We start from the raw sequence: 56,223 nt of genomic DNA on the forward strand, positions 1-56,223 counted from the left end.
GCCACCGGCTTCGGCCGGACCGGCCGGATGTTCGCCGCCGAGCACGCCGGTGTCGCCCCGGACGTGCTCTGCGTCGGCAAGGCGCTCACCGGCGGCTACCTGACACTCGCGGCGGCGCTGTGCACGCCCGAGGTGGCGAGGGCGATCTCCGCCGACGGGGTGCTGGCGCACGGGCCGACGTTCATGGGCAACCCGCTCGCCTGTGCCGTCGCCAACGCCTCCCTGGACCTGCTGCGGGCCGGGGACTGGGCGGGACGCGTGGCGGGTATCGCGGAGGGCCTGCGGGCCGGTCTGGAGCCGCTGCGGGGCGCGCCCGGCGTGGCCGACGTCCGCGTGCTCGGCGCGATCGGGGTGGTGCAGCTCGACCACGAGGTGGACCTGCCCCGGGCGACAGCCGCCGCGGTGGCCGAGGGGGTGTGGCTGCGCCCGTTCCGGGATCTCGTCTACACGATGCCGCCGTACGTCTGCGACGCCGTGGACGTGGCGCGGATCGCGGCCGGAGTGGCCGCGGCGGTCAAGGCCGGCTGAGCCCGGCCGGTTACGACAGGGCGCGACGGAAGGCCCGTCGCCGGACACGCCAGGCGGCCCGTGGCCGCGGGGAGAGGGAGAGACGCGATGGAGAAGACGTTCGGCGCCCGCCTGCACCGGGCCGTGGCGGAACGAGGGCCGCTCTGCGTGGGCATCGACCCGCACCCCGGGTTGCTGACCGCCTGGGGCCTGTCCGACGACGTGGCGGGCCTGGAGCGGTTCTGCCGCACCGTGGTGGAGGCGATCGGCGACCGGGTCGCCGTGGTCAAGCCGCAGTCGGCGTTCTTCGAGCGCTTCGGCGCCCGGGGTGTCGGCGTGCTTGAGTCAACTATCCGACAGTTGCGAGATTTGGGAGCGCTCACTCTGCTTGACGTGAAGCGCGGCGACATCGGCTCGACGGTCGCCGCGTACGCGTCGGCCTATCTCGATCCATCCAGCCCTCTGTATGTCGACGCGGTCACCGCGAGCCCCTACCTGGGAGTAGGTTCGCTCGCCCCGATGTTCTCCACCGCCGCCGAGCACGGCGGCGGGGTCTTCGTCCTGGCGCTCACCTCCAACCCGGAGGGTGCCTCCGTGCAGCGCGCCGTGGGTGCCGACGGGCGCACCGTCGCGCAGACCGTGATCGACGAGATTTCCCAGCTCAACAGGGGTGCGGAACCACTCGGCAGCTTCGGTCTCGTGGTCGGGGCGACGATCGGTGAGACCGGTCACGATCTGGACTCGGTGAACGGTCCGCTGCTCGCGCCGGGGCTGGGCGCGCAGGGCGGAACGCCCGCCGGGTTGCGTACCGTGTTCGGCGCCGCGCTGCCGTCGGTGCTTCCCTCGTACTCCCGGGAGGTGCTCGGCGCGGGCCCCGACCCGGCCGACCTGCGGGCCGCCACCGAGCGGGTGCTGGCCGACTGCCGGGCCGCCCTGGGCACGGCGGACTGACTGACGGCTCGGTCACTTTGGGTTGATCATCGCGCGTCCACGTTGCCGAAATCTCCGTTGACCGCTAGTTTTCCCCGCGCTGGGAACCACGGACCCCTTTGGTTGCCAGCGACACCACGTTTCACAGATGCGGTGGGGCGCTCAGCCCGCCGTACTAGGGACCTGAGGAGAACTGGTGCCGCTCCCGTCACTGACCCCCGAGCAGCGCGCTGCCGCGCTGGAGAAGGCCGCGGAGATCCGCAAGGCCCGCGCTGAGCTGAAGGAGCAGCTCAAGCAGGGCAAGACCACCCTCGCCACCGTCCTCGAGCGGGCCGAGTCCGACGACGTCGTGGGCAAGCTGAAGGTTTCGGCCGTGCTCCAGGCGATGCCGGGCATCGGCAAGATCCGGGCCACCCAGATCATGGAGAAGCTCAAGATCGCGGACAGCCGTCGCCTGCGCGGCCTCGGCGAGCAGCAGCGCAAGGCTCTGCTCGGAGAGTTCGCCGCCAACTGAACGGCCCGCCGTGTAGAAACAAGCGGTGAGCACGGATGACGAGGCGCGCTCGGCGGCTCGGCTCACTGTCCTGTCCGGTCCCTCCGGGGCCGGCCGGAGCAGTGTCGTCGAGGCGGTCCGGGCGCGCCTTGCGTCTGTCTGGGTGCCGGTGGTCGCCACCACCCGCCCACCCCGTCCGGACGAGCGCGACGGCGTGGACCGCGTCTTCCTCGACGCGCCCGGCTTCGACCGGCTGATCGCCGCCGGGGAGCTGCTGGAGTGGTGCCGGATCGGGCCGTACCGCCGGGGGGTGCCCCGGACCGGGGTGCGGACGCGGCTCGCCGAGGGCCGGCCGGTGCTGCTGCCGCTGGACCTGGGCGGCGCCCTGGCGGTCCGGGCGGCGGCGCCCGGCGCCCGGCTGGTGCTGCTCGCGCCGCCGGCGTACCGGGCGGACCCGGACGTCGCGGCCGTCTTCGCCCACGCCGTGGCACACGACCACACCGAGCGCGCCGCGGCGGAGCTGGTAGGATTGCTCGGTTCGTCCTTCCTGGCTCCGGCCCGACCGCCCGCGGGCGGCGCACGAGACGCAGAGGTTTAATTCGTGGGATCCATCGCCACCAACCCCGAGGGCATCACCAACCCGCCGATCGACGAGCTGCTCGAGAAGACCACCTCGAAGTACGCGCTGGTCATCTTCGCCGCCAAGCGCGCCCGGCAGGTGAACGCCTACTACAGCCAGCTCGGTGAGGGCCTCCTGGAGTACGTCGGCCCGCTGGTGGAGACCACCCCGCAGGAGAAGCCGCTCTCCATCGCCATGCGCGAGATCAACGCGGGCCTGCTCACCGCCGAGCCGACCGACCAGCCGTAACCGCGCCCGCGCCGATGCCCGCCGAGATCGTCCTCGGGGTCGGCGGCGGCATCGCCGCCTACAAGGCGTGTGAGCTGCTCCGGCTCTTCACCGAGTCGGGTCACCGGGTCCGGGTGGTGCCGACCGCCTCGGCGCTCCGCTTCGTCGGGGCGCCGACCTGGGCGGCCCTGTCCGGCCGGCCGGTCTCCGACGACGTTTGGTCCGACGTGCACGAGGTGCCGCACGTGCGGCTCGGGCAGCACGCCGACCTGGTCGTGGTCGCGCCGGCCACCGCCGACCTGCTCGCCAAGGCCGCCCACGGTCTCGCCGACGACCTGCTCACCAACACGCTGCTGACCGCGCGCTGCCCGGTGCTGCTGGCCCCGGCCATGCACACCGAGATGTGGGAGCACCCGGCGACCGTGGCGAACGTGGCCACGCTGCGCTCGCGCGGCGTCCGCGTGATCGAGCCGGCAGTGGGCCGGCTCACCGGGCGGGACACCGGCAAGGGCCGGCTGCCCGACCCGGCGGAGATCTTCGCGGTGGCCCGCCGGGCCCTGGCCCGCGGCGTCGAGGCCGAGGCCGACCTGGCCGGCCGGCACCTGGTGGTCACCGCCGGCGGCACCCGGGAGCCGCTGGACCCGGTCCGGTTCCTGGGCAACCGGTCGTCCGGCAAGCAGGGGTACGCGTTCGCCCGCGCCGCCGTGGCCCGGGGCGCCCGGGTCACGCTCGTCGCGGCGAACGTGGCGCTGCCCGACCCGGCCGGGGTGGACCTGGTCCGGGTGGGCACCACCGAGGAACTGCGCGCCGCCACGCTCGCGGCGGCGGCCGACGCGGACGCCGTGGTGATGGCCGCCGCGCCTGCCGACTTCCGGCCCGCCAGCTACGCCAGCGGGAAGATCAAGAAGTCCGACGACGGCGTCGCGCCGACCATCGAGCTGGTCACCAACCCGGACATCGCCGCCGAGCTGGGGCGGCGTCGCCGTCCCGGCCAGGTGCTGGTGATCTTCGCGGCCGAGACGGACGACGCGGAGCCCAACGGCCGGGCCAAACTGGCCCGCAAGGGGGCCGACATGATCGTGGTCAACGAGGTCGGCGTGGACAAGGTCTTCGGCGCCGACACCAACGCGGCCACCGTGATCGGCGCCGACGGTGCCGTGCACCGGCTGCCCGAGCAGCCCAAGGAGGCCCTGGCCGACGCCGTCTGGGACCTCGTCTGTCCGCGGCTGCCGTCACGTTCCTGACGGTTGGTCGACCCGCGTTCATCGGGTCACGGCGGAACGACGGTGACTAAACTGCCGCCGAGCGACCTTTAAAAGTCTTCACATGCTTAGGAGTGCCGTGACACGTCTCTTCACGTCCGAATCGGTCACGGAGGGCCACCCGGACAAGATCGCCGACCAGATCAGTGACGGCATTCTCGACGCCCTGCTCGCCCAGGACCCGCACAGCCGGGTCGCGGTGGAGACGTTGATCACCACCGGTCAGGTGCACGTGGCCGGCGAGGTGACCACCAAGGCGTACGCCGACATCCCGACCATCGTCCGCGAGACCATCCTCGGCATCGGCTACGACTCGTCGAAGAAGGGCTTCGACGGCGCGTCCTGCGGCGTCAGCGTGTCCATCGGCGCACAGTCGCCGGACATCGCCCAGGGCGTCGACAACGCCTTCGAGCTGCGTACCGGCGGGTCGGAGAGCGCGCTGGACGCGCAGGGCGCCGGTGACCAGGGCATGATGTTCGGCTTCGCCTGCTCCGAGACGCCCGAGCTGATGCCGCTGCCGATCGCGCTGGCGCACCGGCTGGCCCGCCGGCTCGCCGCGGTCCGCAAGGACGGCACGATCCCGTACCTGCGGCCGGACGGCAAGACCCAGGTCACCATCGAGTACGACGGGCTGCGCCCGGTCCGGCTCGACACCGTCGTCGTGTCCAGCCAGCACGCGGCGGACATCTCGCTGGAGTCGCTGCTGACCCCGGACATCCGCGACCACGTCATCGCCCCGGAGCTGGAGGGCCTCGGCCTGCAGACCGAGGGCTACCGGCTGCTGGTCAACCCGACCGGGCGGTTCGAGATCGGCGGCCCGATGGGTGACGCCGGCCTGACCGGCCGGAAGATCATCGTCGACACGTACGGCGGGTACGCCCGGCACGGCGGCGGCGCGTTCTCCGGCAAGGACCCGTCGAAGGTCGACCGGTCGGCCGCGTACGCGATGCGCTGGGTCGCCAAGAACGTCGTGGCCGCCGGGCTGGCCGAGCGGTGCGAGGCGCAGGTGGCGTACGCGATCGGCAAGGCACACCCGGTGAGCCTGTTCATCGAGACGTTCGGCACCGAGACCGTGCCCGTCGCCTCGATCGAGAAGGCCGTGGCCGAGGTGTTCGACCTGCGTCCGGCCGCCATCATCAGGGATCTGCACCTGTTGCGCCCGATCTACCAGCAGACCGCCGCGTACGGCCACTTCGGCCGGGAGCTGCCGGAGCTGACCTGGGAGGGCACCGACCGGGCCGCCGACCTCAAGTCGGCCGCGGGAGCCTGACCACCACCACGCGCCGCGACCGGCGACCCGCACCGGGGTCGCCGGTCGCGCGCGTCTGCGTGGACGTGCCGCTGCCGCACCTCGACCGCCCGTTCGACTACCTGGTGCCGGAGGGGCTCGACGCCGACGCCCGGCCCGGGGTGCGGGTGAAGGTGCGCTTCGCCGGGCAGCTCGTCGACGGCTGGCTGCTGGAGCGCGCCGAGTCGTCCGAGCACCCGAAGCTCGCGTACCTGGAGAAGGTCGTCTCCCCGGTGCCGGTGCTGTCCCCGGAGGTGGCGCGGCTGGCCCGCGCGGTCGCCGACCGGTACGCGGGCAGCCTCGCCGACGTGCTCCGGCTGGCGGTGCCGCCCCGGCACGCCCGCGCCGAGAAGGCCGTCACCGCGGCCGCGCCCGACGGCAGCCCCACCGACGGCACCGAACCCACCGGCAGCCCCGCCGACGGCACCGCGCCCGACGGCGGACCGGCCGAGGACGCCGACGCGGGCGCCCGGCCGGGTGGCCGGGCGGAGGTGGATCCGCGCGGCTGGCGGGACTACCCGGCCGGGCCGGCCCTGCTGCGCGCGCTCACCGACGGCCGGCCCGCCCGCGCGGTCTGGTCGGCGCTGCCCGGGGAGGACTGGGCCGACAGGTACGCCGACGCGGTCGCCGCCACGGTGGCCGGCGGCCGTGGGGCGGTGGTCGTGGTGGCCGACGCCCGCGACCTGGACCGCCTCGACGCCGCCCTGACCGCGGTGCTCGGCGCGGGGCGGCACGTCCGGCTCGCCGCCGCCGACGGTCCGGCCCGCCGCTACCGGGCCTTCCTCACCGCCCGGGCGGGCGAGGTGGACGTGGTGATCGGCACCCGGGCGGCGATGTTCGCCCCGGTGCGGCGGCTCGGCCTGGTGGCGATCTGGGACGACGGCGACGACCTGCACGCCGAACCGCGCGCGCCCTACCCGCACGCCCGCGACGTGCTGCTCACCAGGGCGCAGATCGGCGACATCGCCGCACTGGTCGGCGGGTACGCGCGTACCGCCGAGGCGCAGTTGCTGGTGGAGACCGGCTGGGCGCGCGAGGTGGTGGCCGACCGGGCGGTGGTGCGCGCGCGTACCCCGGCCCTGGCCCCCACCGGCGACGACCCGCAACTGGCCCGCGACCCCGGCGCGGCCTCGGCGCGGCTGCCGAGCCTGGCCTGGACCACCGCCCGGGACGCGCTGCGTGCGGACCTGCCGGTGCTGGTGCAGGTGCCGCGCCGCGGTTACGTGCCGTCGGTGGCCTGCGCCGACTGCCGCGCCCCGGCCCGCTGCCCGCACTGCGCGGGGCCGCTCGCGCTGCCGTCGGCGCAGGGCACGCCCGCCTGCCGCTGGTGCGGCCGGGTGGCCGCCGCGTACGCCTGCCCGGAGTGCGGCGGGCGGCGGCTGCGCGCCTCGGTGACCGGTGCCCGGCGGACCGCCGAGGAACTGGGCCGGGCGTTCCCGGGCGTGCCGGTGCGGACCTCGGGGCGGGAGGAGGTGCTGGCAAGCGTGCCGGGCGGAGCCGGGCTGGTGATCGCCACCCCGGGCGCGGAGCCGGTCGCCGAGGGCGGATACGGCGCGGTGCTGCTGCTGGACTCGTGGGCGCTGCTGACCCGGGCCGACCTGCGGGCCGGCGAGGAGGCGCTGCGGCGGTGGATGGCGGCCGCCGCGCTGGCCCGGCCCGGTACGGCAGGTGGCCGGGTGGTGGTGGTCGCGGACGGCGCGCTGGCCCCGGTGCAGGCGCTGCTGCGCTGGGACTCCGCCTGGTTCGCGGCCCGGGAACTGGCCGAGCGGCGCGAGCTGGGATTCCCCCCGGCGGTCCGGATGGCGAGCGTCACCGGCGCGGCCGAGGCGGTGGCCGACCTGCTCGCCGGTGCCCGGCTGCCGGGCGACGCCGAGGTGCTCGGCCCGGTGCCGGCCGACGAGGGCCGTGAGCGGATGCTGGTCCGCGTGCCCCGGTCCCGGGCCGCCGCGATGGCCGAGGCGCTGCACGCCGCCGCCGGGCAGCGCAGCGCCCGCAAGGCCGCCGACCCGGTACGGCTCCAGGTCGATCCGCTCACGCTGTTCTGATCGGACGCGTCCGCGTGACAGTGCGCACGCGGACCCTCGCGCACGGTCGTGACCTGGGGTTTGCCGCACACCTGGTCCGGCAATCGAGTAGCGGGCGGTGATAGCATCGCCCGTCATGCCCAGCCGCGCGGTTTTCCCGCGCGGGACGCGGCGCGGCGGGTGCCAGAGCACGTCGGGCCGACACGGATTCGATGTCGTCAGTCAGCCGGTGAGCAGGGGTGGACCAGTCGTGACCGTTCGTCAGTCGATCGTCTTCAACGGTGACCTCGGCAGTGGCAAGAGCACCGTCTCGGTCGAGATCGCCAAGCGGCTCGGGCTGCGCCGGGTCAGCGTCGGCGACCTGTACCGCCAGATGGCCCAGGAGCGGCAGATGACCGCCCTCCAGCTCAACCTGCACGCCGAGCTGGACCAGGCCGTCGACGGCTACGTCGACCAGCTTCAGCGCGACATCGCCGCCTCGGGTGAGTCCCTGGTCATGGACTCCCGCCTGGCCTGGCACTTCTTCACCGACGCGCTCAAGGTGCACATGATCACCGAGCCGACCGAGGCGGCCCGGCGCGTGCTCGCCCGCCCGTCCGGCCCGGCCGAGAGCTACACGTCGCTGGAGGAGGCGCGCGCCAAGCTGCGCGAGCGCAGCGAGAGCGAGCGCGGCCGGTTCATCGTCCGGTACGGCGTCGACAAGGCCCGCCTGCGCAACTACGACCTGGTCTGCGACACCACCCGGGCCAACCCGGAGCAGGTCATCGCGCACGTCATCGACGTCTACGAGGGCCGCCTCGGCGCGGACGTGCTGCGTGCCGGCCGCCCGCTGCTGCTGCTCGACCCGAACCGGGTGTACCCCACCGAGGACGTGTCGACGCTGCGCGGCCTCTGGGACGCCGACGCCGCCGCCGAGACGGCCGGCAGCGACGGCGAGCCGGAGCCGCTGAGCATCGGCTACACCGGCGAGTACTTCTTCGTCGTCGACGGGCACCGGCGGCTCAGCGCGGCGGTGCGCGCCGGCCTGCCGATGGTCGCGGCCCGCCTGGTCGCCGAGGTGGACGAGCCGGTGGTCGGCGGGATCAGCGCCGTCGACTTCTTCACCGCGCAGGCCCGCCCGGGGCTCATCCACGACTGGGAGGACGCGCACGGCATCACGCTGCCGCTGCCGGAGCACGCGCTGCTCGGCGGCGGCCCGGTGCTCGCCGGGGAGCCGGGCGCCGGCGCCTGACCGCCGCGGACACCGCCACCTCTCCGGCGAGGGTTCACCCGATCCGGCGGGCCGGAGCATGATGAAGGCCTCCGATGCCTGGGGAGGCGGAATCGTGGATCCGACGGACGCGCTCGCGCTGCTGATGTCCCCCGAGGGTCGTCTCGACCCCTATCCGACGTACGAGCGGCTGCGCGCGCACGGCCCGGTGGTCCAGGCCGGGCCGGTCTTCTACGTGGTCACCGGCTACGCGGAGGCGGACGCGATCCTGCGCGACTCGCGCTTCGGTGTGATGGACGACGCGCTGCGCGACCAGTTCATGCCGGGCTGGCGGGAGAGCCCGGCGGTGCTGTCGATCTCCCGGTCGATGCTGCGCACCAACCCGCCCGACCACAGCCGGATGCGGCGGCTGGCCGCCGGCGCGTTCACCCCGCGCCGGATCGCCGCCATGCGCGACGTGGTGCGGGCGCAGGCCGACGAGCTGGTCGACGCGATGCTCGCCGCCGACGGGCCGGTCGACTTCATGGCCGCGTTCGCGTACCCCCTGCCGGTCGGCGTGATCTGCGCGCTGCTCGGCGTGCCGGCGGCGGACCGGCCGCTGTTCCGGCGCTGGGCCACCGACCTGACCGGCGTGCTCGAACCGGAGATCACCGCCGACGAGCTGGCGGTGGCCGACCGGGGCGCGACCGAGCTGCGGGACTACTTCACCGAGCTGGTGGCGGCCCGCCGCCGGGCCCCGGCCGACGACCTCACCACCGCGCTGGTCCAGGCGCACGACGGCGGCGACCGGCTCTCCGGCGACGAGCTGCTGGCCAACCTCATCGTGCTGCTGGTGGCCGGCTTCGAGACGACCACCAACCTGCTCGGCAACGGCCTGGTGGCGCTGCTGGAGCATCCGCGCGCCGCGGCGGCGCTGCGCGACCGGCCCGACCTCGCCCCCGCCTACGTCGACGAGCTGCTGCGCTACGACTCGCCGGTGCAGCTCACCTCGCGGATGAGCACCGCGCCGTCCCGCTACGGCGACGTCGACCTGCCGCCCGAGAGCTGGGTCATCGTGCTGCTCGGCGCGGCCAACCGTGATCCCCGCCGCTATCCCGAGCCGGCCCGCTTCGACCCGTGGCGGGCGCAGATCGCGCCGCTGTCCTTCGGCGCCGGGCCGCACTACTGCCTCGGCGCGGCGCTGGCCCGGCTGGAGGCGCAGGTGGCGTTCCCGCTGCTGCTGCGCCGGGTGCCCGGGCTGGCGGTGGCGGGCCGGCCCGAGCGGCGGGTCCGGCTCACCCTGCGTGGTCACGCCACGCTGCCGGTGGCCGTGGGGCGGGAGGCGGCCCCGGTCACCGTTCCCGGTACGCGACCCGGGGCGGCCGGGCCGACTCCGTAGACTGGACGCGCATCGTTCGACCCAGACAAGGAGCCACGCCGAGTGACCGTCCAGCCCATCCGTCTGTTCGGCGATCCGGTGCTGCGCACGCCGGCCGACCCGGTCGTCGACTTCGACGCCGAGCTGCGCAAGCTGATCGCCGACCTGACCGACACGATGCGCGAGCAGAGCGGGGCCGGCCTGGCCGCGCCGCAGCTCGGGGTGGGCCTGCGGGTGTTCACCTTCGACGTCGACGACGTCCTCGGCCACCTGGTCAACCCGGTGCTGGAGTTCCCTGACGAGGAGGAACAGGACGGCCCGGAGGGCTGCCTGTCCATCCCCGGGCTCTACTTCGACACCAAGCGCCGGCAGAACGTGATCGCCAAGGGCTTCAACGGCTACGGCGACCCGTTGCAGATCGTCGGCACCGGCCTGATGGCCCGCTGCGTGCAGCACGAGACCGACCACCTCGACGGCGTCCTCTTCGTCGACCGGCTCGACGCGGCCGGTCGCAAGGAGGCCATGAAGGCGATCCGCCAGGCCGACTGGTACGACCAGGCCGCGCCGCCCACGGTCAAGCTCAGCCCGCACGCCGCCGGCAACCCGTTCGGCCTGGGGCGGTGACCCGGATGCGCCTGGTCTTCGCCGGCACGCCGGCCGTCGCCGTACCCGCCCTGGACGCGATCGCCGCCTCCGGGCACGAGCTGCTCGCCGTGGTCACCCGCCCCGACGCCCCGGCCGGGCGGGGCCGGGGACTGGTCCGCTCGCCCGTCGGCGCGTGGGCCGACGCGCACGGCGTCGAGGTGCTCACCCCGGCCCGTCCGCGCGAGCCGGAGTTCCTCGACCGGCTGCGCGAGCTGGCGCCGGACTGCGTACCGGTGGTCGCCTACGGCGCGCTCGTGCCGCCGGTGGCGCTGGAGATCCCCCGCCACGGCTGGATCAACCTGCACTTCTCGCTGCTGCCCGCCTGGCGCGGCGCCGCGCCGGTGCAGCACGCCGTGCTGCACGGCGACGAACTGACCGGGGCCAGCGTCTTCGAGCTGGAGGAGGGGCTGGACACCGGCCCTGTCTACGGCACCGTCACCGACGAGATCCGGCCCGCCGACACCTCCGGTGACCTCCTGGAACGGCTCGCGCACTCCGGCGCCGGGCTGCTTGTCGCCGTGCTCGACGCGATCGGCGCCGGCACCGCCCGGGCCGTGCCGCAGCCGGCCGACGGCGTCTCGCTCGCCCCGAAGCTGACGGTGGAGGACGCCCGGGTCCGCTGGGGCGACCCCGCGTTCGCGGTGGACCGGCGCATCCGCGCCTGCACGCCCGCGCCCGGCCCGTGGACCATGTTCCGCGACGACCGGGTCAAGCTCGGCCCGGTCACGCCGCTGCCCGACGGCCCGGAGCTGAAGCCGGGGGAGCTGCACGTGGAGAAGTCCGGTGTGCTCGTCGGCACCGCCACCACGCCGGTGCGCCTCGGCGAGGTGCGCGCCGCCGGCAAGAAGGCCATGCCCGCCGGCGACTGGGCGCGCGGCGCCCGGGTCACCGCCGGCGAGGTGTTCGCGTGACGGGGCCGCAGCGCCCGGACCGGCCCGTCGAGGGCGAGCGTCCCGGGGGGTACGCGCGTGAGCACGGCGACCGGCCCGGCGGCGAGCGCCGGGGCGACGACAGGTTCGGTGACCGTGAGCGCGGCGCCCGGCAGCGCTCCGACCGGCCCGCCGCGGACCGGCGTGCCGGCGACCGGTTCGGCGGTGACCGTGAGCGCGGCGACCGGCGTGGCGGGGACCGGTTCGGTGGGGACCGGCGGGGCGGGCGTCCGGCCCGTCCGGCAGTCGACCTGCCCCGGCAGATCGCGTACGAGGCGATCGCGGCGGTGCACCGCGACGACGCGTACGCCAACCTGGTGCTCCCGGCGATGCTGCGCGATGCCGGGCTGACCGGCCGGGACGCCGCGTTCGCCACCGAGCTGACCTACGGCACGCTGCGGCACACCGGCACGCTCGACGCGATCGTCACCGACGCGGCCGGGCGGGACGTGCAGCGCATCGACCCGCCGGTGCGCGACGCGCTGCGGCTCGGGGCGTACCAGATCCTGCACACCCGGGTGCCCGCGCACGCCGCGGTGTCCTCCACAGTGGACCTGGTCCGGTCGGTGGGGCCGGGCGCCACCGGGTTCGCCAACGCGGTGCTGCGGGAGATCACCAGCCGGGACGCCGACGCCTGGGTGGCGAAGCTCGCCCCGGCGCAGGAGACCGACCCGATCGGGCACCTCGCGCTGGCGTACAGCCATCCGCAGTGGATCGTGCGGTCGTTCGCCGAGGCGCTCGGCGGCGACATGGGCGAGACGACCCGGCTGCTCATCGAGGACAACGAGCGCCCGCCGGTGCACCTGTGCGCCCGGCCGGGCCTGGCCGATCCGGTGGCGCTGGCCGACGAGGTGGGCGGCGCGCCCGGTGCGTTCTCGCCGTACGCGGTCTATCTGCCCGGCGGCGCGCCGGGTGACCTGCCGGCGGTGGCCGACGGCCGCGCGCACGTGCAGGACGAGGGTTCCCAGCTGGTGGCGGACGCGCTGACGGCGGCGCCGCTGGACGGCCCGGACGGCCGCTGGCTGGACCTGTGCGCCGGTCCGGGCGGCAAGTCCGGCCTGCTCGGCGCGCTCGCCGCGATTCGTGGCGCGCGGCTCACGGCGGTCGAGGTGGCCGAGCACCGGGCGCGGCTGGTCGCACAGGCCACCCGTGGACTGCCGGTGACGGTGCTGCACACCGACGGGCGCAGCGTGGGCGGCGATCCGAAGCTGCCGGAGGAGCACTTCGACAGGGTGCTCGTGGACGCGCCGTGCACCGGGCTGGGCGCGCTGCGCCGCCGTCCGGAGTCGCGGTGGCGCCGCCAGCCGTCGGACCTGCCGCCGCTGACCCGGTTGCAGCGGGAACTGCTCACCGCCGGGCTGCGGGCGGCCCGGCCGGGTGGCCTGGTCGCGTACGTGACCTGCTCGCCGCACGTGGTGGAGACGCACGTGACGGTGACCGAGGCGGCCCGGCGGTGCGGTTTCGGCGTCGACTTCGTCGACGCGCGGCCGCTGCTGCCGGCCGGGATGCCGGGCCTGGGTGACGGTCCCACGGTGCAGCTGTGGCCGCACCGCCACGGCACCGACGCCATGTTCCTGGCGGTCCTCCGCCGGGTCTGATCGACCTTCCCCTCGCAGTCGATCAAGGAGTTCGTGTCCCCGGGGCCGCCGTGCCCGGACACGAACTCCTTGATCGTCGTGGGAGAAATGGGGAGGGATGGAGCGTGTGCGGCATCCCGGTGGGGGGAGGGGGCCGGTGGGATGTGACAGCCCGTTGACTGTTCGATCGATGCATGTAACTGTTTCGACCACCGGTCCCGGCACCCCCGCCCGCCGAACCCCCACGAGGAGTCTCCATGAGACGCAGAACGCCGACCACGAGCCTCGCGCTCGCCCTCGTCGCCACCCTGACGACGGCGAGCCTGGCCGGCACCGCCTCCGCCGCGCCCGCCCCGGCCGCCGCCCCCGCCCCGGCCGTCGCCGCACTCGCCGCGCCGGACGTCTCCCTGAGCAACATCCAGGCCCACCTCACCCAGTTCAACTCCATCGCCACCAGCAACGGCGGCAACCGGCGCTCCGGCTCGGCCGGCTACACGGCGTCGGTCAACTACGTCAAGGGCAAGCTCCAGGCCGCCGGCTACACGGTCACCGAGCAGAACTGCTCCACCTGCACCTACCCGGGCAACAACCTGATCGCCGAGTGGCCGCAGGGCCCCTCGGACCAGGTCGTCATGTTCGGCGCCCACCTCGACGGCGTCTCCGCCGGCCCCGGCATCAACGACAACGCCTCCGGCTCGTCGGTGCTGCTGGAGAACGCGCTGGTGCTGGCCGCGCAGAACCCGACCATGACCAAGCGGGTCCGGTTCGCCTGGTGGAACGGCGAGGAGCAGGGCCTGCAGGGCTCCAAGCACTACGTCAACCAGCTCAGCTCCACCCAGCGCGGCTACATCAAGGGCTACTACAACTTCGACATGGTGGGCTCGCCCAACGGCGGCTACTTCATCAACCGGATCACCTCCGCCACCGCCGCGCCGCTGAAGGCGTACTGGGACTCGTTCGGCATCTCGCCGGAGGAGAACACCGAGGGCCAGGGCCGCTCCGACGACTACTCGTTCGCCAACGCCGGCATCCAGACCTCCGGCTACGCGGCGGGCGCCAGCTACACCAAGACCTCGGCGCAGGCCGGCAAGTGGGGCGGCACCGCGGGCGCGGCGTACGACGGGTGCTACCACCGCTCCTGCGACAACACCAGCAACATCAACACGACGATCCTGAACCGGGCCGCGGACGGCGTCGCGTACACGATCTGGCAGCTCGCGGTCGGCGGCGGCACGCCCTCCAACGACTTCTCCGTCTCGGTGAGCCCCACCTCCGGCAGCGTCGCCCGGGGCGGCTCCACCACCGCCACGGTCAGCACCGCCACCACCGCCGGCAGCGCGCAGACCGTGGCGCTGTCCGCCAGCGGCGCCCCGAGCGGCGTCTCGGTGAGCTTCAGCCCGTCCTCGGTCACCTCGGGCGGCTCGGCCACCATGACCGTCACCGCCTCGTCGACGGCCACCACCGGCACGTTCACGCTCACCGTGACCGGCACCGGCTCGGCCACCCGCACCGCGAGCTACACGCTCACCGTGACCGGCGGCAGCGGCGGCTGCACCGGCGGGCAGCTCATCGGCAACAGCAGCTTCGAGTCCGGCACCACGCCGTGGACGGCCAGCTCCGGCGTGATCACCAACAGCTCCAGCCAGGCGGCCCGCACCGGGTCGTACAAGGCGTGGATGAACGGGTACGGCTCCTCGCGGACCGACACGCTGTCCCAGTCGGTCACGCTGCCGTCCGGGTGCAGCAGCTACACGTTCTCGTTCTGGCTGCACATCGACTCGGCCGAGACGACCAGCTCGACCGCGTACGACAAACTCACCGTGCAGGTCGGTTCGACCACGCTGGCCACGTACTCGAACCTGAACAAGGCCACCGGCTACACCCAGCGCACCTTCAACCTGGCCGCGTACGCCGGTCAGACGGTCACGCTGAAGTGGACCGGGGTCGAGGACTCCTCGCTGCAGACCAGCTTCGTCGTGGACGACGTGACGCTGCAGGTCGGCTGAGCGGTACCGGGCGGGGTGGGCGCCGGCCCGCCCCGCCCGGTTCTCAGTTGATCGGCAGCGCCTTGGCGCCCGCGCCCTTGACCGAGCGGGTCAGCGACCGTCCGGAGACCCACAGGAAGCACTGCACGCCCCGGTCGCCGTCGCGCCACTGCTCCTCGTACGGGTGGTAGATGATGGTGCCGGCCCGGTACTGCATGTTGCCGTCGTTGGGCAGCCCGGCGTACTCGGCGATCAGGCCGCGGCAGGCCTTGTGCGCGCGCAGCGGCGTGCGGTCGAACTCCGCGTAGCTGATGTCCGGCGCCTGGTAGACGCCGACGAACTCGGCGTGGTGCTTGCTGGTGCAGGCCACCGGCCGCATCGACTGCACCTCGTCCTTGCTCAGCTTCGGGTTGAAGCAGCCGAGCGCGAGCTTCGAGCCGGGCTTCAACGCCCCCCGCAGGCTGCCGGTGCGCTGGGACACGGCACCCTCGTCCAGGTCGCCGATCTCGGCGACGTCGCAGCGGTACCAGCGCGCCCCGCCGGACCACGCGAGCGCCGACGGGAAGACCACCGCCAGGCGCAGCCGCCCGGAGCGCCAGTCCGCGCCGACGGCACGGGTGACCTCGCGGGCGCACTCGGCGTGCGCGGCACGCATCCCCGCCGATCCGGTACGCGGCGGCGCGGACCGCTCCGCCTCCGCGCCGGTCATCGTGCCCACGTGCAGCGTCTCGGTGCGGTGCGGGGTGGCGCAGTCGACCGGCTGGTAGCCGCTGAGGTAGCCGACGTCGGCGACGGTGGGATGACAGGCGCCGGACTGCGGCACGAACCCGACCGGCGCGGCGAACGCGGGCCAGTCGTCGACCAGGTCCCGGTCCACTCCGGCCGGCGCGGCGCAGCCGCCGAGCGCCAGCGCCAGCGCCGCGCCCACGGTGACCGCCACCCGCCATCGCCGCATCCCGACCGACCTCCCCCGCGCATCCGGCGCCGTCCGGTCACCCGGTACGCCTCGGCGGTGGAGCATACGGCAGCCGATCAGGTGACCGGGAGTCCCTCGGGGCCGGCGCCGCGCACCGATCGGTTCAGCTTGCGGTCGTCACTCCACAGGAAACAGCGCACGCCCCGGTCGCCCTCCTCCCACTCCCGCTGTGACGGCGGGTAGAAGATGGATCCGGCCCGGTACGGCAGTTCGGCGTTGTCCGGCACCTCGGCGAACGCGGCGATGAGCGTCATGCAGCGCCGGTGCGTGGCGGGCGCGCCCTTGGTGAACTCCGCCCAGCTCATGTCGCGTTCCTCGTACACGCCGACGAACTCCGCGCGGTGCGGTTCGGTGCACAGCACCGGGGCCATGTAGTTGAGGTTCTGGCCGATCAGCTTCGGGTCGAAGCACCTGTGCACCAGCGGGTTGTCGCCGACGAGCGCGCCGCGCAGGCTGCCGACCCGGTTGACCGGGCGGGTGTTGTCGATGCTGTCGGTCTCGGCCAGGTCGCAGCGGAACCAGCGGGCGCCGGACGTCCAGGCGGTGACGGTGGGCAGCGCGATGTTCAGCGTCAGCCGGGCGGCCCGCCAGTCCCCGCCGATCATCTCCCGGGCCCGCTGGTCGCACTCGGCGCGCGCGGTCCGCAGCGCCGGTGAGCCCGGTTCCGGGCGTACGCCCTGCGCCGCCGGCCCGCTGAACCGGCCGACGTGCACGGTCTCGGCCAGGTGGCTGCCCGCGCAGTTGACCGTCTCGTAGGTGGCGGCGGCCACCACGGTGCTCAGCCGGGGCAGGCAGGCCTCGGTCGCCGGGACGAACAGCTGCGGCACCGGCAGCGCCGCCCAGTCGTCGATCAGGTCGCCGTCGGCCCGATGCACCTGAGCGCAACCCGCGAGCACCGCAGTCGCGGCGCCAGCCAGCGCGAGCACGTGGAGCCACCGTCGCATCGTCCGCCCCTTCCGGGAGAGATGACAGCCGGTCGTCATAGGCCCGACCGGCGTCCCCCGCGCCCGGGCGTGCAGCATACGTGACCGTCCCTGTAGGAGTTTCGTCATCTTTCAATCGATCGGCCAGTCACCGGCGACTATTCGTGCCGATTTTCTCTCCGGACGGCCGGATGGTGCACCGCGGGTGACGGAAGGATCACCGCTGGTCGCTCCGGGAGCCGTGCCGCTACCTCCGGATCACCGCGTTCGTACACTGGCCCCGTGACCGTACCGCCGCCGATCGTCGCGCCCAGCATCCTGGCCGCCGATTTCGCCCGCCTCGCCGACGAGGTCCGTGCCGTGGAGCCCGCCGCCGACTGGCTGCACGTCGACGTCATGGACAACCACTTCGTACCCAACCTGACCATCGGGCTGCCGGTGGTGCAGAGCCTGCGCGCCGTCACCGGGATCCCGTTCGACGTGCACCTGATGATCGAGGATCCGCGGCGCTGGGCGCCCGGGTACGCCGACGCCGGGGCGTACAACGTCACGTTCCACGCCGAGGCGTGCGACGACCCGGTGGCGCTGGCGAAGGACCTGCGCTCGGCCGGGGCGAAGGCCGGGCTGGCGATCGACCGGGACACCCCGATCGAGCCGTACCTGGAGCTGCTGCCGAGCTTCGACACGCTCCTGATCATGACGATCAAGGCCGGCTTCGGCGGCCAGCGTTTCCTGCCGCACCTGCTGGACAAGGTGCGCGCGGCCCGGCGGCACGTCGACAGCGGGCACCTGGAGCTGCGCATCGAGGTCGACGGCGGCATCGCCGCGGACACCATCGAGCAGGCCGCCGCGGCCGGTGCCGACGCGTTCGTCGCGGGCACCGCCGTCTACGGCGCCGACGATCCCGCGGAGGCGGTACGCCGCCTGCGGGGCCTGGCGGAACGTGCGATGACCGGGGCCTGAGATGGACCCGGCCGGCGAGCGACCCGACGTGATCCTCGTCGTCGACGACGACGAGGACATCGCCCGCTTCGTCGAGTTCAACCTGCGCCTGCACGGCTTCGAGGTGCTGCACGCCGCCGACGGCCAGGAGGCGTTGGAGGTCATCGAGCGGCAGCGGCCCGACCTGGCAGTGGTCGACCTGATGATGCCGCGCATCGACGGGCTGGAACTGACCCGGCGGCTGCGCGCCGACCCGATGACGTCGGCCCTCCCGGTGATCATGCTGACCGCCAAGGGGATGACCCAGGACAAGGTCAACGGGCTCAGCGTCGGCGCGGACGACTACCTGGTCAAGCCGTTCGACACGCTGGAACTGGTGGCCCGGGTCAACTCCACGCTGCGGCGCAACAAGGAGTTCCGGGAGGTCTCGCCGCTGACCGGGCTGCCCGGCAACAGCCGGATCCGGCGGGAGATCAGCGACCGGGTCCGCAACGGCGTCGACTACGCCGTCGGCTACATCGACATCGACCGGTTCAAGAGCGTCAACGACCGGTACGGCTTCGTGCGCGGCGACGAGTTCATCTCGGCCCTGGCCCGCAGCCTGCACCGGGCGGTGGTGTCGATCGGGATGCCGCCGGCGTTCCTCGGCCACGTCGGCGGCGACGACTTCGTCATCGTCTGCGCCCCCAGCCAGGTCCGGCCGCTGACCAGCCGGGCCGTGGTCGACTTCGAGAAGGCCGCCGACGCGCTCTACGACGCCACCGACCGGGAACGCGGCTTCGTCGAGCTGAAGGACCGGCGCGGCAACATCCGCCGCGCCGCGCTGGTGACGCTCTCCATCGGCGTGTCGCTGTCCGATTCCGGCAAGCGGTTCACCGACCCGCTGGAGGCGATCGCGGTGGCCTCGGAGATGAAGACGGTGGCCAAGAGCCAGCCCGGCTCGTACGTGGCGGTGGACCGTCGGCGCGGCGTCACCTGAGGCGGTCCTGTGAGGTAGCTCGCCTCTGTGGCGCGCGCCCGGGCGGAACGTGTAAGACTTCCCGTATACCCACCACGCGCTGGCGGGGCTCGGTGAAATTCCGAACCGGCGGTGATCCACGGTCCGACCGTGGTAAGCCCGCGACCCGGACGGCTTCGGCCGGACGGTGGACCTGGTGAGAATCCGGGGCCGACGGTTGGGGTGCGGCTCGTCCGCCCCCAGAAAGTCCGGATGGGAGACAGCGCGCGGAACGGGGGAGGCCCCTGCCGGCCGCTGAGCACCCTCAGCCGCCGCGTGGGCTCCCCGGGGTCGGCGTCGCCGTCCCCGGGTTCCCGCCGCCGCGTGTCCGCGGCTTTCCCTGCCGCTGCTCCCGAACCGCCCGCGCGCGACCGGCGAGCGGGAGGACAGGCGGCCATGGCGAGCGTCTCCGTCGACGAGGCGATGCGTCGTGCCATCGAACTGGCCGCGCGCGGCCTCGGCACCACGAGCCCCAACCCGGTGGTCGGCTGCGTGCTGCTCGACACCGAGGGTGAGGTCGTCGGCGAGGGCTTCCACGCGTACGCCGGCGGCCCGCACGCGGAGATCGTCGCGCTGGCCCAGGCCGGCACGCGCGCCCGCGGCGGCACCGCGGTGGTCACCCTGGAGCCCTGCGACCACACCGGCCGCACCGGCCCCTGCAGCCACGCGCTGATCGCCGCCGGGGTGTCCCGCGTGGTGATCGCCGTGCCCGACCCCAACCCGGTCGCCTCCGGCGGCGCCGCCACGCTGCGGGCCGCCGGGGTCCAGGTCGCTCTCGGGGTACGCGCGCAGGAGGCCGAGGCCGGCAACGTCGCCTGGCTCACCTCGATGCGCCGCGGCTGGCCGTACGTGATCTGGAAGTACGCGGCCACGCTCGACGGGCGGTCCGCCGCCGCCGACGGCACCAGCATGTGGATCACCTCCGAGGCGGCCCGGATCGACGTGCACGCGCTGCGCGGCACCGTCGACGCGGTGCTCGCCGGGGTGGGCACCGTGCTCACCGACGACCCCCGCCTGACCGCCCGCAACCTGCGCGACGGCACCCTCGCCATCCGGCAGCCGCTGCGGGTGGTGGTGGACAGCTCGGCGCGTACCCCGGCCGACGCCCGGGTCCGCGACGGCGCCGCCCGCACCTGGGTGGCGACCGCCGCGGAGGTCGGCGCCGGCCCGGACGGCCGGGTCGACCTGGCGGCGCTGCTGGCGGAGCTGCACCACCGCGGCGTGCGGGCCGCGCTGCTGGAGGGCGGGCCGACGCTGGCCGGCGCGTTCCTCGCCGCCGGCCTGATCGACAAGATCGTCGGGTACGTCGCGCCGAAGCTGCTCGGCGCCGGCCCGACCGCGCTGCTCGACGCCGGCGTGAGCACCATCGCCGACGCCATCGATCTGGAGATCACCGACGTTACGCGGGTCGGTCCCGACCTGCGGATCACCGCGCTGCCCCGGAAGAGGGAGGGCTGACATGTTCACCGGCATCGTCGAGGAACTGGGCGAGATCGTCCGGAGCACCGAGACCGGCGACGACTCCGCGCTGGTCGCCATCCGCGGCCCGCTCGTCACCTCGGACGCCCGGCACGGCGACTCCATCGCCGTCAACGGCGTCTGCCTCACCGTGGTCGACGTCGACGGCGGCGTGTTCACCGCCGACGTGATGGGCGAGACGCTGCGCCGTACCGCGCTCGGCGTGCTGCGCCCCGGCGACCCGGTCAACCTGGAACGGGCCGCCGCGCTGAACAGCCGCCTCGGCGGCCACCTGGTGCAGGGCCACGTCGACGGCGTCGGCGAGATCGTCGCCCGCGAGCCGGCCGCGCAGTGGGAGACGGTCCGGTTCCGGCTGCCCGCCGGGCTGGCCCGGTACGTGGTGGAGAAGGGCTCGATCACCGTCGACGGCGTGTCCCTGACCGTCGCCGAGGCGGGCGACGACTGGTTCTCGGTCGGCCTGATCCCCACCACGCTGAAACTCACCGTGCTCGGCACGAAACGGATCGGCGACCCGGTCAACCTGGAGGTCGACGTGCTGGCCAAGTACGTCGAGCGGCTGCTCGGCGACCGCGGCGCGGGGGGTGCCCGGTGATGGGCCCGCTCGGCTGGCTGCTCGACGCCCAGGTGCACGTGGCCGGCTCGCCGGTCCTGGTCCGGGAGATCGTCGGCAACGTCTTCGGGCTCGGCTCGGCGCTGCTCGGGCTGCGCCGCGTGGTCTGGGCCTGGCCGGTCGGCATGATCGGCAACGCGCTGCTGCTCACCGTGTTCCTCGGCGGCGTCTTCGTCACCCCGCAGGCACACGACCTCTACGGCCAGGCCGGCCGGCAGGTCTTCTTCTTCGCCGTCAGCGTGTACGGCTGGTGGCGCTGGTCGCGCAACCGGCGCGCCGGTGGCGGGGACGAGCCGGCCGTGGTGCCGCGCTGGGCCACCTGGCCGGAGCGGCTCGGCCTGCTCGTCGCAGCCGTCCTCGGCACCGCCGCCGCCTACCCGGTGCTCGCCGCGCTCGGCTCGTGGGGGCCGCTGCCTGATGCCTGGATCCTGGTCGGCAGCCTGCTCGCCACGTACGGCATGGCCCGCGGCTGGGTCGAGTTCTGGCTGATCTGGATCGCCGTCGACGCGGTCGGCGTACCGCTGCTGCTGCGCGGCGGCTTCTACCCGTCGGCCGCCATGTACCTGGTCTACGGCGCGTTCTGCGCCGCCGGCCTGTACAGCTGGTGGCGCACCTCCCGGGCCGTCGCGACCGCGCCCGCCCCGATCCCGGCGACGTACTCGGAGGCCGTGGCATGAGCACGTTCGGTTCGATCGAGCAGGCGGTGGCGGACATCGCCGCCGGGCGTCCGGTGGTCGTGGTCGACGACGAGGACCGCGAGAACGAGGGCGACCTGATCTTCGCGGCCGAGCTGGCCACCCCGGAGCTGGTCGCGTTCATGGTCCGCTACACCTCCGGCTACATCTGCGTGCCGCTGACCGAGGACGAGTGCGACCGGCTGGACCTGCCGCCGATGCACCACACCAACCAGGACCGGCGCGGCACCGCGTACACGGTGACTGTGGACGCCCGGGAGGGCGTCAGCACCGGCATCTCGGCCGCCGACCGGTCGCACACCATCCGGCTGCTCGCCGACGCCGCCACCGGCCCGACCGACCTGGCCCGGCCCGGCCACGTGGTGCCGCTGCGCGCCCGCGCCGGCGGGGTACTGCGCCGCCCCGGGCACACCGAGGCGGCGGTGGACCTGACCCGGATGGCCGGGCTGCGCCCGGCCGGGGTGCTCTGCGAGCTGGTGAACGACGACGGCACCATGATGCGCCTGCCGGACCTGGAGAAGTTCTGCGCCGAGCATGGGCTGACGCTCGTCACCATCGCGGACCTGATCGCACACCGGCGGCGTACCGAGAAGCAGGTCGAGCTGGCCGCCGAGGCCCGGATGCCCACCCCGTACGGCGTGTTCAAGGCGCTCGGCTACCGCGCCGAGCACGACCCGGCCGAGCACGTCGCGCTGGTCATGGGCGACCTCGGCGACGGGCGGGACGTGCTGGTGCGGGTGCACTCCGAGTGCCTCACCGGTGACGTGTTCGGCTCGCTGCGCTGCGACTGCGGGCCGCAGCTGCAGGCCGCGCTGGCCCGGGTCGCCCAGGAGGGCCGCGGCGTGGTCCTCTACGTGCGCGGGCATGAGGGCCGGGGCATCGGCCTGCTGCACAAGCTCCAGGCGTACCAGCTCCAGGACCAGGGCCGCGACACCGTGGACGCGAACCTCGACCTGGGCCTGCCGGCCGACGCCCGCGACTACGGCACCGGCGCGCAGATCCTCTACGACCTGGGCGTCCGGTCGATGCGGCTGCTGACGAACAACCCGGCCAAGCGGGCCGGGCTGGAGGGGTACGGCCTCACCGTGACCGGCCGGGAGGGGCTGCCCGTGCGGTCCAACCCGGAGAACGTGCGCTACCTGCGCACCAAGCGGGACCGGATGGGTCACCTGCTGGACGGACTGGACGAGGTGACCGAGGCGCCGATGGGCCGCCCGGTCGCCGGTGACGAGATCGGAGCGTAGGGCGATGGCGGGTTTCGGTGAGCCGGGCGTGACCGCGGTGGACGCCGCCGGGATGACCGTCGGCGTGGTGGCCGCCCGGTGGCACGGCGACCTGACCGACCACATGACCGAGCGGGCGGTGGCCGCCGCCCAGGCGTGCGGGGCGCGGGCCGTGGTGGCCCGGGTGGCCGGTTCGGTGGAGCTGCCGGTGGTGGCCCAGGCGATGGCCCGCCGCTTCGACGTGGTGGTCGCGCTCGGCGTGGTGGTACGCGGCGCGACGGCGCACTTCGACTACGTCTGCCAGTCGGTCACCGAGGGGCTGACCCGGGTGGCGCTGGACGAGGGCAAGCCGGTGGCGCACGGCGTGCTCACGGTGGACACGATCGAGCAGGCCCGGGACCGGGCCGGGCTGCCCGGCTCGGCCGAGGACAAGGGCTGGTCGGCGACCGTCGCGGCGCTGGACGCCGCGCTGGCCGTCCGCGCCCTCGACGCCCAGTCCGCCCACCGGGTCGGCTTCGCCTGACCCACCGGGCCCGTCACCAGGAGCGGCTGGAAGAATCGCCTTCCGTGAAGACGTTCGAGGAGTTGTTCGCCGAGCTGCAGGCCAAGGCCGCCGCCGGCACCCCGGGCTCGGGCACCGTCGAGGCGCTCGCCAAGGGCGTGCACTTCATCGGCAAGAAGGTCGTCGAGGAGGCGGCCGAGTCGTGGATGGCCGCCGAGCACGAGGGCCCGGAGCGGGCCGCCGAGGAGATCTCCCAGCTGCTCTACCAGGCGCAGGTGCTGATGCTCGCCACCGGCCTGGACCTGAAGGACGTCTACCGACATCTCTGAGTGCCCGTCCGCTGATCATCCGATCGAACGAAGGAGCACTCCCATGCTGCGTGTCGCAGTACCCAACAAGGGCGCCCTGGCCGAGTCGGCCGCCGGGATGCTGCGCGAGGCGGGCTACCGCCAGCGCACCGACCCGAAGGACCTGGTCTGCCGGGACGAGGCCAACGACATCGAGTTCTTCTACCTGCGTCCCAAGGACATCGCCACCTACGTCGGCTCCGGTGACCTGGACGTCGGCATCACCGGCCGCGACCTGCTGATCGACTCCGGCGCGCCGGCCGAGGAGATCCTCGACCTCGACTTCGGGCGGGCCACCTTCCGGTTCGCCGCCCGGCCCGACGACGTCGCGTCCGTCCAGCAGCTCGGCGGGCACCGCATCGCCACCGCGTACCCCGGTCTGGTCGAGCGGCACCTGGCCGAGCTGGACGTCAAGGCCGACGTGATCCGCCTGGACGGCGCGGTGGAGAACGCCATCCGCCTCGGCGTGGCCGACGTGGTCGCCGACGTGGTGGAGACCGGCGCGACGCTGCGCCAGGCCGGCCTGGTGGTGTTCGGCGAGCCGCTGCTGCGCTCCTCGGCGGTGCTGGTCCGTCGCGCGGGCGCGCCCGGCGGCCCCCAGCAGGAGCAGTTGCAGCGCCGGCTGCACGGCGTTCTGGTCGCCCGCCGGTACGTGATGCTCGCCTACGACGTGCCGGCCGGCCTGCTCGACCGGGCCAGCTCACTGACCCCCGGCATCGAGTCGCCGACGGTCTCGCCGCTGCACCGGGAGGGCTGGGTCGCGGTGCAGGCGATGGTGCTCCGCGACGACGTGCACCGGATCATGGACGAGCTGTACGAGCTGGGCGCCCGCGCGATCCTCGTCACCAACATCCACGCCTGCCGGCTGTGAGGCCGCTGCCGCTCCCGGCCGCGCTCGCGGTGGTCGTGGCCGGCGGCGTGGCCTCGGCCGCCCAGGGCGCGGTGAACGCCGAGATGGGGGAGCGGACCGGCGCCCCGGTCCTCGGCGCCGTGGTCAACAACCTCGGCGGCTGCCTGCTGGTGCTGGCCGGGATCGTGGCGCTGCCGTCGATGCGCGCCGGGCTGGCCGGGCTGCGCCGCTCCGGGCTGCCGTGGTGGGCGTACCTCGGCGGGGTGGGCGGCGCGGTGATCGTGCTGGTCGCGCCGGTGGTGGTGCCGGTGCTCGGGGTGGCGGTGTTCACGATCGCCCAGGTGGCCGGCGGCAGCCTCGGCGGCCTGGCGGTGGACCGGGCCGGGCTGGCCGCGACCGGGCGGATGCCGCTCACTCTGCCCCGGGTCGGCGGGGCGGTGCTCGGCGTCGGCGCTGTCGCGCTCGCGCAGCTCGGCCGCCCGGTCGGTGACCTGGCGGTCGGGCTGGTGCTGCTCTGCGTCCTGGGCGGGCTGGCGGTGGCCGGGCAGTCCGCGCTCAACGGCCGGGTCGCCGCGTCGGTCGGCCCGGCCGCCGGGCTCGCCGTCAACTTCGCGGTCAGCACCGTGGTGATCGGCGCGGTCGCGGCGCTGACCGGCGCGCTTGCGAGCCAGCCCCGCTGGCCTGCCCAGTGGTGGCTCTACCTCGGCGGCGTGCTCGGCGTCGGCATCGTGCTCGCGCTGCTGGTCGGGGTACGCGCCGCCGGGGTGCTGCGGACCGGCCTGGCGCTGGTGGCCGGGCAGCTCGGCGGCGCGCTGCTGCTGGACCTGGTCCTGCCCGGCGGCCCCGGTGTCCGGCTGCCGGTACTGGCCGGCGCCCTGCTCACGCTGCTCGCCGTGGTGGTCACCAGCCTGCGCCGGCGCGGCCCGGACCGTGTGGCGGCCGAAGGCGCGCGTGAACCGGATGGCAGACTGGTCGGGTGAGCGATTCCGTGGTGACCGTGCGACCCCGCCGCGTCCGGGTCGTCTGCTGGGTGTCGGCCGTCACGCTGTTCGTCGTGTTCAGCCTCGTCGCGACGTCGCTGACCGGCGCCACCGGCAACGGCTACGGCACGTTCCAGCGCGGCGACCAGTTCGCCATGATCGGCCTGGGTTTCTTCGGCGCGCTCGGCTTCCTGCTGTTCACCCGCCCCCGGGTGATCGCCGACGCCAAGGGCGTCCGGGTGCGCAACGTGTTCAGCTCGTACGAGCTGCCGTGGGAGGTCGTCCGCGGTGTCCGGTTCGACAGGGGCGCACCGTGGGCCAGCCTGGAGCTGCACGACGACGACCTGCTGCCGATGGTCGCGTTGCAGGCCGCCGACAAGGAGAGCGCGGTCGAGGCGGTCCGCGCGCTGCGCCGCCTGCACCAGGCGCACCTGGCGGCGCTGTCCGCCGGTCAGTCGGCACCCCGCTGACCAGCGAGCCCGGTTTGGGCGGGCCTGGGCCGAGGGTGTAGTGTTGCGGAGTCGACCAGACTGCCCCCGTCCCTGACGCGCGGGCGGTCGAGAAGCGGAGCGCCCGCTCCCACCCGAGTCGCCGCCACGGTGGCCGGGTCCGGTCCCCGGTTTCGGGCACGTCCCGACGCCGGATGCGCGATCCTGTGATCGTGCCGACCGGTCGAGTGGGCCCTGGCATACGCCGGGGCCTTCTGCTTTCCGGGTCGGCTCCCACCCGGGAGCCCACGGAGTCGGCACCGTAGGAGACTCGACTCGAGGAGGCCCCATCAGCGTCGAACCACGCGTGAACGAGCAGATCCGGGCACGTGAGGTCCGACTGGTCGGCCCTGAGGGTGAGCAGGTGGGCATCGTCCCGCTGGAGCGCGCCCTGCAGCTGGCCGCGGACGTCGACCTGGACCTGGTCGAGGTTGCGCCGATGGCGCGCCCGCCGGTGTGCAAGCTCATGGACTTCGGCAAGTTCAAGTACGAGAGCGCACTCAAGGCGCGCGAAGCGCGGCGTAACCAGCAGCAGACCGTCATCAAGGAGATGAAGCTCCGGCCGAAGATCGACCCGCACGACTACGAGACCAAGAAGGGTCACGTGGTGCGGTTCCTCAAGGCCGGCGACAAGGTCAAGGTGACGATCATGTTCCGCGGTCGCGAGCAGAGCCGCCCGGAGCTGGGTTACCGGCTCCTGCGCCGGCTCGAGTCCGAGATCACGGACCTGGGATACGTCGAGGCCGCGCCGAAGCAGGACGGCCGAAACATGATCATGGTTCTCGCTCCGCACCGGGCCGTCAAGGCCTCCGCGGTCGCCGCCACGGCGTCCCGCGGTGGACCGCGCGACCGGGCGGCGGAGGAACCGGCCGCTCCGGCCGGCGAGACCCCGGCGGCCGGCGACACCGCAGCAGCCGGCGAGACCGGCACGACCGCTGAGACCAGCGGCCAGTAACAGGGGAGAAGACGTTCCAATGCCGAAGATGAAGAGCCACACGGGTATGGGCAAGCGGGTCAAGGTGACCGGCAAGGGCAAGATCGTTGCCCAGCAGGCCGGCCTTCGCCACAACCTGGAGAAGAAGCCCAGCACCCAGACCCGTCGGCTGACCGGCACCGTCGAGCTGGCCAAGGCCGACACCAAGCGCATCAAGAAGCTGCTCGGCCGCTGACGCGAGCCACCTGAACCGAAGAAGGAGTTGAGATGGCACGCGTCAAGCGGGCTGTGAACGCCCAGAAGAAGCGTCGTACCCTGCTGGAGACCGCGAGCGGCTACCGCGGTCAGCGCTCCCGGCTGTACCGCAAGGCCAAGGAGCAGGTGCTGCACTCGATGCAGTACTCCTACCGGGACCGTCGCGACCGCAAGGGCGACTTCCGGCAGCTCTGGATCCAGCGGATCAACGCCGGCGCCCGGGCCAACGGCCTGACCTACAACCGGCTGATCCAGGGCCTGCGCCTGGCCGGCATCGAGGTCGACCGGAAGATCCTGGCCGACATGGCCGTCAACGACGCCGCCTCGTTCGCGGCGATCGTCGAGCTGGCCCGCGCCGCCGTGGCGGCCGAGGGCACCGGTGGCGCCGCGGCTCAGGCCGCCTGACCCACCCCGTACGGCAGATCGAGGCGTCTCCCATGCAGTCACGTTCGCAGGGGAGGCGCCTTGACGCCGTTCCCGGACCGTTCACCCCGCGTACCCCCAGGGTCGTGGCCGCCCGGCGGCTGCAGCGCCGGCGCGACCGCGACCAGGCCGGCCGGTTCCTGGCCGAGGGACCGCAGGCGGTCCGGGAGGCGCTCGCCCGCACCGGCACCGTGGTCGAGCTGTTCGGCACCCCGGCGGCACTCGACAGGTACGCCGACCTCGCCGCCGCGGCCGCCCGGGCCGACGTGCCCGTCTCCGAGGTGACGGACGACGCCCTGGCCGCGCTGGCCGAGACCGTCGCGCCGCAGGGTCTGGTGGCGGTGTGCCGGCATCTCGACGTACCCCTGGAACAGGCGGTGGCGCGCGGGCCGCGACTGGTAGCGGTGCTCGCCGGGATCCGCGACCCGGGCAACGCCGGCACCGTGCTGCGCACCGCCGACGCGGCGGGCGCGGGCGCGGTGGTCTTCGCGGGCGAGGCGGTCGACCCCTACAACGGCAAGTGCGTGCGGGCCTCCGCCGGCAGCCTCTTCCACGTCGACGTGGTGCGCGCCGCCGACCCGCTCGCCGCCGTCGAGGCGCTGCGCGCCGCCGGCCTCACGATCCTGGCCACCACCGGGTACGGCGACAGCGACCTCGAAGACCTCGCCGACGCCGGACGGCTGGCCGCCCCCACCGCGTGGCTGTTCGGCTCGGAGGCGCACGGCCTGCCCGAGGAGCTGACCGGCGCCGCCGACGCCCGGGTCCGGGTGCCGCTGCACGGGCGCGCGGAGAGCCTGAACCTGGCTGCGGCCGCGGCCGTCTGCCTGTATTCTTCCGCCAGAGCACTGCGTGTCCCAGGGGGCACGCGAGAGACAGCAGGGGAGTCCGCCTCGTCATGAACGCGCCACGGCGTTCGTTTAGCCAGCCCGCCGGTGTCGGCGGGCGGCGGGCCTGACCCTTCCCCCTGCACGACTCCCCACCGGCGGGCTGCGGCGAAGCCGCGCGTCCGTAGACTCGCCTAGCCACCCCGCGAGGGTCGGCGCCGCCGTGAGGGAGTGCCCGTTCACCATGAGCTACCGCAACGATCCGTACGACCCGAAGCAGGTCGCCCTGCTCGACCCGGACGCCCTGGCCGGGGCCGTGGCCGACGCCGAGAAGGCGTTCGCCGGGGCCGCCGACCCGGACGCGCTCACCGCGCTGCGCCCCGCGCACCTCGGTGACCGGTCCCCGGTGTCGCTGGCGCGCCGGGAGATCGGCGCGCTGCCGCCGGCCGCGAAGGCCGACGCCGGCAAGCGGGTCAACGAGGCCCGCCGGGCCATCGAGTCCGCGTACACCGCCCGGCAGGAGATCCTGGACCGGGAACGGGCCGCGCGGGTGCTGGTCGAGGAGCGGGTCGACGTGACCCTGCCGTACGACCGCCGGCCGCGCGGTGCCCGCCACCCGCTGAGCGTGCTGATGGAGCAGATCAGCGACCTGTTCATCGGCATGGGCTACGAGGTGGCCGAGGGCCCCGAGGTCGAGCTGGAGTGGACCAACTTCGACGCGCTGAACATTCCGGCCGACCACCCGGCACGCGGCCTGATGGACACGTTCCACATCGCACCCGAGGGCTCGGGCCTTGTTCTGCGCACCCACACGTCACCGGTGCAGGCGCGCACCATGCTCACCCGCAAGCCGCCGATCTACGTGGTGGTGCCCGGCCGGGTCTACCGCACCGACGAGCTGGACGCCACCCACGCGCCGGTGTTCCACCAGGTCGAGGGCCTGGTGGTGGACAAGGGCATCACCATGGCGCACCTGCGCGGCACACTCGACCACTTCGCCCGGGCGATGTTCGGCGAGGGTGCGAAGACGCGCTGGCGGCCGCACTACTTCCCGTTCACCGAGCCGTCGGCCGAGTTCGACGTGTGGTTCCCGGAGCACCGGGACGGTCCGCAGTGGGTCGAGTGGGGCGGCTGCGGCATGGTCAACCCGCGGGTGCTGCGCGCCTGCGGCATCGACCCGGAGGTCTACTCCGGATTCGCGTTCGGCATGGGCATCGACCGGACCGTGATGGTCCGGCACGGCGTCAGTGACATGCGGGACATGGCCGAGGGCGACGTGCGGTTTACCCGCGCGTTCGGCGCCTGAGCTACGGGAACGGTGGTTTAACAGTCATGCGAGTCTCTGTCAGTTGGCTGCGGGAGTACGTGGACCTGCCGGCCGACCTGCCCACCGGCGACCTGGAGCAGGCGCTGGTCGACCTCGGCATCGAGGTCGAGTCCGTGGTGGACCTGCGCGAGTCGGTCACCGGCCCGCTGGTCGTCGGCGAGGTCCTGGAGATCGAGGAGCTGACCGGCTTCAAGAAGCCGATCCGCTTCTGCCGGGTCGACGTCGGCGCCGCGAACGGCACCGGTGAGCCGCAGGAGATCGTCTGCGGGGCGCGGAACTTCGCCGTGGGCGACAAGGTCGTGGTGATCCTCCCCGGCGGCGTGCTGCCCGGCGGGTTCGCGATCGGCGCGCGCAAGACGTACGGGCGCAACTCCCACGGCATGATCTGCTCGGCGCAGGAGCTGGGCCTCGGCGACGACCACTCGGGCATCGTCGTGCTGCCCGAGGACGTCAAGGCCCAGCCCGGCGACGACGCCCGGCCCGTCGTCGGCCTGGACGACGTCGTGGTCGAGTTGGAGATCACCCCGGACCGCGGGTACGCGCTGAGCGTGCGCGGCATCGCCCGCGAGCTGTCGCACGCGCTCGGCGTGCCGTTCCGCGACCCGGCCGACGCGCCCGCGCCCGGTGCCACCGCCGAGCCGGCGTACCCGGTGGAGGTCCGCGACACGGTCGGCTGCGACCGGTTCGCGGCGCGGATGGTGCGCGGCGTCGACCCGACGGTGGAGACGCCCGGCTGGATGCGGCAGCGGCTCACGGTGGCCGGGGTGCGCAGCATCTCGCTCGCCGTCGACATCACCAACTACCTGATGCTCGAACTCGGCCAGCCGATGCACGCCTTCGACGCGGACCGGATCGCCGGGACGCTCGTGGTGCGCCGTGCCGAGGCGGGGGAGAAGCTGACCACCCTGGACGGGGTCAGCCGCACGCTGTCCGCGGAGGACCTGGTGATCTGCGACGCCGGGCTGCCCAACGCCCTCGCAGGCGAGGACGCCGGCGTCCCGATCTCGCTCGCCGCGGTGATGGGCGGCGAGACCAGCGAGGTGCTCGCCTCCACCACGAACGTGCTGTTCGAGGCGGCGCACTGGGATCCGGCCACCGTCGGCCGTACCGCGCGGCGGCACAAGCTGTTCAGCGAGGCGGCGAAGCGGTGGGAGCGGGGCGTCGACCCGGCGCTGCCGCTGGTCGCGCTGGAGAAGGCGGTCCGGCTGCTCACCGACCTCGCCGGCGGCACAGCGGGCGAAGAGGTGCTCGACATCGACCACGTCGCGCCGCGTACGCCCGTGACGCTGCCGGTGGACCTGCCGTCGCGGCGCGTCGGCGTGACGTACTCGCCGGACCGGGTGGTGGAGCTGCTGGAGCAGGTCGGTTGCACCGTCACCCGCGGCACCGACCGGCTCGCCGAGGACCCGGGCACGGTGGGCACGGCCGCCGGCTCGGGTGCCGGTGAGGTGCTGACCGTGACGCCGCCGAGCTGGCGTCCCGACCTGACCGACCCGGCCGACCTGGTGGAGGAGGTGGTACGCCTCGACGGCTACGACCGGGTGCCGTCGGTGCTGCCCACCGCGCCGCCCGGCCGGGGCCTGACCTGGCAGCAGCAGCGCCGCCGGGCCGTCGCCCGCTCGCTCGCCGAGCGCGGCTACGTCGAGGTGCTGGCGCAGCCGTTCGTCGCGCCGGAACTGGTCGACCAGCTCGGCCTGCCCGCCGACGACCCGCGCCGCCCCGCGGTACGGCTGGCGAACCCGTTGTCGGAGGAGGAGCCGCTGCTGCGCACCACGCTGCTCGGCCCGCTGCTCGGCATCGTCAAGCGCAACGTCGGCCGGGGCCAGCGGGACGTGGCGATCTACGAGATCGGCACCGTCTTCCACCCACGCCCCGGTGCCGGCGCCCCGCCCGCGATGGGCGTGGACCGGCGGCCCACCGACGAGGAGTTCGCCGCCGCCGACGCGGTGGTGCCCGCCCAGCCCCGGCACGTCGCGGTGGCGCTCACCGGCGAGATCGAACCGGCCGGCTGGTGGGGCGCGGGCCGCACGGCCGGCTGGGCGGACGCCGTCGAGGCGGGCCGGGCGGTGCTCGACGCCGCCGGGATCCCCGCCGACCGGGTGACGGTACGGGCCGGCGAGCGGGCACCCTGGCACCCGGGCCGCTGCGCCGAACTGGTGGTGGACGGCGTGGTCGTCGGCCACGCCGGTGAGCTGCACCCGGCCGTGCTGGCCGCGCTGGAGCTGCCCCGGCGTACCAGCGCCATGGAGCTGGACCTGGACGCGCTGCCCGCCGCCCCCCTGGTCGCCGGGCCGACCATCTCCACGTTCCCGCCGGCCCTGATCGACGTGGCGCTGGTGGTGGACGACACGGTGCCGGCCGCCGAGGTAAGGGCCGCGCTGATCGAGGGCGCGGGCGCGCTGCTGGAGGACGTCCGGCTGTTCGACGTCTACACGTCCGAGCAGCTCGGCGAGGGACGCAAGTCGCTGGCGTACAAGCTGACGTTCCGCGCCCCGGACCGGACCCTCGCGGGCGAGGAGGCGGTGGCGGCGCGCGACGCGGCGGTGGCGGTCGCCGCCGAGCGCTTCGGCGCCACCCTGCGCGGCGCATGAAAGGAGGGGCCCCCTCTTAACGCCTCCGGTAGAGGAGGGGGCCCCTTTTAACAGCCGTCGACCGTACGGCTTACTCGTCGTCGGAAGGCAACTCGCCGAGACCTCGCAGGCCTGGCAGATCCCGGACCGTTATCCGCCGATAGTCCGTGTCCACGAGCCGCTCAGCGCGGAGCTCGCGCAGGGCCTTCTGAATCGATGTCTCCGCCGCACCGCAGATCGTCGCGAGCTCCGGCTGGGTCAGGCGGACGTCGATGACCACGCCTTCCGGACTCCGCCGACCGTGCGTCCGGCACAGCTCCGCGATCACCCGGGCCACGCGGATCTTCACGTGGTACGAGGTGAAGTCGATGCGGCGCCGGTTGGACCAGCGCAGCCGATCCGCCACCATCGCCGCGAGTTCGAGCGCGGATTCGGGGTGCTCCTTGAGGAATCGGGTGAACCGGTCTCTGGGAATGACGCTGTACCGCGTGGGGCCGCAGGTGGTGATCGTGGCCGAGCGGGGTTGATCGTTCAGGGCGGACATCTCACCGACCAGGTCACCACCGACGCGCAGTGAGAGCAGCGCCGACCGACCGTCGGGGAGGCTCGCCGTCACCTTGGTCAACCCCTCCTCCAAGAGCACCAGGTGCGATTCCCGGATGCCCTCGTGGATCAGGATCTGACCGGCGGGTACCTGGCGTCGGACACCGAGACCCAGGACGATCTCCCGATCTGCGGGGCGCAGCCGCCGGAGGAAGGTCCCGTACGGCCACTCGGCCTGGGGCGGTGCCCCTCGACGCATCGACAACCCCATTCTCGCCAGCCAGCGAAGACCGTCGAAGCGTAGCCGAAGCTGAGCGGAGCGCGACACGCGGCGCAACAGTGCGGCGGCCCCGACGTAGATCGCCACCACGGACAGCACTGCCGCCGGGTGCCAGCCCGCGTCGAGAAGCAACTCGCTGAGGACGTCGATCATGCGTCCAGTCCATCGCGGCTCCTCCTGCCGAATCCCGGACGAAGGCGGGAAGACCGGTTCCGGACAGGCACGGCGGATGCCGTACTTCTACGGGGTGCGGCTCGGGCGACCCGGATTCGATGTCCCTTGTGGTCCCGCCGTTCCGGCGGGTGAGTGACGAAGGGGCGACACCGGATGCACCATCCCGAGCGACGAATGTTGATCAGCGTGGACATGGAGCGGTACAGCCGCCGCAGCAACGTCCAGCAGTACGAGGCGCAGCAGGAGTTCCGGCGCCTCCTGCATGAGGCCGCCGCGCTGGTCGGACTGGACCGGACGCAGTGGCATACCCAGCAGGCCGGTGACGGGGAATTGGCGATTCTCCCGCGAGACGCCCACGAGGCGCTCATCATCGGCCGATTCGTCCCGGAGCTCAACCGACGGCTGCGTGCGTACAACGTCAGCCGGGTGCCGGCGGCGCGGATCCGGCTGCGGGTGGCCGTCCATCAGGGCCTCGTACACCTGGACGGCGCGAACGGCTTCCCGGGTTCGGCAGTCGTCCTCGTCTGCCGGCTCTGCGACTCCGCTCCGCTGAAGCGCGCTCTTGCCGCCTTCCCGGACGCTGGAGTCGCGCTCGTCGTCTCCGACGACATCTACCGGAACGTCGTCCAGGAGTACCCCGAGGAGATGCGGCCCGAGCGGTTTCGCAAGGTTCGGGTGAGCCACCCGGACAAGGGCTTCGAGGAGATCGCCTGGCTCTACGTGGTCGACGAGGACATGTCGTCGTTGCCGGTCGGTGAACCGCGAACGGTAGACCCGGCAGGCGACGTCGAGTCCGCCTCCATCGGCCGTTCGGTCGAACCGCCGCATTCCGGCGACGCCGGCATCCGGATCGGCAGCCTCCAGGTCCGCGGGCAGAGCGCTGTCGGCCCGAACGCGACGGCGATCGGATCGGTCGGCCGCGACGCGATCATCGATCGGGACGGGACCGAACGATGATCGCCCCCGCGCCCCCGCCGGAGACCGACGGTGCCCCGGTGCCGGTCCCGCCGGTCCACCCGGATGACGGCGGAGAGGCTGTACGCGCCACGATCGACGGGGTCGGCCCCGGCGCCGATCCGTCGGCTGCGGATGAGCAAGGCCTCGCGGAGGAGACGGAGGAGACGGAGGAGACGGAGGACGATCCGTCACTCGACCCGCGCGAGATCATCGGCCGGCTCTCCGCGCTGCTCGGCGCACCGGCGGGGATCGAGGTCGGGGATGTACACGTTCAGGGCCAGAACGCGACCGGGACCGGAGCCACCGCCATCGGCGCGATGCACGTCACCATGGCCGGCGTCGGGGACGGCCGGAGCTGGTCGGAGACGTTGAGTGGAGCCACAGTCCGACAGTCCGCGGACGGGTACGCGCCGGCGTCGAGCGATCAGTACCTCGACCGGCGGCTCAAGCGCCGAGGGCTGCTGTGTCTCTCCGGACCGGAAGGTACGGGCCGCTACACGGCCGCATGTCTGGCCTCCGCCAGACGGCACGGCTACGACCGGGTGGGCCTGATCCACGTGGAGAGCCTCGGAGATCTGATCCGGACCGCCGGCATCCTCCGAGCCGGGCACGGTTACGTCCTGCCCTTGGGCGACGCGGCGATCCGGGACCTGGACGGTATGACCCTGGTCGGCGCGGCAGCTCGGGCCGAGGCGGTGGGCTGCACGGTGGTGCTCGTCGGTGATTTCCAGTCGCGGGGCCGGGAGTTCACCGACCAGATCGTCGAGCATCGGCCTCCCGGCGCTGCGGATGTCTTCCGGGCCCAACTACGGCGGCATCTGCGCGGCCGGTGCGTCGGGCGATGTGGCAACGAGTGCGTCGGAGCGTGCGTCGATCGCTATGTCGAGGACGAAGCCGTCGGGCACCCGCTGATGATCGCCTACCTGCGCGGCGATCCGCGCCCGGGCGAGGTGGTCCGCTTGGTGGAGTCCATCGCCCGCAACCCCGTGAACGGCGTGGATCTGACGCAGCGGTTGGAGCGCCTGCTGCCGGGGCAGGTGCGGGAGCGGGCGGCTCGCATTCTCGACTGCTCCGACGGGCAGCATCCGTCGGAGTTCTGGGCTGCCGGCGATCGTCGTGCGTTCCGCCTGTCCTGCGCGGTACTCGCCGGCCAGCCGGTGTCGGAGGTCCACCACGCCGCACGATTGTTGACCGGGCTTGCGGCGGACGACCTGCCGCAGGCGGTCATGCCTGGCCGCGGGTCCGCGCATGACGAGTTGATGGGGCCCGAACTTCGTCAGGCGGTGCGGGTGGTCGACGACGATCGAGTGCCGGGCGGGCGACGAGTGGAGTTCATCCCGGCCAACGACGCACTTCGCTCCAGCCTCCTGGAGGTCGCCTGGCAGGACTGGTGGCACCCGGAGCGGCTTCTGCGGTGGTGGGTTGATCTCGCCCGCAGCGACGTGCCCGGCGTCCGGCAGGCCGCAGCGGGCGCCATCGGCTGGTCGGCAAGTCTCGCGGTGCGCTCCGCGTTGCTAGCCGTGGACGAGTTGGCACGGGAACGACGCGCCGGTGTGCGTCAGACGGCGGCTATCGCTCTGGTCGCGATGGCCATGCAGCCCTCGCTGCGTCATCGGCTTCGCGCCGAGTTGGACCGCTGGGCCGACAGTGGCACGGCGCACCGCCGGGACACCGTGGCTCGGGCCTACGCTCTCGGCCTCGCTCGTCTCTGGCCCGAGAGCGCGCTGCTCCACCTGCGTCAGGTGGCGGAGGCGCGGATGCAGCGCTGGCACAACTCCGTGGTCCGGGGCCTCGTGGAGGTGTACGACGCAGGGCACGCCGCGGAGGTGACGGCCACGCTGGCGGAGTGGGCCGTCTCGACCCACCCGGAGGTGCGCCTGCACGCCGGCCGGGCGCTGCGGATCCTGGCCGACCGGTGGTCACCCGTGCCGCGGGAACACTGGCCCGAACTGCTCGACCTGACACGGCGCGGCACCGTCCAACTACAGGATCTGGCCACCTGCTGGGCCGCCGCGCTCGCCATCCCGGGAACCGCGTTTCGCGCCTGGCGAACGCTCGGTTTCTGGCTCAGCCGCGCGGACGGACAGCCTGAGGTGGCGATGTACTGCGGACAGCTGCTCACGGCCGTGGTGGCCGGCCGAGAGCCCCTCCGGCGCCGCTTGGACCACCAGATTCAGCACGTCTGGCAGCCCCTGATGCCCGGCAACTCCCTACTCGACGACGTACGACGACTCACGAACGAGGAACAGAAATGACCACCCCTCCCGCAGCGCCTTCGAGCACCCCCTCCTCCGCTCCGGACCAGCCGGCACGCCGCTGGTGGCACACCGTCTTCCCGCCCGCCCCGTCGACCGTCGCTTCCCCGGTCCCGCCTGCTCCCGTCGCCGTGTCGTTTCGCCAGGAGGTTCCGCAGCCCCTCCTGGTGCCGGCGAAAGGTGACGCCTTCGACTTCCGCCTGTACGCCGTCTACGTCTGGACGGCGCACCGGATGACGTTCGAGGACCTGCGGTTCCGGGCCGAGGGCTACCTGACGTGGGCGTGCGGCATCCTCCGGGAACAAGCGGTCGATCTGGCCCGGCGGCATGAGCCGCACCGCTCCCACGAGCTGGAGCAGGCCCTGAACGCGCATCTGTCCGGCCAGCGCTGGCCCCGGCAGGGGACAGCCCCCTCCTTCACCGCCCAGGTCCGTGTCAGCCCCGACGAGCGGGTCCGCGAGCGGCTGCGGCCGTACTGGGAGGACCGGATCAAGTTGGAGTGCGACCACGAGCTGCAGAAGGTCAGGGCCCGTCAAGCCGATGACCTGACCCGACGGTGGTGCGCGGTGCTCCAGAATCTCGACGGTGACCCGGTGACGATGCATGCCGCCCGGCTGACCGGGGAGCAGTTCGCCGAGGTGTTCCGTCGGTACGTGGCAGAGCGCCGGGAGACCGTGCCGGAGTTGGTGGAACTGCTCCGGGAGGCGGTCCGGGGTCACAACGACCTGAACATGGGCCCATCGGAGTACACCCAGGCCTGGGATGCGGCACTCCGCACCTATGAGCGTCAGCACGGGCTCGTCGAACGAGGTTGATCTGGCTGGGCCGGACCTTCCTGGGCGGGATCGGAAGGGCCGGCCCAGCCGCAGCTTCATGCAGTATGCTGCATGAACTTGCACTGCTCGCCTTGCCGCTGGTAACCTCCTCTGCATAGTCATGCGGAGGTGGGTATGGACATTCGGGTTGCCGTGGCCGGGGCGAGTGGATACGCCGGGGGCGAACTGCTGCGCCTGCTCGCCGGTCACCCCGAGTTCGAGCTGATCGCCGCCACCGCGCACAGCCAGGCCGGCCAGCCCGTCACCGCCGTACACCCGCATCTCGCGGGCCTCGACCTCGTGTTCGCCGCCACCGAACCGGCGGCCCTCGCCGACGCGGACCTGGTCTTCCTGGCCCTGCCGCACGGGCAGTCCGCGGCGCTCGCCGCGGCGCTGCCCGAAACGGTCACGGTGGTCGACCTGGGCGCGGACCACCGGCTGCGCGACGCCGCCGCCTGGGGCCGCTACTACGGCGGAGAGCACGCCGGCGCCTGGACCTACGGGCTGCCCGAGCTGCCCGGGCAGCGGGCCGAGATCGCCGCCGCGACGCGTGTGGCCAGCACCGGTTGCTACGCGGTGGCGACCACGCTGGCGCTGGCGCCGCTGATCGCGGCCGGCGCGGTACGCCCCGACGACGTGGTGGTGGTCGCCGCCTCCGGCACCTCCGGCGCGGGCCGGGCCGCCAAGGCCCATCTGCTCGGCAGCGAGGTGATGGGCGATCTGACCCCCTACAAGGTGGGTGCGCACCAGCACGTGCCGGAGATCAAGCAGGCCACCGGCGCGACCGGCCTGTCCTTCACCCCGGTGCTCGCGCCGATGCCCCGGGGCATCCTGTCCACCGTCACCGCGGTGCCCACCGGCGACGCCGACCCGCGCGCGGTGCTGGCCGCCGCGTACGCCGACGCGCCGTTCGTGCACGTGCTGCCCGAGGGGGCGTGGCCGCACACCGCCGCCACCGCCGGCTCGAACTCCTGCCACCTCCAGGCGACCGTGGACGTCGACTCGGGGCGGGTGATCGTGGTCAGCGCGATCGACAACCTGGGCAAGGGCGCGGCCGGCCAGGCCGTGCAGAACGCCAACCTGATGGTGGGTCTCCCCGAGACCACCGGTCTGTCCGTGTTTGGAGTGGCCCCGTGAGCGTCACCGTCCCCCGTGGGTTCCGCGCCGCAGGTGTCGCGGCCGGACTGAAGTCCTCCGGCGCCGCCGACGTCGCCCTCGTCATAAACGACGGCCCGGACGCCGGCGTGGCCGGCGTCTTCACCGCCAACCGGGTCAAGGCCGCGCCGGTGCTGTGGAGCCAGCAGGTCGTGCACGGCGGCGTCGTGCGCGCCGTGGTGCTCAACTCCGGCGGTGCGAACGCCTGCACCGGCCCGGCCGGCTTCCAGGACACCCACGCCACCGCCGAGCACACCGCCGCCGCGATCACCGCGGCGAACGCGCGGCTCATCGTCGGCGCGGGCGAGGTCGCGGTCTGCTCGACCGGCCTGATCGGCGAGCGGCTGCCGATGGACAAACTGCTTCCCGGCGTACGCGAGGCGGTGCGCGGCCTGTCCCGCGACGGCGGCCCGGCGGCCGCCGAGGCCATCATGACCACCGACACCCGCCCCAAGACGACGGTGGCGCAGGGTACGGGCTGGACCGTCGGCGGCATGGCCAAGGGCGCGGGCATGCTCGCCCCGGCCATGGCCACCATGCTCTGCGTGCTCACCACCGACGCGGTGGCCGGGCCGGACGCCCTGGACGCCGCGCTGCGCGCCGCCACCCGGATCACGTTCGACCGGATCGACTCCGACGGCTGCATGTCCACCAACGACACGGTGCTGCTGCTCGCAAGCGGCGCCTCCGGCATCGAGCCGACCGCCGAGGAGCTGACCGCCGCGGTCACCGCCGCCTGCCACGACCTGGCCCAGCAGCTCCTGGCCGACGCCGAGGGCGCGACGAAGGAGGTCGCGATCGAGGTGGTCGGCGCGGCGAGCGAGGACGACGCGGTCGAGGTGGGCCGCACGGTGGCCCGCAACAACCTGGTGAAGACCGCGCTGTTCGGCAACGACCCGAACTGGGGCCGGATCCTCGCCGCGGTCGGCACCACGGCCGCCGTGTTCGAACCGGACGGCGTGGACGTCGCGGTCAACGGCATCTGGGTGTGCCGGGGCGGCGCCGCCGCCGAGGACCGCGCCAAGGTGGACCTCACCGGCCGCGGCGTCACGGTCCGGATCGACCTGCACGCCGGTGCCGACGCCGCCACCATCTGGACCAACGACCTGTCCCACGCGTACGTCCACGAGAACTCGGCCTATTCCACATGAACTTGAGTGCTGACCTCACTCGGGCCCAGGCCAAGGCCGCCACGCTGATCGAGGCGCTGCCCTGGCTGGCCCGTTTCTCCGGRGCCACGGTCGTGGTCAAGTACGGCGGCAACGCCATGGTCGACCCCGAACTCCAGCGGGCGTTCGCCGCCGACATGGTGTTCCTGCGCTACGCCGGCCTCAAGCCCGTAGTGGTGCACGGCGGCGGCCCGCAGATCTCCGCCATGCTCGGCCGCCCCTATTCCACATGAACTTGAGTGCTGACCTCACTCGGGCCCAGGCCAAGGCCGCCACGCTGATCGAGGCGCTGCCCTGGCTGGCCCGTTTCTCCGGTGCCGACGCCGCCACCATCTGGACCAACGACCTGTCCCACGCGTACGTCCACGAGAACTCGGCCTATTCCACATGAACTTGAGTGCTGACCTCACTCGGGCCCAGGCCAAGGCCGCCACGCTGATCGAGGCGCTGCCCTGGCTGGCCCGTTTCTCCGGCGCCACGGTCGTGGTCAAGTACGGCGGCAACGCCATGGTCGACCCCGAACTCCAGCGGGCGTTCGCCGCCGACATGGTGTTCCTGCGCTACGCCGGCCTCAAGCCCGTAGTGGTGCACGGCGGCGGCCCGCAGATCTCCGCCATGCTCGGCCGCCTGGGCATCGCCAGCGAGTTCCGGGGCGGCCTGCGGGTCACCACCCCGGAGGCGATGGACGTGGTCCGGATGGTCCTGGTCGGTCAGGTCGGCCGGGAACTGGTCGGGCTGATCAACGCGCACGGCCCGTACGCGGTCGGCCTCTCCGGCGAGGACGCCGGACTGTTCACGGCGGTGCGCCGCCAGGCGTACGTGGACGGGGAAGCGGTCGACGTGGGCCAGGTCGGCGACGTGGAGTCGGTGAACGTCTCGGCGGTCACCGACCTGATCGAGGCCGGCCGGATCCCGGTCATCTCGACAGTCGCGCCGGACGTCGACGGGGTGCTGCACAACCTCAACGCGGACACCGCCGCCGCCGCGCTGGCGGTGGCGCTGGACGCCCGCAAGCTGGTCGTGCTGACCGACGTGCCCGGCCTCTACGCCGACTGGCCGGACACGTCCAGCCTGGTCAGCGAGATCACCGCGGACGACCTGGCGAAGCTGCTGCCGTCCCTGGAGTCGGGCATGGTCCCGAAGATGGAGGCCTGCCTGCGGGCGGTGCGCGGGGGAGTACCGGCCGCGCACGTCGTCGACGGCCGGGTCGCCCACTCCACGCTGCTGGAAGTGTTCACGTCGGAGGGCTTCGGAACCATGGTGATCGACTCATGAGCACGCTGGTGCAGCGGTGGAACGCCACCATGATGGACAACTACGGCACGCCGCCGCTGGCGCTCGTCTCCGGCTCCGGCGCCGTCGTGGTCGACGAGACCGGCCGGGAGTACGTCGACCTGCTCGGCGGCATCGCCGTCAACGCGCTCGGCCACGCCCACCCGGCGGTGGTTGCCGCCGTCAGCAAGCAGGTGGCGACGCTCGGGCACGTATCGAACCTGTTCGTCGCCGAGCCGCCGGTGGCGCTGGCCGAGCTGCTGCTCGCGCTGGCCGGCCGCCCGGGCCGGGTGTTCTTCGCCAACTCCGGCGCGGAGGCCAACGAGGCCGCGTTCAAGCTGTCCCGGCTCACCGGCCGCCGGCACGTGGTCGCCACCCACGGCGGGTTCCACGGCCGGACCATGGGCGCGCTGGCGCTCACAGGGCAGCCCGCGAAGGCCGACCCGTTCCGCCCGCTGCCCGGCGACGTGACGCACGTGCCGTTCGGCGACGCCCACGCGCTGGCCGAGGCCGTCACCGACGACACGGCCATGCTGATCATCGAGCCGATCCAGGGCGAGAACGGCGTGGTCGTACCGCCGCCCGGCTACCTGGCCGCGGCCCGGCGGATCACCGCCGCGCACGGCGCGTTGCTGGTGCTGGACGAGGTGCAGACCGGGGTCGGCCGCACCGGCCACTGGTTCGCCCACCAGGCCGAGGGCGTCGAGCCGGACGTCGTCACGCTCGCCAAGGGCCTCGGCGGCGGCCTGCCGCTTGGTGCCTGCCTGGCCTTCGGCCGGGCCGCCGACCTGCTCACGCCCGGCTCGCACGGCACCACGTTCGGCGGCAACCCGATCAGCTGCGCCGCCGCGCTCGCCGTCGTCTCCACGATCGCGCACGAGGGCCTGCTCGACCACGTCAAGCGCGTCGGCGAGCGGCTGCGGCGCGGCGTCGAGGCGCTCGGTCACCCGCTGGTCCGCGAGGTGCGCGGCGCCGGGCTGCTGCTCGGCGTCGTGCTCGACCAGCCGGTGTCCGCTGCCGCCGCGGCGGCGCTGCGCGAGGCGGGTTTCCTGGTCAACCCGGTGCAGCCGGACGTGGTCCGGCTCGCCCCGCCGCTGATCCTCACCGCCGCCCAGGCCGACGCGTTCCTCGCCGCGCTGCCGGCCGCGCTGTCCGCCGCCGCGCCGGCACCTTCCACCACCGGCACCGCCGCACCGGCCGAGGCCGCCGTGCCCGGCCCCTCCGCCGGCACCGCCGCGCCCGACGCCACGACCCCGACGGAGGCTCCCGCATGATCCGCCACTTCCTGCGCGACGACGACCTCACGCCCGCCGAGCAGGCCGCCGTGCTCGACCTCGCCGCCCGGATGAAGGCCGACCGGTACGCGCACCAGCCCCTGACCGGGCCGAAGTCGGTAGCGGTGCTGTTCGACAAGCAGAGCCTGCGCACCCGGATCTCGTTCGACGTGGGCATCGCCGAGCTGGGCGGGCACCCGCTCGTGGTGGACACCCAGGTCACCCACTTCGGCCGGGGCGAGACGCTGGCCGACGCCGGCCGGGTGCTGTCCCGCTACGTCGCCGCGATCGTGCTGCGTACCCACGGCGACGACCGGATCGCCGAGGTCGCCGAGCACGCGACGGTGCCCGTCGTGAACGCGCTCACCGACACGTACCACCCCTGCCAGCTGCTGGCCGACCTGCTCACCGTGCGGGAGCGTTTCGGCGGCACCGCCGGGCGGATCGTGACGTACGTGGGCGACGCGGCGAACAACATGGCGCACTCGTACCTGCTGGCCGGGACGACCGCCGGGATGCACGTGCGGATCGCCGGCCCGGACGGGTTCCAGCCGGACCCGGAGATCGTGGCCCGCGCCGAGAAGATCGCCGCCACCACCGGCGGGTCGGTGCAGCTGTTCACCGACCCGGTCGAGGCGGTACGCGGCGCGCACGTCGTCGCCACCGACACCTGGACGTCGATGGGGCAGGAGGACGACGGGCTGGACCGGATCACCCCGTTCCTGCCGTACCAGGTCAACGCCGCGCTGCTCGGCCACGCCGACGCCGACGTGATCGTGCTGCACTGCCTGCCCGCCCACCGGGGCGAGGAGATCACCGACGAGGCGCTCGACGGCCCGCACAGCGCGGTGTTCGACCAGGCGGAGAATCGGCTGCACGCCCAGAAGGCGCTGCTGACGTTTCTCCTGGAGGAATCCGCATGACCGCTCCGCTGACCCGCGCCGCGCGGCACGCCCGCATCGTCGAGCTGATCCGCGACACCCCCATCCACTCGCAGACCGAGCTGGCCGACCTGCTCGCCGGGGACGGCATCCAGGTCACCCAGGCCACCCTGTCGCGGGACCTGAAGGAACTGGGAGCGGTGACCGCGCGGGGCGGCGACGGGCGGGGCGTCTACCTGATCCCGGAGGACGGGCACCGGCCGCTGCGCGACGCCGAGGGCGCGCCGGCCCGGCTGGTCCGGCTGCTGCGTGAACTGCTGAACGGCGTCGACTCCAGCGGCAACATCGCGGTGCTGCGCACCCCGCCGGGCGCCGCCCAGTACCTCGCCAGCGCACTGGACCGGGCCGGCCTGTCCGAGATCGTCGGCACCATCGCCGGTGACGACACCATCCTCGTCGTGGCCCGCGAGGCCGACGGCGGCGCCGCGCTGGGTGAGCGGCTCGCCGCGTGGGCCCGCCGCGACGACACAGCCGAAGGGGGCACCTCGTGACCGAGCGGGTCGTGCTCGCGTACTCCGGGGGCCTGGACACCTCGGTCGCCATCCCGTACCTGGCCGAGCGGACCGGCGCGGAGGTGATCGCGGTCGCCGTCGACGTCGGTCAGGGCGGCGAGGACATGGCAGTGATCCGGCAGCGCGCGCTCGACTGCGGCGCCGTCGACGCCGAGGTGGTCGACGCCCGCGACGAGTTCGCCGCCGACTACTGCCTGCCGGCGATCCGGGCCAACGCCCTCTACATGGACCGATACCCGCTGGTGTCCGCGCTGTCCCGGCCGCTGATCGTCAAGCACCTGGTCGCGGCGGCGCGTGCCCACGGCGGCACGATCGTGTCGCACGGCTGCACCGGCAAGGGCAACGACCAGGTCCGGATCGAGGTCGGCCTGGCCGCCCTCGCGCCGGACCTGGCTGTCGTCGCGCCGGCCCGGGACTTCGCCTGGACCCGGGACAAGGCGATCGTGTACGCCGAGGAGAAGGGGCTGCCGATCGACGTGTCGGCGGCGTCGCCGTACTCGATCGACCAGAACCTGTGGGGCCGCGCCGTGGAGACCGGCTTCCTGGAGGACATCTGGAACGCACCGGTCGAGGATCTCTACGCGTACACCGAGGACCCGGCGTCGGAACGCGACCCGGACGACCTGGTGATCACGTTCGACGGCGGCGTGCCGGTCGCGATCGACGGCGAGACGGTCACGCCCTACGAGGCGATCCGGGAGCTGAACCGGCGGGCCGGGGCGCACGGCGTGGGCCGGCTGGACATGGTCGAGGACCGGCTGGTCGGCATCAAGAGCCGCGAGGTGTACGAGGCGCCCGGCGCGCTCGCCCTGATCACCGCCCACCAGGAGCTGGAGGCGGTGACAGTCGAGCGGGATCTCGCCCGGTTCAAGCGCGGCGTCGACCAGCGCTGGGCTGAACTCGTCTACGACGGGCTCTGGTTCTCGCCGCTGAAGCGGTCGCTGGACGCGTTCATCGACGAGGCTCAGCGGCACGTCACCGGCGAGGTGCGGCTGCGCCTGCACGGCGGCCGGGCGGTCGTCACCGGCCGGCGTTCCGAGGCGAGCCTCTACGACGTCGGCCTCGCCACCTACGACACCGGCGACACGTTCGACCAGTCGCTGGCGAAGGGATTCGTACGACTGTGGGGACTACCCAGCACGATGGCCGCGCAACGGGACGCCCGGATGGGAGGGGCCTGATGGGGGGCACCACAATGGGTGGGGTGGACGACAAGAGCCTGACCGAGAACAGCGCCCCCGCCAACCGGACGAGCCTCTGGGGCGGCCGGTTCGCCGGCGGTCCCGCCGAGGCGCTCGCGCGGCTGTCAGTGAGCGTCCAGTTCGACTGGCGCCTCGCCCCGTACGACATCGCCGGTTCCCGGGCGCACGCCCGGGTCCTCGCCGGCGCCGGCCTGCTCGACCCGGACGAACTGGGCCGGATGCTGGCCGCGCTGGACGACCTGGAAGCGGCGTGCGCCTCCGGCGCCTTCCGCCCGACCGTCGACGACGAGGACGTGCACACCGCGCTGGAGCGTGGCCTGCTGGAGCGGCTGGGCAGCCTCGGCGGCAAGCTGCGCGCCGGCCGTTCCCGCAACGACCAGGTCGCCACCGACCTGCGGCTCTACCTGCGCGACCACGCCCGCGGGGTGGCGGCCCGGCTGGTCGAGCTGGCCGAGGCCCTGGTGGAGCAGGCGGAGCGGCACGTGGACACCGCCGCGCCGGGCATGACGCACCTGCAGCACGCCCAGCCGGTGACGTTCGGGCACTGGCTGCTGGCCCACGTGCAGCCGTTGCTGCGCGACCTGGAGCGGATGCGGGACTGGGACGAGCGGACCGCGATCAGCCCGCTCGGCGCTGGCGCGCTGGCCGGCTCGGGGCTGCCGCTGGACCCGGTGGCGGTCGCCAAGGAGCTGGGTTTCCGCACCTCGTTCGCCAACTCGATGGACGCGGTCGCCGACCGCGACTTCGTGGCCGAGTTCCTGTTCGTCACCGCGATGATCGGCGTGCACCTGTCCCGCCTCGGCGAGGAGGTGGTGCTCTGGACGTCGCAGGAGTTCGGCTGGGTCGAGCTGGACGACGCCTTCGCCACCGGCTCGTCGATCATGCCGCAGAAGAAGAACGCGGACATCGCCGAGCTGGCCCGGGGCAAATCCGGCCGCCTGGTCGGCGGCCTGATGAGCGTGCTCACCATGCTCAAGGGCCTGCCCATGACGTACGACCGGGACATGCAGGAGGACAAGGAGCCGGCGTTCGACGCGGTCGACACGTTGGAGCTGCTGCTACCCGCGCTGGCCGGGATGATCTCCACGATGACGGTCCGGGTGGACCGGCTGGTCGCGAGCGCCCCGTCGGGTTTCTCGCTCGCCACCGAGGTCGCCGACTGGCTGGTCCGGCGCAACGTGCCGTTCCGCGACGCGCACGAGATCACCGGCAAGCTGGTGGCGCTCTGCGCGGCCCGCGACTGCGCGCTCGACGAGGTGTCCGACGCCGACCTGGCCGCGGTCAGCGAGCACCTGGACCCGTCGGTGCGCGACGTGCTCTCGGTGCGCTCGGCGCTGGCCGCCCGCATCACGCCCGGATCCACCGGCCCCGGCCCGGTCGCCGACCAGCTCGCCGCCGCGGCGGACAAGCTGACCGGCTGGCGGGAGTGGGCCGCCGAGCGGGTCGTACCCCGCTGAGCCACCGCTGATCCGGGGTAGGCACCCGCCTGCCCCGGATCACACCGTTCAACCTGTGGGGCGCTCGCGTTTCGGGAGCTTGGCGACCACCGCGTCGTACGACCCGTCGACCGCCTCGATCAGCTCGTCGTCCGGGATGCCGCCGGAGAGCCGCAGCGTGTTCCAGCCGGACCGGCCGATGTAGGGGGAGGGGCGCGCGTCGGCCGGGAACCGGTGCAGCCACTCGTCGGCCACCTCCCGGGACGCCCCGCACTTCACCCCGAGCCGGGCCTCGCCGTCGGGGGAGCCGAGGAACGCGAAGATGCGGCTGCCCACCTTCACCACCTCGTCGCCCTCCCACGGCTGGTCGAGCCAGGCTCCCGGCTTGGCCAGGCAGTAGGCCAGCATCTCCTCGCGCGTCATCGCGTCCTCCCGTGCCGTCGTCCGGCACAGTCTCGCCCGCCGCTGTGACAGCCCGCGCCGTGCGCCGCCGGTCAGTCGCCGGTGCCGGTGCGGACGGTGAGCCGCTCGTAACGCTGCCGGGCCGCCTGGGCGCTGCCCAGCCCCAGCCCGAAGGCGATCGCCTGCCAGGTCATGCCCCGCCCGCGGGCCACCTGCAACAGGCCGGCCTCCAGCGCGTCCACCTCGGCCCGCACGTGCGGGATGAGCGTCAGCGCGGCCATCAGGTCGGCCTGGTCGACGGGCTCCTCACCCTCGTCCAGCTCGGCGCCTCCGGCGAGCGCCATCACCAGCGTGGCCGCCTCGTACGCGTCGGGCACGTCGGGGTGGGCGTAGCGCCGGCGGCGGGAGTTGGTGCCGGCGTGCCGCTCGGCGATCCGCAGCAGCGCCGCGTAGTTGCGGTGCGCCCGGGCCTGGGCAGCATCCGGAGCGGTGAACGGGTCGTTGTCCACGGTGACCATGCCGTCCATCCCACACCTAAGAATGACCTGTTGTCAACACCCCGTTGAAAGCCCTTCGTGTAAAACACCGTGCTCTCAACGTGTGGTGAAGAATCGGCGCGTCATGCCACCACAGACGCGCCGCGGGGTGTCCCGGGTTGCCCGGAACGGCCGATTCAGGCGGGCGAGTTCCGCGCGGAGACGGCCGGAGCGGGCCGGCGCCGCGGGGTGTGCCGCCGGTAGACGCTCACGCTCGGCTCGCCCGCCAGCCAGAACCGCCACGGAAGGTCGTGCGCGGCGGCGACCCCGACCCGCGGCCCAGCGACGATCCGCGCCGGGTCGACAGGGCTGGCCGGTGGCGTCAGCAGCAGCGGACCGCTGCCGTCGATCGCCGAGGTGCCGTTCGCGTCCCGCCCGAGCCCGAGCGCGGTGACCAGCCGGGCCGGCCCGCGGGCCAGCTCCCGGTCGGCGGCGCGCGGCCGGCGCTCGCGGGCGATCTCGACGCCGTCGACCACATCGCCCGCGCGCAGCAGCACCGCCGCCGCCTCGCCGTCGCGACCGCAGACGATGTTCGCGCACCAGTGCATGCCGAACACGAAGTACACGTAGACGTGCCCGGCGGGCCCGAACATGACCCTGTTGCGCGGCGTCGGCCCGCGGTGGGCGTGCGACGCCGGATCCTCGCCGGTGCCCGCGTACGCCTCGACCTCGGTGAGCCTGATGGTGACGCCGCCGGCCGACACGGTCCAGCCGAGCAGCGTCCGCGCGGTGTCGGCGATCTGCGCGGCGGGTGCGTCGAGCCAGGGGTACGTCATCGCGGCAAGGGTAGTCGGTGGGCGGCGCGTGATCCGGGCCACGCCGGGGCGGGCGGTCACCGGAATAGTTGACTCGTCAAATATGTTGTGAGGAGCGATCCCGGGCCGACCGGTCCGGACCCCACGCGAGGAGCTGGTCATGCAGTTCGGAGTCTTCACCGTCGGTGACGTCACCGTCGACCCCACGAGCGGGCGGCTGCCGTCCGAGCGTGAGCGGATCAAGGCCATGACCGCCATCGCGCTCAAGGCCGAAGAGGTCGGCCTCGACGTCTTCGCCACCGGCGAGCACCACAACCCGCCCTTCGTGCCGTCGTCGCCGACCACCATGCTCGGCTGGATCGCCGCGCGTACCGAACGGCTGCTGCTGTCGACATCGACCACGCTGATCACCACGAACGACCCGGTGAAGATCGCCGAGGACTACGCGATGCTCCAGCACCTGGCCGACGGACGGGTGGACCTGATGATGGGCCGCGGCAACACCGGCCCGGTCTACCCGTGGTTCGGGCAGGACATCCGCAACGGCATTCCGCTGGCCATCGAGAACTACGACCTGCTGCACCGGCTGTGGCGCGAGGACGTGGTCGACTGGAAGGGCCGGTTCCGGACGCCGCTGCAGTCGTTCACCTCGACCCCGCGCCCGCTCGACGGCGTACCGCCGTTCGTCTGGCACGGCTCGATCCGCAGCCCGGAGATCGCCGAGCAGGCCGCGTACTACGGTGACGGCTTCTTCGCCAACCACATCTTCTGGCCCAAGGAGCACACCCAGCGGATGGTCGGCCTCTACCGGGAGCGGTACGCGCACTACGGCCACGGCTCGCCGGACCAGGCCATCGTCGGCCTCGGCGGGCAGGTCTTCATGCGGCGCAACTCCCAGGACGCGGTACGCGAGTTCCGTCCCTACTTCGACAACGCCCCCGTCTACGGGCACGGCCCGTCGCTGGAGGAGTTCACCCGGGAGACGCCGCTGACCGTCGGCAGCCCGCAGCAGGTCATCGACCGCACGCTGGGTTTCCGCGAGTACGTCGGCGACTACCAGCGGCAGCTGTTCCTGATCGACCACGCCGGTTTGCCGCTGAAGACGGTGCTGGAGCAGCTCGACCTGCTGGGCGAGGAGGTGGTCCCGGTGCTGCGCAAGGAGTTCGACTCGCTGCGTCCCGCGCACGTTCCCGAGGCGCCCACCCACGCGAGCCTGCTCACCGCCCGCGACGCCGCCCCGGCCGCCGGGGAGCAGCGATGACCAGCCGTACCCTCGCTGTCGTCTCGGCCGGTCTCGGCCAGCCGTCGTCGACCCGCCTGCTCGCCGACCAGCTCGCCGCGGCCGCCCGCGACGAGCTGGCCGGCCGCGGCGCCACTGTGGAACTGCGCGTGGTCGAGCTACGCGAGCACGCCCACGACGTGGTGAACCACCTGCTCACCGGCTTCGCGCCGGCCGCACTCCGCCGGACGCTCGACGCGGTGGCCGCTGCCGACGGGCTGATCGCGGTGACGCCGATCTTCAACGCGTCCTACAACGGGCTGTTCAAGTCGTTCTTCGACGTGGTCGACCGGGACGCGCTCGCCGGCAAGCCGGTGCTGCTCGGGGCGACCGGCGGCACCGCCCGGCACTCGCTGGCGTTGGAGCACGCGGTCCGGCCGATGTTCACGTACCTGCGGGCGGCGACGCTGCCCACGGCGGTGTTCGCCGCGCCGGAGGACTGGGCCGGCGACGACGGCGACAGCGCGCTGCGGTCCCGGATCCGCCGGGCCGGCGCCGAGCTGGCCGAGCAGGTGGACCGCCGCCCGCCCGCGACCGGCCCGGCCGACCCGTTCGCGCTCACCACCGACTTCGCCGAGCTGCTCGCCGGCCGCGACCCGTCCTGACGCCGTCCTGACGCCGGGCGGATCGGCGCGGAGGCGCCCGCTACCGGGCGTAGCCGTCGCCAGCGAACCACACCGGAAACCGGTTATGACTGAGAGGCATAAGTATGCCTCTCAGTCATAACGCTTGCAGGACATCCCTCTGGCCGGGCGGCTCGGCGGACCGGACCGGACCCTGCCAGCCGCGCGGCGCGTCAGTCGTCGGCCGGCTCGGGCCGGTGGGCCACGAGCACCGGGCAGTGGGAATGCTGGACCAGCGCCTGGCTGACCGAGCCGAGCAGCAGCCCGGCGAAGCCGCCCCGGCCCCGGGAACCGACCACCACGAGCGACGCCTCGCCGCTGGCCTCCCGGAGCGCGGTCTCCGGCGAGGCGGCGGTCACGGCCCGCTCCGTCACCCGCAGGCCCGGGTGCGCCGCCCGGACCCGGGCCGCGGCCTCGGCCAGCAGTCCGGCCGCCTCGGCCCGCGCGGCGGTGGAGGCCTCCGCCGCGACCTCCGGCGCCACCGCGCCGCGTTCCGGCGACCGCACGTGCATCAGCACCAGCTCCGCGTCACGCCGGTCGGCCTCGTCCGCGGCCAGCTCGATCGCGTACGCGGCCGAGTCGGAACCGTCCACGCCGACCAGCACCGGACCGTCCACCGGGATCGGCTGCTCCTCCGGGCGGACGATCAGCACCGGGCAGTGCCCGTGCTGCGCGAGCTGCCCGCTGACCGAGCCGAGCAGCAGGCCGGCGAAGCCGCCCACGCCCCGGCTGCCCACCACGACCAGCTCGGCGCGGCGGGACTCCTCGACCATGGTGGCGCCGGGGCCGCCGGCGACCTGGCGTACCTGCACCCGCAGGCCCGGGTGCCGCTCGGCCAGGTCGGCGGCGACCGACTCCAGCATCTTCTCCGACTCCGCGGTGGGCGCCGGCACCCCCAGGTCGTACGGGTTGAGCGGCACGCCGTAGCCCATCGGGTGCAGGTAGCCGTGCACCAGCACCAGCGGCCGGGAACGTGCCACGGCGGTCGCGGCGGCCAGATCGGCGGCGGCCAGGCTGGACGGCGATCCGTCCACTCCCACCACGACGGGTCGGTTCATCAGGTCTGTTCCCTCCGGTCGGCTCAGGCCATTGTGGCGGTCCCGGCGGCGCCGGGACCGCCGAACCGGGGTCAGCGGTCCCGGCCCCCGCGGTGCCGGACGACGGCGAGCGGGCTGTGGCAGTGGTGCAGCACGGCGTGGCTGACCGAGCCGAGCAGCAGCGAGCCGAGGCTACCCCGTCCGTGCGCGCCGACCACGGTCAGCTGCGCCCCGACGGACTCCTCGACCAGCACCCGGGCGGGCGTGGCGGCGGAGACCAGCTTCGGCCGTACCGTGACCTCCGGGTAGCGCTCGGCCCAGCCGGCGACGGCCTCGGCCAACACCCGCTGCTCGTCGGCGCGCAGCTCCTGCGGGTACAGCCAGGCGTGCACCACGACCAGTTCGGCGCCGCGCGCCGCGGCCTCGGCGAACGCGAAACCGACCGCCTCGTCCGACAGCGCGGAGCCGTCCACGCCGACCACCACCGGGCCGTCGGCGCGGGCCTCACCCCGGGCCACGAGCACCGGGCAGTCGGCGCGGGCGGAGAGCTGCACCGCGGCGGAGCCGACGAGCAGTTCGGCGAAGCCGCCCAGTCCCCGGTGACCCAGCACGAGCAGCGCGGCGTCGCGGCTCTCCCGCAGCAGCACCGCCACCGGCCCGCCGTCGACGACCGCACCGGTCACCGCCAGCTCCGCGTCGACCTTGCGGGCCTCGTCCACCGCCTCCTCGACCAGCTTCCCGGCCTCCTGGCGCAGCTCGATGTCGGGCAGCACCGGGGCGACCATGCCCAGCGGCGTGCCGACCAGCGGCCACAGGAAGGCGTTCACCACCCGCAGCGGCCGGTGCCGCAGCACCGCCTCGCGTGCGGCCAGCCGTACCGCGTCCAGCGCGGACGGGGAGCCGTCCACGCCCACCACGACGGGGGCACCGGTTCTGTCGGTCATCACGTCCTCCTTCGGTTCCCCCTCAGCCTGCGCCGACGGCTCCCAACTGGGCAGAGTCGATCCGCCCGGCACGGCCGGGACCATCGGCCCCTACCGGCCGGGGCGGTGGCGAGGTGGAATGGAGGCCAGTGCTCCCCTCCTGTCGACCCTGGAGGCGCGATGACCCCGCTGGAGATGCTCCGCGTCCACCCCTTCCTTGCCGGGCTGCCCGACGAGTGGCTGCCCCGGCTCACCGGTTACGCCCGTCCGGTGGTCTGGCATCCCGGGCACCGGCTGTTCCGCGCCGGCCAGCCGGCCGACCGGTTCTGGCTGGTCCGCGGCGGCCAGGTGGCGCTGGACTTCCCGGTGCCGGGCCGCGGCGACGTGGGCATCGAGACGATCGGGCCGGGCGGCGTGCTCGGCTGGTCCTGGCTGTTCCCGCCGTACCGCTGGCAGTTCGGCGCGGTCGCCACCCAGCGCAGCACCGCCGTCGAACTCGACGCCGACGGGGTACGCCGGCTGATGGAGTCCGACGACACGCTCGGCCGTCAGCTCACCACCCGGTTCATGAGCGTGGTGGTGGACCGGCTCCAGGCGTCCCGGGTCCGGCTGCTCGACCTGTACGGCTACCCGACGGCCGCGGCCAGCTGAACCGGCGCGCGGTCAGGTGACGGTGAGGCCGCGAGCGGCGAACTGGCCGCGTACCCGGGCCAGCAGGCCGGCGTCCGGCGGCTCGGTGTCCGCCAGCGGGAAGGCCAGGCCCAGCTCGGCGTACTTGTGCGCGCCGAGCCGGTGGAACGGCAGCACCTCGACGCGCTGCACGGTGGCCAGCCCGGCCGCCACGTCGGCCACCCGCTCCACCTCGTCGACCGCGTCGGTCAGGCCGGGCACCAGCACGTACCGGATCCAGATCGGCGTACCCCGGTCGGCCAGCCGTCGCGCGAACCGCAGCGTCGGCGCGAGCCGGCCGGTGCCGGTGACCCGGCGGTACGTCTGCGGGTTGCCCGCCTTGACGTCGAGCAGCACCAGGTCGGTGGCGTCCAGCAGCGCGTCGTCGGCACGGACGCCGAGGAAGCCGGACGTGTCCAGCGCGGTGTGCAGGCCGAGGTCGTCGTGGCAGCGGCGCAGCAGTTCCCGGGTGAACGCCGGTTGCAGCAGCGGCTCCCCGCCGCTCACAGTGACGCCGCCGCCCGCGACCTGGATGAACCGGCGGTACCGGGTGGCGAGCGTGACCATCTCGTCCACCGTCCGTCGCCGGCCGCTGCGGCCGTACCAGGTGTCCGGGCTGTGGCAGTAGCGGCAGCGCAGCGGGCAGCCGGCCAGGAAGACCACGAACCGGGTGCCCGGCCCGTCCACCCCGACCGACGTGTCCCACGAGTGCACCGCGCCGGTGACGGCACCCGGCGCCGCCGCAGTGACCTGCGGCGGCGCGGGCGGGCGGCCGGTCACAGCGACCCGTGGAAGGTCCGCGACACCACGTCGCGCTGCTGCTCCGGCGTGAGCCGGACGAAGTTCACCGCGTACCCGGAGACCCGGACGGTGAGCTGCGGGTACCGCTCCGGGTGCGCCATCGCGTCCAGCAGCGTGGCCCGGTCCAGCACGTTGACGTTGAGGTGGAAACCGCCGGCGTCGGCGTAGCCGTCGAGCACCCCGGCCAGGTTCGCGATCCGCTCGTCGCGGGTGTGGCCCAGGCCGTCCGGCGTGACCGTGCCGGTCAGCGAGATGCCGTCGCGTGCCGCGTCGTACGGCAGCTTCGCCACCGACAGCGCCGACGCGACCAGGCCGTGCGTGTCCCGCCCGTTCATCGGGTTCGCCCCCGGCGCGAACGGCTCACCGGCGCGCCGCCCGTCCGGCGTGTTGCCGGTGTGCTTGCCGTACACCACGTTCGAGGTGATGGTGAGCACCGACATGGTCAGCTCCGCGTCGCGGTACGTGCGCTGCCGGCGCAGCTTCTCCGCGAACGTCTCGACCAGCCACACCGCGATCTCGTCGGCCCGGTCGTCGTCGTTGCCGTACGTCGGGAACTCGCCCTCGACGGCGAAGTCGACGGCCAGACCGGTGGCGTCGCGCAGCACCTTCACCCGGCCGTACCGGATGGCCGACAGGCTGTCCACGGCGACCGACAGGCCGGCGATGCCGGTGGCCATGAACCGGCGCACCGGGTGGTCGTGCAGCGCCATCTCCAGCCGCTCGTACGCGTACCTGTCGTGCTGGTGGTGGATCACGTTCAGCGCGTCCACGTACGTCTGCGCCAGCCACTCCAGCGTCCGGTCGTACGCGGCCAGCACCTCGTCGTAGTCGAGCGTCTCGCCGCCCACCGGCGCGGCCGGCGGGGCCACCTGCGTGCCGGTCAGCTCGTCCCGGCCGCCGTTGATCGCGTACAGCAGCGCCTTCGCCAGGTTCGCCCGGGCGCCGAAGAACTGCATGTCCCGGCCGACCCGCATGGCCGACACGCAGCAGGCGATGGCGGTGTCGTCGTCGTACGCCGGGCGGATCAGCTCGTCGTTCTCGTACTGGATGGCGCTGGTGTCCAGCGACACCTGGGCGCAGAACCGCTTGAACCCCTCGGGCAGACGCGGCGACCACAGCACCGTCAGGTTCGGCTCGGGCGCCGGGCCGAGGTTGTACAGCGTCTGGAGGTAGCGGAACGCGGTGCGGGTGACCAGCGGCCGGCCGTCCACGCCCATCCCGCCGAGCGACTCGGTGACCCAGGTCGGGTCGCCGGAGAACAGCTGGTCGTACTCGGGGGTGCGGAGGAAGCGGATGATCCGCAGCTTGATCACGAAGTCGTCGATCAGCTCCTGCGCGCCGCTCTCGTCCAGCCGCCCCTCGGCGATGTCCCGCCGCAGGTACGCGTCGACGAACCCGGCGGTGCGGCCGAGCGACATCGCGGCGCCGTTCTGCTCCTTCGTGGCGGCCAGGTAGGCGAAGTAGAGCCACTGGATCGCCTGCGCGCCGGTGGCGGCCGGGCGGGAGATGTCGAAGCCGTACGAGGCGGCCATCTCCCTCAGCTCACCGAGCGCGCGGATCTGCTCGGCCAGTTCCTCCCGGTCGCGGATCACGTCGTCGGTGCTGCGCCGGTCGTCCAGCGCCGCCTTGAGCACGCGGCGCTCCTCGACCAGCCGGTCCACCCCGTAAAGCGCCACCCGGCGGTAGTCGCCGATGATCCGCCCGCGCCCGTACGCGTCGGGCAGCCCGGTGATGACGTGCGAGCGCCGCGCGGCCAGCACGTCCGCCGGGTACGCGTCGAAGACCGCGTCGTTGTGGGTGCGGCGGTACCTGGTGAAGATCTCGTGCACGCGCGGGTCCGGCTCACGCCCGTACGCCCGCAGCGCCGTCTCCACCATCCGCAGCCCGCCGGCCGGCATGATCGCCCGCCGCAGCGGCGCGTCGGTCTGCAACCCGACGATCAGCTCCCGCTCCCGGTCGATGTAGCCCGGTGCGTGCGAGGTGATCGTCGACGGGGTGGCCGCGTCGACGTCGTACACGCCGCGCCGCCGCTCCTCGCCGAACATCTCCCGCAGCCGGTCCCACACGGCGAGCGTGCGCGGCGTCGGCCCGGCCAGGAACGACGCGTCCCCGGTGTACGGCTCGTGGTTGTGGCGGACGAAGTCGGCCACGTCGATCGTCTCCTGCCACGCTCCGGCGTGGAATCCGCGCCAGGGGGCCAGGGGTTCGGTGGCGGTCATGTCGGTCCCTCTCCGGGCGTCGGCGGTGGCCCGGTCCCCGCGGGTGCGGGGACCGGGGCGGGGGTCAGGGCTGGAGCACGAGCCGGGCGGCGACCCGGCCGGCGAGGACGTCGTCCACCGCGTCGTTGATGTCGTCCAGCTTGCGGGTCTCGTAGACGACCCGGGTGCGGCCGGCGGCGTGCAGCGCGAACACCTCGGCCAGGTCGGCGCGGGTGCCGACGATCGAGCCGAGCACCGTGATGCCCTTGAGCACCGTCTCGAAGACGGGCAGGGTGATCGCGTTGTCGGCGGGCAGCGACACCAGCACCAGCCGGCCGCCGCGGCGCAGTGAACGGTGCGCCTGCTCGATGACCCGAGGGCTCGCGGCGAGCACGATCGCCACGTCCACGCCGCCCAGCGCGGTGATCCGCTCGACCGGGTCGGTGGTGGCGGCGTCGACCGTGTGCGCGGCGCCCAGCGAGGTGGCCAGTTCCAGCTTCTCGGCGGTCACGTCCACCGCGATCGTCTCGGCGCCGAAGATCTGCGCGTACTGCTGGGCGAGGTGACCCAGGCCGCCGATGCCGAAGATCGCCACCCGCTCGCCCGGCCGCACCCC

General features: G+C 73.6%; 56 protein-coding genes, 2 pseudogenes and 1 riboswitch (1 of these 59 cut by a window edge). Of the genes and pseudogenes, 47 read left to right on the forward strand and 11 right to left on the reverse strand.

Going from position 1 to position 56,223, the window contains the following annotated elements; genetic code table 11:
- From NMK34_RS12295 to NMK34_RS12360, 14 genes are all read left to right on the forward strand, one after another.
- Positions 1-528 (forward strand): aminotransferase class III-fold pyridoxal phosphate-dependent enzyme (locus NMK34_RS12295; RefSeq protein WP_318333485.1); only part of this gene is annotated, 528 nt, incomplete at its 5' end.
- Between the two features lie 87 nt (positions 529-615).
- The gene (gene pyrF, locus NMK34_RS12300) at positions 616-1,458 is read left to right on the forward strand and encodes an orotidine-5'-phosphate decarboxylase (RefSeq protein ID WP_318333486.1); all 843 of its coding nucleotides are present in this window, start codon (positions 616-618) and stop codon (positions 1,456-1,458) included.
- 175 nt (positions 1,459-1,633) lie between these two features.
- Entirely contained in the window at positions 1,634-1,951 is a 318-nt protein-coding gene (gene mihF, locus NMK34_RS12305; protein WP_013285515.1) for an integration host factor, actinobacterial type, read from the forward strand.
- A gap of 25 nt (positions 1,952-1,976) precedes the next feature.
- A complete protein-coding gene (locus NMK34_RS12310) occupies positions 1,977-2,528 on the forward strand; it encodes a guanylate kinase (RefSeq protein ID WP_318333487.1) in 552 nt (183 codons plus the stop codon).
- Between the two features lie 3 nt (positions 2,529-2,531).
- Complete coding sequence (gene rpoZ / locus NMK34_RS12315) at positions 2,532-2,798, forward strand: DNA-directed RNA polymerase subunit omega (RefSeq protein ID WP_013285517.1); 267 nt, start codon at positions 2,532-2,534, stop codon at positions 2,796-2,798.
- Positions 2,799-2,812: 14 nt separating this feature from the next.
- A complete protein-coding gene (gene coaBC / locus NMK34_RS12320; RefSeq protein ID WP_318333488.1) occupies positions 2,813-4,021 on the forward strand; it encodes a bifunctional phosphopantothenoylcysteine decarboxylase/phosphopantothenate--cysteine ligase CoaBC in 1,209 nt (402 codons plus the stop codon).
- A gap of 82 nt (positions 4,022-4,103) precedes the next feature.
- Positions 4,104-5,309 (forward strand): methionine adenosyltransferase, encoded by a 1,206-nt coding sequence (gene metK / locus NMK34_RS12325; RefSeq protein ID WP_135239432.1) that lies wholly within the window; start codon positions 4,104-4,106, stop codon positions 5,307-5,309.
- A gap of 59 nt (positions 5,310-5,368) precedes the next feature.
- On the forward strand, positions 5,369-7,372 hold the full coding sequence (locus NMK34_RS12330) for a primosomal protein N' (RefSeq protein WP_318333489.1): 2,004 nt from the start codon (positions 5,369-5,371) through the stop codon (positions 7,370-7,372).
- 229 nt (positions 7,373-7,601) lie between these two features.
- Complete coding sequence (locus NMK34_RS12335) at positions 7,602-8,582, forward strand: AAA family ATPase (protein WP_318333490.1); 981 nt, start codon at positions 7,602-7,604, stop codon at positions 8,580-8,582.
- 94 nt (positions 8,583-8,676) lie between these two features.
- Positions 8,677-9,939, forward strand: a complete 1,263-nt coding sequence (locus NMK34_RS12340) for a cytochrome P450 (RefSeq protein ID WP_318333491.1) — start codon at positions 8,677-8,679, stop codon at positions 9,937-9,939.
- 42 nt (positions 9,940-9,981) lie between these two features.
- Entirely contained in the window at positions 9,982-10,542 is a 561-nt protein-coding gene (gene def, locus NMK34_RS12345) for a peptide deformylase (protein WP_318333492.1), read from the forward strand.
- Positions 10,543-10,547: 5 nt separating this feature from the next.
- Complete coding sequence (fmt, locus tag NMK34_RS12350; protein ID WP_318336331.1) at positions 10,548-11,474, forward strand: methionyl-tRNA formyltransferase; 927 nt, start codon at positions 10,548-10,550, stop codon at positions 11,472-11,474.
- On the forward strand, positions 11,471-13,090 hold the full coding sequence (locus NMK34_RS12355; RefSeq protein ID WP_412098872.1) for an RsmB/NOP family class I SAM-dependent RNA methyltransferase: 1,620 nt from the start codon (positions 11,471-11,473) through the stop codon (positions 13,088-13,090). Before fmt ends, NMK34_RS12355 begins: the two co-directional genes overlap by 4 nt.
- Before the next feature lie 236 nt (positions 13,091-13,326).
- A complete protein-coding gene (locus NMK34_RS12360) occupies positions 13,327-15,075 on the forward strand; it encodes a M28 family peptidase (RefSeq protein WP_318333493.1) in 1,749 nt (582 codons plus the stop codon).
- A gap of 43 nt (positions 15,076-15,118) precedes the next feature.
- Here NMK34_RS12360 and NMK34_RS12365 read toward each other — a convergent pair whose 3' ends face one another.
- On the reverse strand, positions 15,119-16,009 hold the full coding sequence (locus NMK34_RS12365) for a septum formation family protein (protein WP_318333494.1): 891 nt from the start codon (positions 16,007-16,009) through the stop codon (positions 15,119-15,121).
- Positions 16,010-16,086: 77 nt separating this feature from the next.
- Entirely contained in the window at positions 16,087-16,974 is an 888-nt protein-coding gene (locus tag NMK34_RS12370) for a septum formation family protein (RefSeq protein WP_194802856.1), read from the reverse strand.
- 261 nt (positions 16,975-17,235) lie between these two features.
- On the opposite strand from NMK34_RS12370, the gene rpe reads away from it, so the two are divergent.
- From rpe to pheT, 17 genes and pseudogenes are all read left to right on the forward strand, one after another.
- The gene (gene rpe, locus NMK34_RS12375; RefSeq protein ID WP_318333495.1) at positions 17,236-17,916 is read left to right on the forward strand and encodes a ribulose-phosphate 3-epimerase; all 681 of its coding nucleotides are present in this window, start codon (positions 17,236-17,238) and stop codon (positions 17,914-17,916) included.
- Position 17,917: 1 nt separating this feature from the next.
- Positions 17,918-18,874, forward strand: a complete 957-nt coding sequence (locus tag NMK34_RS12380; RefSeq protein ID WP_194802855.1) for a response regulator — start codon at positions 17,918-17,920, stop codon at positions 18,872-18,874.
- 74 nt (positions 18,875-18,948) lie between these two features.
- Positions 18,949-19,121: riboswitch (FMN riboswitch) on the forward strand.
- A gap of 167 nt (positions 19,122-19,288) precedes the next feature.
- Positions 19,289-20,350 (forward strand): bifunctional diaminohydroxyphosphoribosylaminopyrimidine deaminase/5-amino-6-(5-phosphoribosylamino)uracil reductase RibD, encoded by a 1,062-nt coding sequence (ribD, locus tag NMK34_RS12385; protein WP_318333496.1) that lies wholly within the window; start codon positions 19,289-19,291, stop codon positions 20,348-20,350.
- Between the two features lies 1 nt (position 20,351).
- A pseudogene (locus NMK34_RS12390) lies at positions 20,352-20,973 on the forward strand (riboflavin synthase); the annotation flags it as partial.
- Positions 20,963-21,658 (forward strand): nicotinamide riboside transporter PnuC, encoded by a 696-nt coding sequence (pnuC, locus tag NMK34_RS12395; protein ID WP_318336332.1) that lies wholly within the window; start codon positions 20,963-20,965, stop codon positions 21,656-21,658. The pseudogene NMK34_RS12390 and the gene pnuC, both read left to right, overlap by 11 nt.
- Complete coding sequence (locus NMK34_RS12400) at positions 21,655-22,920, forward strand: bifunctional 3,4-dihydroxy-2-butanone-4-phosphate synthase/GTP cyclohydrolase II (RefSeq protein WP_318333498.1); 1,266 nt, start codon at positions 21,655-21,657, stop codon at positions 22,918-22,920. Before pnuC ends, NMK34_RS12400 begins: the two co-directional genes overlap by 4 nt.
- Positions 22,921-22,924: 4 nt before the next feature.
- Entirely contained in the window at positions 22,925-23,422 is a 498-nt protein-coding gene (gene ribH / locus NMK34_RS12405; protein ID WP_091424378.1) for a 6,7-dimethyl-8-ribityllumazine synthase, read from the forward strand.
- A gap of 26 nt (positions 23,423-23,448) precedes the next feature.
- Positions 23,449-23,730: a phosphoribosyl-ATP diphosphatase gene (locus NMK34_RS12410; RefSeq protein ID WP_318336333.1), complete on the forward strand. Its 282-nt coding sequence runs from the start codon at positions 23,449-23,451 to the stop codon at positions 23,728-23,730.
- A 43-nt stretch (positions 23,731-23,773) separates the two neighbouring features.
- Entirely contained in the window at positions 23,774-24,619 is an 846-nt protein-coding gene (gene hisG, locus NMK34_RS12415; protein ID WP_318333499.1) for an ATP phosphoribosyltransferase, read from the forward strand.
- A complete protein-coding gene (locus tag NMK34_RS12420; protein WP_318333500.1) occupies positions 24,616-25,578 on the forward strand; it encodes a DMT family transporter in 963 nt (320 codons plus the stop codon). The genes hisG and NMK34_RS12420 overlap by 4 nt, the downstream gene beginning before the upstream one ends.
- Entirely contained in the window at positions 25,575-26,048 is a 474-nt protein-coding gene (locus tag NMK34_RS12425) for a PH domain-containing protein (RefSeq protein WP_318333501.1), read from the forward strand. The genes NMK34_RS12420 and NMK34_RS12425 overlap by 4 nt, the downstream gene beginning before the upstream one ends.
- A 325-nt stretch (positions 26,049-26,373) precedes the next feature.
- Positions 26,374-27,021, forward strand: coding sequence for a translation initiation factor IF-3 (gene infC / locus NMK34_RS12430; RefSeq protein ID WP_043324929.1), 648 nt, complete (start codon positions 26,374-26,376; stop codon positions 27,019-27,021).
- Between the two features lie 19 nt (positions 27,022-27,040).
- Entirely contained in the window at positions 27,041-27,235 is a 195-nt protein-coding gene (rpmI, locus tag NMK34_RS12435) for a 50S ribosomal protein L35 (RefSeq protein ID WP_007075851.1), read from the forward strand.
- Positions 27,236-27,267: 32 nt separating this feature from the next.
- On the forward strand, positions 27,268-27,660 hold the full coding sequence (gene rplT, locus NMK34_RS12440) for a 50S ribosomal protein L20 (RefSeq protein WP_043324928.1): 393 nt from the start codon (positions 27,268-27,270) through the stop codon (positions 27,658-27,660).
- Positions 27,661-27,692: 32 nt separating this feature from the next.
- Positions 27,693-28,577 carry an RNA methyltransferase gene (locus NMK34_RS12445; protein ID WP_318333502.1) on the forward strand — a complete coding sequence of 295 codons (885 nt, stop codon included), beginning with the start codon at positions 27,693-27,695 and terminating at the stop codon, positions 28,575-28,577.
- A gap of 169 nt (positions 28,578-28,746) precedes the next feature.
- Entirely contained in the window at positions 28,747-29,808 is a 1,062-nt protein-coding gene (gene pheS, locus NMK34_RS12450) for a phenylalanine--tRNA ligase subunit alpha (protein ID WP_318333503.1), read from the forward strand.
- Between the two features lie 26 nt (positions 29,809-29,834).
- A complete protein-coding gene (pheT, locus tag NMK34_RS12455) occupies positions 29,835-32,420 on the forward strand; it encodes a phenylalanine--tRNA ligase subunit beta (protein ID WP_318333504.1) in 2,586 nt (861 codons plus the stop codon).
- A gap of 70 nt (positions 32,421-32,490) precedes the next feature.
- Here pheT and NMK34_RS12460 read toward each other — a convergent pair whose 3' ends face one another.
- Positions 32,491-33,375 (reverse strand): Crp/Fnr family transcriptional regulator, encoded by an 885-nt coding sequence (locus tag NMK34_RS12460; RefSeq protein WP_318333505.1) that lies wholly within the window; start codon positions 33,373-33,375, stop codon positions 32,491-32,493.
- Between the two features lie 174 nt (positions 33,376-33,549).
- Between NMK34_RS12460 and NMK34_RS12465 the strand changes: the two genes are divergently transcribed.
- The 13 genes and pseudogenes from NMK34_RS12465 to argH all read left to right on the forward strand — a co-directional run bounded on the left by NMK34_RS12465 (position 33,550) and on the right by argH (position 46,405).
- Positions 33,550-34,353, forward strand: a complete 804-nt coding sequence (locus tag NMK34_RS12465) for a hypothetical protein (RefSeq protein WP_318333506.1) — start codon at positions 33,550-33,552, stop codon at positions 34,351-34,353.
- Positions 34,350-36,608, forward strand: a complete 2,259-nt coding sequence (locus NMK34_RS12470; RefSeq protein ID WP_318333507.1) for a hypothetical protein — start codon at positions 34,350-34,352, stop codon at positions 36,606-36,608. The genes NMK34_RS12465 and NMK34_RS12470 overlap by 4 nt, the downstream gene beginning before the upstream one ends.
- Positions 36,609-36,775: 167 nt before the next feature.
- Positions 36,776-37,423, forward strand: a complete 648-nt coding sequence (locus tag NMK34_RS12475) for a hypothetical protein (protein WP_318333508.1) — start codon at positions 36,776-36,778, stop codon at positions 37,421-37,423.
- Between the two features lie 135 nt (positions 37,424-37,558).
- On the forward strand, positions 37,559-38,560 hold the full coding sequence (argC, locus tag NMK34_RS12480) for an N-acetyl-gamma-glutamyl-phosphate reductase (protein ID WP_318333509.1): 1,002 nt from the start codon (positions 37,559-37,561) through the stop codon (positions 38,558-38,560).
- Positions 38,557-39,729, forward strand: coding sequence for a bifunctional glutamate N-acetyltransferase/amino-acid acetyltransferase ArgJ (argJ, locus tag NMK34_RS12485; protein ID WP_120570482.1), 1,173 nt, complete (start codon positions 38,557-38,559; stop codon positions 39,727-39,729). Before argC ends, argJ begins: the two co-directional genes overlap by 4 nt.
- Positions 39,726-39,965: pseudogene (locus NMK34_RS12490) on the forward strand (acetylglutamate kinase); the annotation flags it as partial. The gene argJ and the pseudogene NMK34_RS12490, both read left to right, overlap by 4 nt.
- A gap of 11 nt (positions 39,966-39,976) precedes the next feature.
- Positions 39,977-40,138, forward strand: a complete 162-nt coding sequence (locus NMK34_RS30910) for a hypothetical protein (protein WP_412098976.1) — start codon at positions 39,977-39,979, stop codon at positions 40,136-40,138.
- On the forward strand, positions 40,135-41,022 hold the full coding sequence (gene argB / locus NMK34_RS12500; RefSeq protein WP_318333510.1) for an acetylglutamate kinase: 888 nt from the start codon (positions 40,135-40,137) through the stop codon (positions 41,020-41,022). Before NMK34_RS30910 ends, argB begins: the two co-directional genes overlap by 4 nt.
- Positions 41,019-42,293: an acetylornithine transaminase gene (locus tag NMK34_RS12505; protein ID WP_318333511.1), complete on the forward strand. Its 1,275-nt coding sequence runs from the start codon at positions 41,019-41,021 to the stop codon at positions 42,291-42,293. The genes argB and NMK34_RS12505 overlap by 4 nt, the downstream gene beginning before the upstream one ends.
- Positions 42,290-43,216, forward strand: a complete 927-nt coding sequence (gene argF, locus NMK34_RS12510; RefSeq protein ID WP_013474916.1) for an ornithine carbamoyltransferase — start codon at positions 42,290-42,292, stop codon at positions 43,214-43,216. Before NMK34_RS12505 ends, argF begins: the two co-directional genes overlap by 4 nt.
- Positions 43,213-43,725: an arginine repressor gene (locus NMK34_RS12515; protein WP_013474917.1), complete on the forward strand. Its 513-nt coding sequence runs from the start codon at positions 43,213-43,215 to the stop codon at positions 43,723-43,725. Before argF ends, NMK34_RS12515 begins: the two co-directional genes overlap by 4 nt.
- On the forward strand, positions 43,722-44,927 hold the full coding sequence (locus NMK34_RS12520; RefSeq protein ID WP_318333512.1) for an argininosuccinate synthase: 1,206 nt from the start codon (positions 43,722-43,724) through the stop codon (positions 44,925-44,927). The genes NMK34_RS12515 and NMK34_RS12520 overlap by 4 nt, the downstream gene beginning before the upstream one ends.
- 14 nt (positions 44,928-44,941) lie before the next feature.
- Positions 44,942-46,405, forward strand: coding sequence for an argininosuccinate lyase (gene argH / locus NMK34_RS12525; protein WP_030271078.1), 1,464 nt, complete (start codon positions 44,942-44,944; stop codon positions 46,403-46,405).
- A gap of 48 nt (positions 46,406-46,453) precedes the next feature.
- Here argH and NMK34_RS12530 read toward each other — a convergent pair whose 3' ends face one another.
- The 3 genes from NMK34_RS12530 to NMK34_RS12540 form a co-directional block, all read right to left on the reverse strand.
- A complete protein-coding gene (locus NMK34_RS12530; RefSeq protein WP_318333513.1) occupies positions 46,454-46,807 on the reverse strand; it encodes an MmcQ/YjbR family DNA-binding protein in 354 nt (117 codons plus the stop codon).
- A gap of 71 nt (positions 46,808-46,878) precedes the next feature.
- A complete protein-coding gene (locus NMK34_RS12535) occupies positions 46,879-47,304 on the reverse strand; it encodes a hypothetical protein (protein WP_013285554.1) in 426 nt (141 codons plus the stop codon).
- A gap of 155 nt (positions 47,305-47,459) precedes the next feature.
- Positions 47,460-48,098: a DNA-3-methyladenine glycosylase gene (locus NMK34_RS12540; RefSeq protein WP_318333514.1), complete on the reverse strand. Its 639-nt coding sequence runs from the start codon at positions 48,096-48,098 to the stop codon at positions 47,460-47,462.
- Positions 48,099-48,237: 139 nt separating this feature from the next.
- Between NMK34_RS12540 and NMK34_RS12545 the strand changes: the two genes are divergently transcribed.
- On the forward strand, positions 48,238-49,338 hold the full coding sequence (locus NMK34_RS12545; protein ID WP_318333515.1) for an LLM class flavin-dependent oxidoreductase: 1,101 nt from the start codon (positions 48,238-48,240) through the stop codon (positions 49,336-49,338).
- Positions 49,335-49,961, forward strand: coding sequence for a CE1759 family FMN reductase (locus NMK34_RS12550; RefSeq protein WP_318333516.1), 627 nt, complete (start codon positions 49,335-49,337; stop codon positions 49,959-49,961). The genes NMK34_RS12545 and NMK34_RS12550 overlap by 4 nt, the downstream gene beginning before the upstream one ends.
- Positions 49,962-50,152: 191 nt before the next feature.
- Here NMK34_RS12550 and NMK34_RS12555 read toward each other — a convergent pair whose 3' ends face one another.
- The gene (locus NMK34_RS12555; protein WP_318333517.1) at positions 50,153-51,037 is read right to left on the reverse strand and encodes a universal stress protein; all 885 of its coding nucleotides are present in this window, start codon (positions 51,035-51,037) and stop codon (positions 50,153-50,155) included.
- A 71-nt stretch (positions 51,038-51,108) separates the two neighbouring features.
- Positions 51,109-51,960 (reverse strand): universal stress protein, encoded by an 852-nt coding sequence (locus NMK34_RS12560; RefSeq protein ID WP_318333518.1) that lies wholly within the window; start codon positions 51,958-51,960, stop codon positions 51,109-51,111.
- A 159-nt stretch (positions 51,961-52,119) separates the two neighbouring features.
- Between NMK34_RS12560 and NMK34_RS12565 the strand changes: the two genes are divergently transcribed.
- Positions 52,120-52,590: a cyclic nucleotide-binding domain-containing protein gene (locus tag NMK34_RS12565; RefSeq protein ID WP_013285560.1), complete on the forward strand. Its 471-nt coding sequence runs from the start codon at positions 52,120-52,122 to the stop codon at positions 52,588-52,590.
- Between the two features lie 12 nt (positions 52,591-52,602).
- Here NMK34_RS12565 and pflA read toward each other — a convergent pair whose 3' ends face one another.
- From pflA to adhP, 3 genes are all read right to left on the reverse strand, one after another.
- Positions 52,603-53,388, reverse strand: a complete 786-nt coding sequence (gene pflA / locus NMK34_RS12570; RefSeq protein WP_318333519.1) for a pyruvate formate-lyase-activating protein — start codon at positions 53,386-53,388, stop codon at positions 52,603-52,605.
- On the reverse strand, positions 53,385-55,628 hold the full coding sequence (pflB, locus tag NMK34_RS12575) for a formate C-acetyltransferase (RefSeq protein WP_318333520.1): 2,244 nt from the start codon (positions 55,626-55,628) through the stop codon (positions 53,385-53,387). Before pflB ends, pflA begins: the two co-directional genes overlap by 4 nt.
- Positions 55,629-55,692: 64 nt before the next feature.
- A protein-coding gene (adhP, locus tag NMK34_RS12580; RefSeq protein ID WP_071095692.1) for an alcohol dehydrogenase AdhP crosses the window boundary here: on the reverse strand, positions 55,693-56,223 show its 3' portion. The gene runs 480 nt beyond the window's last position; only the last 531 of its 1,011 coding nucleotides appear in the window; its start codon lies off the right edge, out of view — the gene reads right to left on this strand; it ends in the stop codon at positions 55,693-55,695.

The organism is Micromonospora sp. BRA006-A (assembly GCF_033433935.1).
Classification (GTDB): Bacteria; Actinomycetota; Actinomycetes; order Mycobacteriales; family Micromonosporaceae; genus Micromonospora; species Micromonospora aurantiaca.

What these genes read in the sequence shown, in the direction of transcription:
- pyrF (WP_318333486.1), top strand. Translation starts at nt 616, where the DNA reads ATGGAGAAGACGTTCGGCGCCCGCCTGCACCGGGCCGTGGCGGAACGA.
- coaBC (WP_318333488.1), top strand. Translation starts at nt 2,813, where the DNA reads ATGCCCGCCGAGATCGTCCTCGGGGTCGGCGGCGGCATCGCCGCCTAC.
- metK (WP_135239432.1), top strand. Translation starts at nt 4,104, where the DNA reads ATGCTTAGGAGTGCCGTGACACGTCTCTTCACGTCCGAATCGGTCACG.
- fmt (WP_318336331.1), top strand. Translation starts at nt 10,548, where the DNA reads ATGCGCCTGGTCTTCGCCGGCACGCCGGCCGTCGCCGTACCCGCCCTG.
- NMK34_RS12360 (WP_318333493.1), top strand. Translation starts at nt 13,327, where the DNA reads ATGAGACGCAGAACGCCGACCACGAGCCTCGCGCTCGCCCTCGTCGCC.
- NMK34_RS12365 (WP_318333494.1), bottom strand. Translation starts at nt 16,009, where the DNA reads ATGCGGCGATGGCGGGTGGCGGTCACCGTGGGCGCGGCGCTGGCGCTG.
- NMK34_RS12370 (WP_194802856.1), bottom strand. Translation starts at nt 16,974, where the DNA reads ATGCGACGGTGGCTCCACGTGCTCGCGCTGGCTGGCGCCGCGACTGCG.
- NMK34_RS12380 (WP_194802855.1), top strand. Translation starts at nt 17,918, where the DNA reads ATGGACCCGGCCGGCGAGCGACCCGACGTGATCCTCGTCGTCGACGAC.
- ribD (WP_318333496.1), top strand. Translation starts at nt 19,289, where the DNA reads ATGGCGAGCGTCTCCGTCGACGAGGCGATGCGTCGTGCCATCGAACTG.
- pnuC (WP_318336332.1), top strand. Translation starts at nt 20,963, where the DNA reads ATGGGCCCGCTCGGCTGGCTGCTCGACGCCCAGGTGCACGTGGCCGGC.
- NMK34_RS12400 (WP_318333498.1), top strand. Translation starts at nt 21,655, where the DNA reads ATGAGCACGTTCGGTTCGATCGAGCAGGCGGTGGCGGACATCGCCGCC.
- ribH (WP_091424378.1), top strand. Translation starts at nt 22,925, where the DNA reads ATGGCGGGTTTCGGTGAGCCGGGCGTGACCGCGGTGGACGCCGCCGGG.
- hisG (WP_318333499.1), top strand. Translation starts at nt 23,774, where the DNA reads ATGCTGCGTGTCGCAGTACCCAACAAGGGCGCCCTGGCCGAGTCGGCC.
- rpmI (WP_007075851.1), top strand. Translation starts at nt 27,041, where the DNA reads ATGCCGAAGATGAAGAGCCACACGGGTATGGGCAAGCGGGTCAAGGTG.
- rplT (WP_043324928.1), top strand. Translation starts at nt 27,268, where the DNA reads ATGGCACGCGTCAAGCGGGCTGTGAACGCCCAGAAGAAGCGTCGTACC.
- NMK34_RS12445 (WP_318333502.1), top strand. Translation starts at nt 27,693, where the DNA reads ATGCAGTCACGTTCGCAGGGGAGGCGCCTTGACGCCGTTCCCGGACCG.
- pheS (WP_318333503.1), top strand. Translation starts at nt 28,747, where the DNA reads ATGAGCTACCGCAACGATCCGTACGACCCGAAGCAGGTCGCCCTGCTC.
- pheT (WP_318333504.1), top strand. Translation starts at nt 29,835, where the DNA reads ATGCGAGTCTCTGTCAGTTGGCTGCGGGAGTACGTGGACCTGCCGGCC.
- NMK34_RS12460 (WP_318333505.1), bottom strand. Translation starts at nt 33,375, where the DNA reads ATGATCGACGTCCTCAGCGAGTTGCTTCTCGACGCGGGCTGGCACCCG.
- NMK34_RS12465 (WP_318333506.1), top strand. Translation starts at nt 33,550, where the DNA reads ATGCACCATCCCGAGCGACGAATGTTGATCAGCGTGGACATGGAGCGG.
- NMK34_RS12470 (WP_318333507.1), top strand. Translation starts at nt 34,350, where the DNA reads ATGATCGCCCCCGCGCCCCCGCCGGAGACCGACGGTGCCCCGGTGCCG.
- argC (WP_318333509.1), top strand. Translation starts at nt 37,559, where the DNA reads ATGGACATTCGGGTTGCCGTGGCCGGGGCGAGTGGATACGCCGGGGGC.
- NMK34_RS30910 (WP_412098976.1), top strand. Translation starts at nt 39,977, where the DNA reads ATGAACTTGAGTGCTGACCTCACTCGGGCCCAGGCCAAGGCCGCCACG.
- argB (WP_318333510.1), top strand. Translation starts at nt 40,135, where the DNA reads ATGAACTTGAGTGCTGACCTCACTCGGGCCCAGGCCAAGGCCGCCACG.
- NMK34_RS12505 (WP_318333511.1), top strand. Translation starts at nt 41,019, where the DNA reads ATGAGCACGCTGGTGCAGCGGTGGAACGCCACCATGATGGACAACTAC.
- argF (WP_013474916.1), top strand. Translation starts at nt 42,290, where the DNA reads ATGATCCGCCACTTCCTGCGCGACGACGACCTCACGCCCGCCGAGCAG.
- NMK34_RS12515 (WP_013474917.1), top strand. Translation starts at nt 43,213, where the DNA reads ATGACCGCTCCGCTGACCCGCGCCGCGCGGCACGCCCGCATCGTCGAG.
- argH (WP_030271078.1), top strand. Translation starts at nt 44,942, where the DNA reads ATGGGTGGGGTGGACGACAAGAGCCTGACCGAGAACAGCGCCCCCGCC.
- NMK34_RS12530 (WP_318333513.1), bottom strand. Translation starts at nt 46,807, where the DNA reads ATGACGCGCGAGGAGATGCTGGCCTACTGCCTGGCCAAGCCGGGAGCC.
- NMK34_RS12535 (WP_013285554.1), bottom strand. Translation starts at nt 47,304, where the DNA reads ATGGTCACCGTGGACAACGACCCGTTCACCGCTCCGGATGCTGCCCAG.
- NMK34_RS12540 (WP_318333514.1), bottom strand. Translation starts at nt 48,098, where the DNA reads ATGACGTACCCCTGGCTCGACGCACCCGCCGCGCAGATCGCCGACACC.
- NMK34_RS12545 (WP_318333515.1), top strand. Translation starts at nt 48,238, where the DNA reads ATGCAGTTCGGAGTCTTCACCGTCGGTGACGTCACCGTCGACCCCACG.
- NMK34_RS12550 (WP_318333516.1), top strand. Translation starts at nt 49,335, where the DNA reads ATGACCAGCCGTACCCTCGCTGTCGTCTCGGCCGGTCTCGGCCAGCCG.
- NMK34_RS12555 (WP_318333517.1), bottom strand. Translation starts at nt 51,037, where the DNA reads ATGAACCGACCCGTCGTGGTGGGAGTGGACGGATCGCCGTCCAGCCTG.
- NMK34_RS12560 (WP_318333518.1), bottom strand. Translation starts at nt 51,960, where the DNA reads ATGACCGACAGAACCGGTGCCCCCGTCGTGGTGGGCGTGGACGGCTCC.
- NMK34_RS12565 (WP_013285560.1), top strand. Translation starts at nt 52,120, where the DNA reads ATGACCCCGCTGGAGATGCTCCGCGTCCACCCCTTCCTTGCCGGGCTG.
- pflB (WP_318333520.1), bottom strand. Translation starts at nt 55,628, where the DNA reads ATGACCGCCACCGAACCCCTGGCCCCCTGGCGCGGATTCCACGCCGGA.